This window comes from Thioclava marina, from assembly GCF_002020135.1.
Classification (GTDB): Bacteria; Pseudomonadota; Alphaproteobacteria; order Rhodobacterales; family Rhodobacteraceae; genus Thioclava; species Thioclava marina.
The window spans coordinates 1-54,722 of the sequence record NZ_MPZS01000001.1; the positions used below are offsets into that span (position 1 = coordinate 1).

General features: G+C 61.9%; 56 protein-coding genes, 1 tRNA gene and 1 riboswitch. Of the genes, 30 read left to right on the forward strand and 27 right to left on the reverse strand.

The window, feature by feature from the left end; genetic code table 11:
• The 3 genes from BMG00_RS00005 to BMG00_RS00015 all read left to right on the forward strand — a co-directional run bounded on the left by BMG00_RS00005 (position 1) and on the right by BMG00_RS00015 (position 1,681).
• Positions 1-77, forward strand: a tRNA-Asp gene (locus BMG00_RS00005).
• 81 nt (positions 78-158) lie between these two features.
• Positions 159-419 carry an RND transporter gene (locus BMG00_RS00010; protein WP_078527282.1) on the forward strand — a complete coding sequence of 87 codons (261 nt, stop codon included), beginning with the start codon at positions 159-161 and terminating at the stop codon, positions 417-419.
• Positions 416-1,681, forward strand: coding sequence for a glutamate-5-semialdehyde dehydrogenase (locus tag BMG00_RS00015; protein ID WP_078573005.1), 1,266 nt, complete (start codon positions 416-418; stop codon positions 1,679-1,681). Before BMG00_RS00010 ends, BMG00_RS00015 begins: the two co-directional genes overlap by 4 nt.
• An 8-nt stretch (positions 1,682-1,689) precedes the next feature.
• Here the strand turns inward: BMG00_RS00015 and BMG00_RS00020 are convergent, their stop codons facing one another.
• Positions 1,690-2,304 (reverse strand): histidine phosphotransferase family protein, encoded by a 615-nt coding sequence (locus BMG00_RS00020; RefSeq protein ID WP_078573006.1) that lies wholly within the window; start codon positions 2,302-2,304, stop codon positions 1,690-1,692.
• A 26-nt stretch (positions 2,305-2,330) separates the two neighbouring features.
• On the opposite strand from BMG00_RS00020, the gene BMG00_RS00025 reads away from it, so the two are divergent.
• The 3 genes from BMG00_RS00025 to olsA all read left to right on the forward strand — a co-directional run bounded on the left by BMG00_RS00025 (position 2,331) and on the right by olsA (position 4,246).
• Positions 2,331-2,510, forward strand: a complete 180-nt coding sequence (locus tag BMG00_RS00025) for a DUF3553 domain-containing protein (RefSeq protein WP_078527288.1) — start codon at positions 2,331-2,333, stop codon at positions 2,508-2,510.
• A gap of 135 nt (positions 2,511-2,645) precedes the next feature.
• Positions 2,646-3,422 carry an L-ornithine N(alpha)-acyltransferase gene (olsB, locus tag BMG00_RS00030; RefSeq protein ID WP_078527290.1) on the forward strand — a complete coding sequence of 259 codons (777 nt, stop codon included), beginning with the start codon at positions 2,646-2,648 and terminating at the stop codon, positions 3,420-3,422.
• The gene (gene olsA, locus BMG00_RS00035; protein ID WP_078573007.1) at positions 3,419-4,246 is read left to right on the forward strand and encodes a lyso-ornithine lipid O-acyltransferase; all 828 of its coding nucleotides are present in this window, start codon (positions 3,419-3,421) and stop codon (positions 4,244-4,246) included. The genes olsB and olsA overlap by 4 nt, the downstream gene beginning before the upstream one ends.
• Here olsA and BMG00_RS00040 read toward each other — a convergent pair.
• Both BMG00_RS00040 and BMG00_RS00045 read right to left on the reverse strand, forming a co-directional pair.
• Positions 4,222-4,446 (reverse strand): ribbon-helix-helix domain-containing protein, encoded by a 225-nt coding sequence (locus BMG00_RS00040; protein WP_078573008.1) that lies wholly within the window; start codon positions 4,444-4,446, stop codon positions 4,222-4,224. The two genes, olsA and BMG00_RS00040, sit on opposite strands and share 25 nt — an antisense overlap.
• Complete coding sequence (locus tag BMG00_RS00045; protein WP_078527296.1) at positions 4,443-4,628, reverse strand: DUF4169 family protein; 186 nt, start codon at positions 4,626-4,628, stop codon at positions 4,443-4,445. Before BMG00_RS00045 ends, BMG00_RS00040 begins: the two co-directional genes overlap by 4 nt.
• Positions 4,629-4,969: 341 nt before the next feature.
• Here BMG00_RS00045 and yajC point away from each other — a divergent pair, with 341 nt between their 5' ends.
• From yajC to BMG00_RS00090, 9 genes are all read left to right on the forward strand, one after another.
• The gene (yajC, locus tag BMG00_RS00050; protein ID WP_078573009.1) at positions 4,970-5,308 is read left to right on the forward strand and encodes a preprotein translocase subunit YajC; all 339 of its coding nucleotides are present in this window, start codon (positions 4,970-4,972) and stop codon (positions 5,306-5,308) included.
• 21 nt (positions 5,309-5,329) lie between these two features.
• On the forward strand, positions 5,330-6,994 hold the full coding sequence (gene secD / locus BMG00_RS00055) for a protein translocase subunit SecD (RefSeq protein WP_078573010.1): 1,665 nt from the start codon (positions 5,330-5,332) through the stop codon (positions 6,992-6,994).
• 13 nt (positions 6,995-7,007) lie between these two features.
• On the forward strand, positions 7,008-7,994 hold the full coding sequence (gene secF / locus BMG00_RS00060) for a protein translocase subunit SecF (RefSeq protein WP_078573011.1): 987 nt from the start codon (positions 7,008-7,010) through the stop codon (positions 7,992-7,994).
• Positions 7,978-8,352 carry an Mth938-like domain-containing protein gene (locus BMG00_RS00065; RefSeq protein WP_078573012.1) on the forward strand — a complete coding sequence of 125 codons (375 nt, stop codon included), beginning with the start codon at positions 7,978-7,980 and terminating at the stop codon, positions 8,350-8,352. The genes secF and BMG00_RS00065 overlap by 17 nt, the downstream gene beginning before the upstream one ends.
• Entirely contained in the window at positions 8,352-8,984 is a 633-nt protein-coding gene (gene ccmA / locus BMG00_RS00070) for a heme ABC exporter ATP-binding protein CcmA (protein ID WP_078573013.1), read from the forward strand. Before BMG00_RS00065 ends, ccmA begins: the two co-directional genes overlap by 1 nt.
• A 166-nt stretch (positions 8,985-9,150) precedes the next feature.
• Entirely contained in the window at positions 9,151-9,807 is a 657-nt protein-coding gene (gene ccmB / locus BMG00_RS00075) for a heme exporter protein CcmB (protein WP_078527306.1), read from the forward strand.
• Between the two features lie 63 nt (positions 9,808-9,870).
• Positions 9,871-10,599: a heme ABC transporter permease gene (locus tag BMG00_RS00080; RefSeq protein WP_078527308.1), complete on the forward strand. Its 729-nt coding sequence runs from the start codon at positions 9,871-9,873 to the stop codon at positions 10,597-10,599.
• On the forward strand, positions 10,596-10,814 hold the full coding sequence (gene ccmD / locus BMG00_RS00085) for a heme exporter protein CcmD (protein ID WP_078573014.1): 219 nt from the start codon (positions 10,596-10,598) through the stop codon (positions 10,812-10,814). Before BMG00_RS00080 ends, ccmD begins: the two co-directional genes overlap by 4 nt.
• Positions 10,807-11,343: a DsbE family thiol:disulfide interchange protein gene (locus BMG00_RS00090; RefSeq protein ID WP_093469835.1), complete on the forward strand. Its 537-nt coding sequence runs from the start codon at positions 10,807-10,809 to the stop codon at positions 11,341-11,343. The genes ccmD and BMG00_RS00090 overlap by 8 nt, the downstream gene beginning before the upstream one ends.
• A gap of 148 nt (positions 11,344-11,491) precedes the next feature.
• On the opposite strand, the gene BMG00_RS00095 is transcribed toward BMG00_RS00090, so the two are convergent.
• Complete coding sequence (locus BMG00_RS00095; RefSeq protein ID WP_078527314.1) at positions 11,492-11,674, reverse strand: hypothetical protein; 183 nt, start codon at positions 11,672-11,674, stop codon at positions 11,492-11,494.
• Positions 11,671-12,219: a hypoxanthine phosphoribosyltransferase gene (gene hpt, locus BMG00_RS00100; RefSeq protein ID WP_078527317.1), complete on the reverse strand. Its 549-nt coding sequence runs from the start codon at positions 12,217-12,219 to the stop codon at positions 11,671-11,673. Before hpt ends, BMG00_RS00095 begins: the two co-directional genes overlap by 4 nt.
• An 84-nt stretch (positions 12,220-12,303) precedes the next feature.
• Between hpt and BMG00_RS00105 the strand changes: the two genes are divergently transcribed.
• Positions 12,304-12,762 carry a type II toxin-antitoxin system RatA family toxin gene (locus BMG00_RS00105; RefSeq protein ID WP_078527318.1) on the forward strand — a complete coding sequence of 153 codons (459 nt, stop codon included), beginning with the start codon at positions 12,304-12,306 and terminating at the stop codon, positions 12,760-12,762.
• Between the two features lie 79 nt (positions 12,763-12,841).
• Here the strand turns inward: BMG00_RS00105 and BMG00_RS00110 are convergent, their stop codons facing one another.
• The 4 genes from BMG00_RS00110 to BMG00_RS00125 all read right to left on the reverse strand — a co-directional run bounded on the left by BMG00_RS00110 (position 12,842) and on the right by BMG00_RS00125 (position 16,300).
• Complete coding sequence (locus BMG00_RS00110) at positions 12,842-14,020, reverse strand: ammonium transporter (protein ID WP_078573016.1); 1,179 nt, start codon at positions 14,018-14,020, stop codon at positions 12,842-12,844.
• A 168-nt stretch (positions 14,021-14,188) separates the two neighbouring features.
• Positions 14,189-14,662 carry a CinA family protein gene (locus BMG00_RS00115; RefSeq protein ID WP_078573017.1) on the reverse strand — a complete coding sequence of 158 codons (474 nt, stop codon included), beginning with the start codon at positions 14,660-14,662 and terminating at the stop codon, positions 14,189-14,191.
• Positions 14,662-15,168 carry a phosphatidylglycerophosphatase A family protein gene (locus BMG00_RS00120; protein WP_078573018.1) on the reverse strand — a complete coding sequence of 169 codons (507 nt, stop codon included), beginning with the start codon at positions 15,166-15,168 and terminating at the stop codon, positions 14,662-14,664. Before BMG00_RS00120 ends, BMG00_RS00115 begins: the two co-directional genes overlap by 1 nt.
• Positions 15,169-15,172: 4 nt before the next feature.
• Positions 15,173-16,300, reverse strand: a complete 1,128-nt coding sequence (locus BMG00_RS00125; RefSeq protein WP_078573019.1) for a bifunctional 2-C-methyl-D-erythritol 4-phosphate cytidylyltransferase/2-C-methyl-D-erythritol 2,4-cyclodiphosphate synthase — start codon at positions 16,298-16,300, stop codon at positions 15,173-15,175.
• Positions 16,301-16,574: 274 nt separating this feature from the next.
• Between BMG00_RS00125 and dusB the strand changes: the two genes are divergently transcribed.
• The 5 genes from dusB to ntrX all read left to right on the forward strand — a co-directional run bounded on the left by dusB (position 16,575) and on the right by ntrX (position 23,686).
• Positions 16,575-17,495, forward strand: a complete 921-nt coding sequence (dusB, locus tag BMG00_RS00130) for a tRNA dihydrouridine synthase DusB (protein WP_245794984.1) — start codon at positions 16,575-16,577, stop codon at positions 17,493-17,495.
• The gene (locus tag BMG00_RS00135) at positions 17,492-18,559 is read left to right on the forward strand and encodes a two-component system sensor histidine kinase NtrB (protein WP_078573021.1); all 1,068 of its coding nucleotides are present in this window, start codon (positions 17,492-17,494) and stop codon (positions 18,557-18,559) included. Before dusB ends, BMG00_RS00135 begins: the two co-directional genes overlap by 4 nt.
• A gap of 3 nt (positions 18,560-18,562) precedes the next feature.
• Positions 18,563-19,933 carry a response regulator gene (locus BMG00_RS00140; protein WP_078527332.1) on the forward strand — a complete coding sequence of 457 codons (1,371 nt, stop codon included), beginning with the start codon at positions 18,563-18,565 and terminating at the stop codon, positions 19,931-19,933.
• A gap of 166 nt (positions 19,934-20,099) precedes the next feature.
• Entirely contained in the window at positions 20,100-22,286 is a 2,187-nt protein-coding gene (locus BMG00_RS00145; RefSeq protein WP_342745825.1) for a sensor histidine kinase NtrY-like, read from the forward strand.
• Positions 22,283-23,686: a nitrogen assimilation response regulator NtrX gene (gene ntrX / locus BMG00_RS00150; RefSeq protein ID WP_078573022.1), complete on the forward strand. Its 1,404-nt coding sequence runs from the start codon at positions 22,283-22,285 to the stop codon at positions 23,684-23,686. Before BMG00_RS00145 ends, ntrX begins: the two co-directional genes overlap by 4 nt.
• 90 nt (positions 23,687-23,776) lie before the next feature.
• Here the strand turns inward: ntrX and BMG00_RS00155 are convergent, their stop codons facing one another.
• The 7 genes from BMG00_RS00155 to BMG00_RS00185 all read right to left on the reverse strand — a co-directional run bounded on the left by BMG00_RS00155 (position 23,777) and on the right by BMG00_RS00185 (position 30,603).
• Positions 23,777-25,105 (reverse strand): branched-chain amino acid ABC transporter permease, encoded by a 1,329-nt coding sequence (locus BMG00_RS00155; RefSeq protein WP_078527338.1) that lies wholly within the window; start codon positions 25,103-25,105, stop codon positions 23,777-23,779.
• Positions 25,102-26,109, reverse strand: a complete 1,008-nt coding sequence (locus BMG00_RS00160; RefSeq protein ID WP_078573023.1) for a branched-chain amino acid ABC transporter permease — start codon at positions 26,107-26,109, stop codon at positions 25,102-25,104. The genes BMG00_RS00155 and BMG00_RS00160 overlap by 4 nt, the downstream gene beginning before the upstream one ends.
• On the reverse strand, positions 26,109-26,531 hold the full coding sequence (locus BMG00_RS00165) for a hypothetical protein (protein ID WP_078573024.1): 423 nt from the start codon (positions 26,529-26,531) through the stop codon (positions 26,109-26,111). The genes BMG00_RS00160 and BMG00_RS00165 overlap by 1 nt, the downstream gene beginning before the upstream one ends.
• A gap of 1 nt (position 26,532) precedes the next feature.
• The gene (locus tag BMG00_RS00170; RefSeq protein WP_078573025.1) at positions 26,533-27,237 is read right to left on the reverse strand and encodes an ABC transporter ATP-binding protein; all 705 of its coding nucleotides are present in this window, start codon (positions 27,235-27,237) and stop codon (positions 26,533-26,535) included.
• A complete protein-coding gene (locus BMG00_RS00175) occupies positions 27,234-28,094 on the reverse strand; it encodes an ABC transporter ATP-binding protein (protein WP_078573026.1) in 861 nt (286 codons plus the stop codon). Before BMG00_RS00175 ends, BMG00_RS00170 begins: the two co-directional genes overlap by 4 nt.
• 104 nt (positions 28,095-28,198) lie before the next feature.
• On the reverse strand, positions 28,199-29,383 hold the full coding sequence (locus BMG00_RS00180; RefSeq protein WP_078573027.1) for an ABC transporter substrate-binding protein: 1,185 nt from the start codon (positions 29,381-29,383) through the stop codon (positions 28,199-28,201).
• 191 nt (positions 29,384-29,574) lie between these two features.
• The gene (locus BMG00_RS00185) at positions 29,575-30,603 is read right to left on the reverse strand and encodes a GlxA family transcriptional regulator (RefSeq protein ID WP_093469844.1); all 1,029 of its coding nucleotides are present in this window, start codon (positions 30,601-30,603) and stop codon (positions 29,575-29,577) included.
• A 238-nt stretch (positions 30,604-30,841) separates the two neighbouring features.
• On the opposite strand from BMG00_RS00185, the gene BMG00_RS00190 reads away from it, so the two are divergent.
• Positions 30,842-32,212, forward strand: a complete 1,371-nt coding sequence (locus tag BMG00_RS00190) for a class II 3-deoxy-7-phosphoheptulonate synthase (RefSeq protein WP_078528086.1) — start codon at positions 30,842-30,844, stop codon at positions 32,210-32,212.
• A gap of 71 nt (positions 32,213-32,283) precedes the next feature.
• On the opposite strand, the gene BMG00_RS00195 is transcribed toward BMG00_RS00190, so the two are convergent.
• Entirely contained in the window at positions 32,284-33,369 is a 1,086-nt protein-coding gene (locus tag BMG00_RS00195) for an esterase-like activity of phytase family protein (RefSeq protein WP_158521656.1), read from the reverse strand.
• Between the two features lie 564 nt (positions 33,370-33,933).
• Between BMG00_RS00195 and BMG00_RS00200 the strand changes: the two genes are divergently transcribed.
• Positions 33,934-36,819, forward strand: coding sequence for an Rne/Rng family ribonuclease (locus BMG00_RS00200; RefSeq protein ID WP_078573029.1), 2,886 nt, complete (start codon positions 33,934-33,936; stop codon positions 36,817-36,819).
• Between the two features lie 61 nt (positions 36,820-36,880).
• Here the strand turns inward: BMG00_RS00200 and BMG00_RS00205 are convergent, their stop codons facing one another.
• Together BMG00_RS00205 and BMG00_RS00210 are read right to left on the reverse strand one after the other, a co-directional pair.
• Positions 36,881-37,411, reverse strand: coding sequence for a 6,7-dimethyl-8-ribityllumazine synthase (locus BMG00_RS00205; protein ID WP_281251055.1), 531 nt, complete (start codon positions 37,409-37,411; stop codon positions 36,881-36,883).
• Positions 37,396-37,546: riboswitch (FMN riboswitch) on the reverse strand. (Overlaps the previous gene by 16 nt.)
• A 41-nt stretch (positions 37,547-37,587) precedes the next feature.
• A complete protein-coding gene (locus BMG00_RS00210; protein WP_078527359.1) occupies positions 37,588-37,815 on the reverse strand; it encodes a sulfurtransferase TusA family protein in 228 nt (75 codons plus the stop codon).
• A gap of 94 nt (positions 37,816-37,909) precedes the next feature.
• On the opposite strand from BMG00_RS00210, the gene BMG00_RS00215 reads away from it, so the two are divergent.
• Positions 37,910-38,653 (forward strand): cytochrome c biogenesis CcdA family protein, encoded by a 744-nt coding sequence (locus tag BMG00_RS00215; RefSeq protein WP_078527361.1) that lies wholly within the window; start codon positions 37,910-37,912, stop codon positions 38,651-38,653.
• Here the strand turns inward: BMG00_RS00215 and BMG00_RS00220 are convergent.
• From BMG00_RS00220 to BMG00_RS00245, 7 genes are all read right to left on the reverse strand, one after another.
• Positions 38,604-40,526: a recombinase family protein gene (locus tag BMG00_RS00220; RefSeq protein WP_078573030.1), complete on the reverse strand. Its 1,923-nt coding sequence runs from the start codon at positions 40,524-40,526 to the stop codon at positions 38,604-38,606. The two genes, BMG00_RS00215 and BMG00_RS00220, sit on opposite strands and share 50 nt — an antisense overlap.
• 496 nt (positions 40,527-41,022) lie before the next feature.
• Positions 41,023-42,798, reverse strand: a complete 1,776-nt coding sequence (locus BMG00_RS00225; RefSeq protein ID WP_078573031.1) for an ATP-dependent nuclease — start codon at positions 42,796-42,798, stop codon at positions 41,023-41,025.
• Entirely contained in the window at positions 42,771-43,034 is a 264-nt protein-coding gene (locus BMG00_RS17440) for a hypothetical protein (protein ID WP_146642508.1), read from the reverse strand. The genes BMG00_RS00225 and BMG00_RS17440 overlap by 28 nt, the downstream gene beginning before the upstream one ends.
• Positions 43,035-43,088: 54 nt before the next feature.
• Complete coding sequence (locus tag BMG00_RS00230) at positions 43,089-44,750, reverse strand: AIPR family protein (protein WP_211274107.1); 1,662 nt, start codon at positions 44,748-44,750, stop codon at positions 43,089-43,091.
• Positions 44,751-45,323: 573 nt separating this feature from the next.
• The gene (locus BMG00_RS00235) at positions 45,324-45,659 is read right to left on the reverse strand and encodes a hypothetical protein (protein ID WP_078573033.1); all 336 of its coding nucleotides are present in this window, start codon (positions 45,657-45,659) and stop codon (positions 45,324-45,326) included.
• Positions 45,660-45,766: 107 nt separating this feature from the next.
• On the reverse strand, positions 45,767-46,207 hold the full coding sequence (locus BMG00_RS00240) for a hypothetical protein (RefSeq protein WP_078573034.1): 441 nt from the start codon (positions 46,205-46,207) through the stop codon (positions 45,767-45,769).
• 109 nt (positions 46,208-46,316) lie between these two features.
• Entirely contained in the window at positions 46,317-46,805 is a 489-nt protein-coding gene (locus BMG00_RS00245) for a hypothetical protein (protein ID WP_078573035.1), read from the reverse strand.
• Positions 46,806-48,270: 1,465 nt separating this feature from the next.
• Here BMG00_RS00245 and BMG00_RS00250 point away from each other — a divergent pair.
• The 4 genes from BMG00_RS00250 to BMG00_RS00265 are packed head-to-tail and all read left to right on the forward strand — an operon-like array spanning position 48,271 to position 51,306.
• Positions 48,271-49,212, forward strand: coding sequence for a radical SAM protein (locus BMG00_RS00250; RefSeq protein ID WP_078574204.1), 942 nt, complete (start codon positions 48,271-48,273; stop codon positions 49,210-49,212).
• Complete coding sequence (locus BMG00_RS00255) at positions 49,209-49,790, forward strand: 3'-5' exonuclease (RefSeq protein ID WP_078573036.1); 582 nt, start codon at positions 49,209-49,211, stop codon at positions 49,788-49,790. The genes BMG00_RS00250 and BMG00_RS00255 overlap by 4 nt, the downstream gene beginning before the upstream one ends.
• A complete protein-coding gene (locus BMG00_RS00260) occupies positions 49,787-50,365 on the forward strand; it encodes an AAA family ATPase (RefSeq protein WP_078573037.1) in 579 nt (192 codons plus the stop codon). The genes BMG00_RS00255 and BMG00_RS00260 overlap by 4 nt, the downstream gene beginning before the upstream one ends.
• A complete protein-coding gene (locus tag BMG00_RS00265) occupies positions 50,362-51,306 on the forward strand; it encodes an aldo/keto reductase (protein WP_078573038.1) in 945 nt (314 codons plus the stop codon). The genes BMG00_RS00260 and BMG00_RS00265 overlap by 4 nt, the downstream gene beginning before the upstream one ends.
• Before the next feature lie 7 nt (positions 51,307-51,313).
• On the opposite strand, the gene BMG00_RS17445 is transcribed toward BMG00_RS00265, so the two are convergent.
• Positions 51,314-52,492, reverse strand: a complete 1,179-nt coding sequence (locus tag BMG00_RS17445; protein WP_146642510.1) for a phospholipase D-like domain-containing protein — start codon at positions 52,490-52,492, stop codon at positions 51,314-51,316.
• 354 nt (positions 52,493-52,846) lie between these two features.
• Here BMG00_RS17445 and BMG00_RS00275 point away from each other — a divergent pair, with 354 nt between their 5' ends.
• Both BMG00_RS00275 and BMG00_RS00280 read left to right on the forward strand, forming a co-directional pair.
• Positions 52,847-54,136 (forward strand): plasmid recombination protein, encoded by a 1,290-nt coding sequence (locus BMG00_RS00275; protein ID WP_078573040.1) that lies wholly within the window; start codon positions 52,847-52,849, stop codon positions 54,134-54,136.
• 115 nt (positions 54,137-54,251) lie between these two features.
• Positions 54,252-54,638: a hypothetical protein gene (locus BMG00_RS00280; protein ID WP_078573041.1), complete on the forward strand. Its 387-nt coding sequence runs from the start codon at positions 54,252-54,254 to the stop codon at positions 54,636-54,638.
• The last annotated feature ends 84 nt before the right edge of the window (positions 54,639-54,722 follow it).

A 54,722-nucleotide genomic window follows, 5' to 3' on the forward strand; every position in this document is an offset into this window, starting at 1 on the left:
GCGGTTGTAGCTCAGTTGGTTAGAGTACCGGCCTGTCACGCCGGGGGTCGCGGGTTCGAGCCCCGTCAACCGCGCCACTTCTTCCTCTCGGACATGTAAAGTTGCGTTGTGAATCGCGCCCCGCTCGCCTATATCCGGGCGAAATTCGGGAGAGTTCGATGCGTTGGATCAAGCAGGTCTTTGACCATATCACCCTGTTTCAGGCCATTCTCTTCGCGGGGCTTTTGGGCCTCGCGCCGTTCACGCCCGAACCGCATATCTGGGAAAAGCTCAAGATGCTGGTGGCGGGCACTCTGGTGCGTCCGATCGACTGGTTCGACCTCTTGCTGCATGGCACCCCATGGGTGATCCTTGCGATCAAACTGGGCCAATGGGTGAAGACGGGACAGACCGGCAAGACCGGCGGAGGTGCGGCATGAAGGATGAACTGGACGCAAAGGCGCTGATCGAACGGCTCGGAGGCGCTGCACGGGCGGCTTCGGCAGAGCTCGCATTCGCGAGCGCGCAAGCCAAGCAAAAGGCGCTCGAGGCGGCGGCCGATGCGGTGCTCGCGCATGCGGGCGACATCATCTCCGCCAATGGCGAGGACATGGCTTACGGCGCGCAAAAGGGGCTGAGCCCGGCGATGATGGATCGGCTGATGCTCGATCAGTCGCGCGTCGAGGCAATCGCGAAAGGCCTGCGTGCCGTTGCGGCACAGCGCGATCCGGTGGGCGATGTGATCACCGAATGGGACATGCCCTCGGGGCTCCATATCCAGCGCGTGCGCACGCCGCTGGGTGTGATCGGCGTGATCTACGAATCACGGCCCAACGTGACCGCCGATGCCGGTGCGCTGTGCCTGAAATCGGGCAATGCGGTGATCCTGCGCGGCGGCTCGGAGAGCTATCATTCGAGCCGCGCGATTCATGCCTGCCTCGTCGAGGGGCTGAAGGCGGCGGGCCTGCCCGAGGATGCGATCCAGCTGGTGCCGACGCGCGACCGTGCGGCGGTGGCCGAGATGCTGCGTGCGACCGATTATATCGACGTGATCGTTCCGCGCGGCGGCAAGGGGCTCGTCGGGCTCGTGCAGGCCGAGGCGCGCGTGCCGGTCTTCGCCCATCTAGAGGGCATCTGCCATGTCTATGCCGATGGTGCGGCGGATCTCGAGAAGGCGCGTGCGGTCGTGCTCAACGCCAAGACCCGGCGCACGGGGATCTGCGGGGCGATGGAATGCCTGCTGATCGACCGCGCGTTCTGGGACAAACATGGCGGTGTTCTGGTCGAGGATCTGCTCAAGGCGGGTGTCGAGGTGCGCGGCATGGGTGATCTGCTGTCGATCGCGGGCGTAACCGAAGCCGCGGCCGACGATTACGGTCGCGAGTATCTCGACATGATCTGCGCCGCGAAGATCGTCGACGGCGTGGATGGCGCGATCGAACATATCCGCCGCTACGGCAGCCAGCACACGGAATCGATCCTGACCGAGGACGATGCGGGGGCGGCGCGGTTCTTCGAGCGTCTCGACAGCGCGATCCTGATGCGCAACGCCTCGACCCAGTTCGCCGATGGCGGCGAGTTCGGGATGGGGGCCGAGATCGGCATCGCGACGGGCAAGATGCATGCGCGTGGCCCGGTGGGGGCCGAGCAGCTGACCTCGTTCAAATACCTGGTGACCGGCGACGGCACGGTGCGGCCCTGAGCGGCGCGTCAGAACCGGATTACGCCGCCAGTTTCGGTGAGCGCCCAGTCGAGGCCAAGCCCCAGCCGCGCCGCCAGGCGCGGCAGCAAGGCAAATTGCACCTGCGCGGGCGTGACGTCGATATGCGCCCCGTCCAGCGTCGAGAACAGCCGTGCATCCCCGCGCGCCTTCTCGGACTGCGCCGCGATTTCCCAGCGCCCACCGCAATCGCGCACGGTGATCGTACCGCCATAGGGCAGGACCGTCTCGAGGCAGAGGATGGACAGGAAGGCCAGTTTCACGAGCCCGCGGGCATGATCGCCCGAGATCTCCCAATGCAGGCGCAGCCTGCCTTGTGCCGAAATCCCGGCCAGAAGCGAGGCGATCTCGGGCTGGCCGAGCTGTTGTTGTTCGCTCGATTGGCCGAAAGCCACGCGGAAGAATTTCACCCGAGCATTGGCTGCCGCGACACTTTGCTCGATCAGCTCGATCTCGGGGCCCTGCGTGGCACAGCTCATGGTGAGCAATTCGAGCCCGTTTGCGATCGCGCCGATCGGGCTGATCAGGTCATGGCAGAGGCGCGAACCCAGCAAGGCGGTCAGGTCAGTCTCGTTCAGGCTTGCCTCGACGGTTTCGAACGGCATCAATATCTCCGAAAGTGAGGGCGCAAATGTATGAGATCCTTGAACCCGGCATGCTGGTACGAAACCCCGCGCAGCCCGACTGGGGTATCGGCCAGGTGCAGTCGCGGATCGGCGAGAAAGTAACGGTCAATTTCGAACATGTGGGCAAACAGGTGATTGACGGGCGAAGAGTCTCGCTTGAACTGGTTTTCCCCGATCAGGGTTGATGAAAGGTTAACACCTGAGCGGGACAGGTCGAGTCACAAAAACAACCTCAGGCTTTATTCGGTGTCTTCGCATATTGCCATGACGGTCAGGGCTTTCTACATCTGCGCCACGACGCGGGCGCCAGGAGGAGATGCGTGAGCGAGAATGCGGCATTCGATATCAGGCTCGCCCGGGGCAGGGCGGATCTCGAGGCCTCGCAACGTCTGCGGTACCGTGTCTTCGTCGAGGAGCTCGGAGGCGGTGGGCAGACCGTCGATCATGACGCGCGCATCGAACGTGACGATCTCGACCCCGTCTATGATCACCTTCTGCTTGTCGATCGCAACCGGCCCGAGGGTGAACATGTGGTGGGCGCCTACAGGCTGCTGACCTCCGACCGCGCTGCCGAGGCCGGTCATTTCTACTGCGACGCCGAATATGATCTGGGGCCGCTGCGCGCCTCGGGGCGCAAGCTGCTCGAACTGGGCCGCTCCTGTGTGCATCCCGATTACCGGGGCGGGGCGGCGATGCTTCTGCTCTGGAATGCGCTGGCCGATTACGTGCTCGCCCATGAGGTAGAGATCCTCTTCGGCGTGGCCTCGTTCCATGGCACCGATCCACAGGCGCTGAAGATGCCGCTTGCCTGGCTCCATCATCATCATCTCGCCCCCGAGGCGTTGCGCGCGCGCGCGCGTCCCGAGGCGTTCCAGCGCATGGATCTGGTCAGCGAAGCCGATCTCGACCGGCGCGCGGCGATGGCGCAGATGCCCAATCTGATCAAGGCCTACCTGCGGCTGGGCGGCTTCGTGGGCGAGGGGGCCTTCATCGACCATCCCTTCAATACGACCGACGTGCTGTTGCTGATGGATACCAAGGCGATGAGCGACAAGCACCGCGCCTTCTATACGCGGCGCTTCGAGGGCAAGGGATGAGCTGGATCGAGGAGGAACCCGATCCCAAACCGCTTGGAACTTTCGATTGGGCAAGGGCGATCGCGCGTGGGGTGATCTGGGGGCTGGTGCTGCTCACCGGCCTTGTCGCGTTGCTCGTGCTGCGCCTGATCGAGCGCCCGATCCACGGGCTTGCGCGCCCCTGGACGCCCTGGATTACCCAGATGGTCTGCCGGATGAGCCTGCCGATCCTCGGCATGGGCTACCGGGTGAGTGGCCGTCCGATGAACAAGATCGGCGCGGTGGTGGCCAATCACGGCTCCTGGCTTGATATCTTCGCGCTCAACGCCTGCCAGCGGGTCTATTTCGTCTCCAAGGCCGAAGTCGCGCGCTGGCCCTTCGTCGGCTGGCTGGCCCGCGCCACCGGCACCGTCTTCATCAAGCGCGATCCGCGCGAGGCCAAGGCCCAACAGACCCTCTTCGAGGAGCGGATCCGCGCAGGCCATCACCTGCTCTTCTTTCCCGAGGGCACCTCGACCGACGCGCGCCGGGTGCTGCCTTTCAAGCCGACGCTGTTTCAGGCTTTCTACAGCCACGGGCTCGACAAGGTGATGCAGATCCAGCCGGTGACGGTGGTCTACCGTCCGCCCGAGGGCGAGGATCCTCGCTTTTACGGCTGGTGGGGGGATATGGAGTTCGGGCCGCATCTGCTGAAGGTGCTGGCCCAACGCCGACAGGGTTCGGTCGAGATCGTCTTTCACACGCCGCTGTCAGTTGCCGATTACCCGTCGCGCAAGGAGCTGGCCTGGGCGGCGGAGGCTGCGGTGCGCGCGGGGCTTCCCTACGAGATCGCGCGGTCGCGATAATAGGCCAGAACATAGAGCCGGATCGCGGTCGCAAGCCCCGCCTCGGTGCCACGAGCGACATCAATTTCAGCGGCCAATTCATTGATGCCGAGGGATTTTGCGGCCGCGATTTCGCGGAACGCGCGCCAGAATTCATCCTCGAGGGTGACCGAAGTGCGATGCCCGCCCAGGGTCAGTGAGCGCTTCTTCGGGCGGCTCATTCCTCACCGCTTTCACGATGGTGACCGTCGAGATCGCGCCGCGCTTTTTCCTCGCGGGCGGCCTCGAGCGATTTCTGCGCTTTGGTTCGGCCGAATTTCGCAGCGTTCTCATCGCCTTGCGCGCGCTTCTTCACACGATCGCGCTGTTTGCGAAACTGGTTGAGATTTGTGATCTTGCTCATGACGTCAGCCTGCCACAGCTCGGGGAGTCGGAAAAGAGGTAGGTTGAGGGCGGCAATCGCCCGATGGCGGCCCGATGGCGGATCGCGAGGGGGCGCTGCCCCCGCTCGCGTGCCGCGAGCCCCCCGGGATATTTGAGCCAATTCGAAGATGTGGGCGGCAACTGCGCCGAGGGCGCGCGCCATGGGCAAGCGGGGTGGGCGAGAGGGGTGTCATCACCGCGGCGTGAAGGGGCGCCGCGCCCGACCGCTTCGCCTTGCCAAGGTCGGAGGCCACGGATAGGGTGCGCGCCGACAAACCGGGGCGAGATGCCCCCAAGGCCCAAGACAAAGGACCATTTGTGATGTTCGTGACCCCCGCTTTCGCTCAGGCCGCCGGTGGCGCCGCCAATCCCGCAGCCGCTTTCGGTCAGTTCCTGCCGCTGATCCTGATCTTCGTGATCATGTATTTCCTGCTGATCCGTCCGCAGCAGAAGAAGGCCAAGGAGCACAAGGCGATGCTCGAGGCGCTGCGCCGTGGCGACAACGTGATCACCCAAGGTGGCATTATCGGCAAGGTGACCCATATCCGTGAAGACGGCGAGGTCGAGGTCGAGATCGCGCAGGGCGTGAAGGTGCGTGTCGTGAAGGCGACCATCGTTCAGGTTCTGTCGAAGACCGAACCCGCCAAGACCTCGGAATAAGCCATATAAGGCCCTTCGCCCATGTTGCAGATCTCGCTGTGGAAGCGCGCGCTGATCCTGATCGTCGTCCTGATCGGGATCGTCTTCGCCGCGCCCAACGTCTTTTACAACCGGGTGGAGGGCCATAACGACGCGCTCTCCGCCGAGGCCAAGGGCAACGCCCTGACGCCCGAGCAGCAGGCCGCCCGGGCCAGCTGGCCCGACTGGCTGCCCTCGGACATCATCAATCTCGGCCTCGATCTGCGCGGAGGCGCCCAGCTTCTGGCGCAGGTCAATGTCACCGAGGTCTACAAGGCCCGCGTCGACGGTCTCTGGCCGGAGTTCCGCAAGGCTCTGGCCGATGAGCGTGCAACGCTCGGCTCGATCCGCCGCGTGAAGTCCGATCCCGGCGTCTTGCGCATCCAGATCGGCAATGCCGACCAGATCCAGGAAGCGCTGCGCATCGCCGAGACGCTGAATACGCCGCTCGCCTCGCTGACCGGCGTGGGGCAGAAGACGCTCGCGATCACCGCCGAGGGCAATCAGCTGGTGATCCAGCTTTCGGACGCCGAAAAAGCCTCGACCGACGATCGCACGATGCAGCAATCGCTCGAGATCGTGCGCCGCCGGATCGACGCGGCGGGCACGCGCGAGCCGACCATCGTGCGCGAAGGCTCGGACCGTATCCTGATCCAAGTGCCGGGGGCGAGCTCGGCGCAGGAGATCAAGCAGCTGATCGGCACCACGGCCAAACTGACCTTCAACTCGGTGATCGGGACCACATCGAACCCGAACCAGGCGACCGGCACCGATGAAGAGATCCTGCCCGCGGCGGATCAGCAGGGGCTCTATTACATCCTCGATCCCCTTCCGGTGGTGACGGGCGAGGATCTGACCGATGCGCGTCCCGATACCGATCAGAACGGCTATCCGGCGGTGGCGTTCCGCTTCAACGCCTCGGCCGCACGCACCTTTGGCGATTACACGCAGGCCAATATCGGCAAGCCCTTCGCGATCGTGCTGGACAACAAGGTGATCTCCGCCCCGACGATCCAGAGCCATATCGCGGGTGGCTCGGGCATCATCACGGGCCGCTTCACCGTCAAGGAGGCGACCGATCTGGCGCTCCTGCTGCGCGCAGGTGCGCTGCCCGCCTCGATGACCTTCCTCGAAGAACGCACGATCGGCCCGGAACTGGGCGCGGATTCGATCGCGGCCGGCAAGCTTGCCGCCGCCGTGGGCGCGGTCCTGGTCGTGGTCTTCATGGTGGCCTCCTACGGGCTCTTCGGGGTCTTCGCCTCCGTCGCGCTTGGCATCAACGTCGCGCTGATCTTCGCGATCATGTCGCTGATCGGCGGGACGCTGACGCTGCCCGGGATCGCGGGGATCGTGCTGACCATGGGCACGGCGGTCGACGCCAACGTGCTCGTGTTCGAGCGGATCCGCGAAGAGCTGCGCATCGCCAAGAAACCCGCCCGCGCGATCGAGCTGGGCTATGAGCGCGCGATGTCGGCGATCATCGACGCCAACGTGACCACCTTCCTGACGGCTGTTATCCTCTTCGTGCTGGGCGCGGGCCCGGTGCGTGGCTTCGCCGTCACCTTCCTGATCGGGATCGTTACCTCGGTCTTCACCGCGATCTGGGTGACGCGGCTGTTCGTGAGCCTGTGGTTCGCGCGCCGCCGGCCCAAGGAACTGGTTCTGTAAGGGAGATCGAGACATGGCATTCCGTCTGAAACTGGTCCCCGACCACACGACGTTCGACTTCTTCAAGCACCAGTTCCTGACCTTCGGGTTCTCGGTGGCGATGGTGCTGGCCTCGGTGGTGCTCGTGCTCACCATGGGCCTCAATCTCGGCATCGACTTCCGGGGCGGCACCACGATCCGCACCGAGGCCGACCAGACCGAGCCGGTCGATATCGGCGCCTACCGCTCGGCCATCGCGCCGCTCGATCTGGGCGATGTACTGATCACGCAGGTCTATGACCCGAATTTCCGCGCCGATCAGAAAGTCGTGACGATCCGCATCCAGGCCCAGGACGGGCAGGAAGCGATCAGCCCCGACACGCAGGCCAAGGTGCTCGAAGCGCTTCAGACCGTGAACAAGGACATCAAGATCGTGGCGACCGAGTCGATCGGTCCCAAGGTCTCGGGCGAGCTGATCTGGACCGCGGTCTGGTCGGTTCTGGCCGCCGTCTTCGCGATCCTCGTCTATATCTGGATGCGCTTCGAATGGCAGTTTTCGGTGGGCGCGGTCGCGGCACTCGTGCATGACGTGACCGTGACGATCGGGATATTCTCGCTCTTCCAGTTCAAGTTCGACCTGTCGATCATCGCGGCGCTGCTGACGATCCTGGGCTATTCGATCAACGACACCGTCGTCGTCTTCGACCGTCTTCGCGAGAACCTCGTGAAATACAAGAAGATGCCGCTGCGCGACGTGATGAACCTCTCGGTCAACGAGACCCTGTCGCGGACCGTGATGACCTCGGGCACCACGCTTCTGGCGCTGATCGCGCTTCTGGTGCTCGGTGGCGACGTGATCCGCAACTTCGTCTTCGCGATGACCTGGGGCGTGATCGTCGGCACCTATTCCTCGGTCTTCGTCGCCAAGAACATCGTGTTGTTCATCGGCCTGGACCGCAACAAGGAGAAGAAGGACCCCGCCGAGCAGTTCTTCGACAAGTCCGATGTCGCTGCTGACTGAGGCGAATTTCGGAGCCTCGCTGCCGATCGACGGCTACGGGCCGGGCTTTTTCCGCGTCGCGGGGGAGGTCCGGCACGGGTCTGTCTGGGTGATGGCCGATCGCTGCGGGGAGTGGGGCGGGTTTGATGACCGCGATACGCTTGCAGCGCTCGCCGGTCAGATCGACCTGCTCTTCGTCGGGACAGGGGCCGATATCGCCCATCTGCCGAAGGATTTCGTGGCAGAACTCGAAGCGAAAGGCATCATGTGCGAGGGCATGGCGACACCGTCGGCCGCGCGCACCTATAACGTGCTTTTGTCCGAGGGACGCCGTGTCGGCTGCGCGCTGATCGCGATGCCCGCGAAGGGAGAGCCGTGATGACGATGCTCTCGGTCGCGGGGCTCGCGGTTTCGCGCGGCGGTCTGCCGGTTCTCGAAAACCTCGACTTCACGCTCGAGGCGGGCCACGCGCTCGTGCTGCGCGGACCGAACGGGATCGGCAAGACTACGCTTCTGCGCACGCTGGCCGGGCTGCAGCCGGCGCTCGCGGGGACCGTGTCGATGCCGCCCGAGAGCATGGCCTATGCCGCGCATTCCGACGGTCTCAAATCGACCCTTACCGTGCGCGAGAACCTGACTTTCTGGTCCTCGGTCTACGCCACCCACGATATCGAGCCCGCGCTTGACCGGATGAATCTGCGCAGCCTGGAGCATCGCGCGGCACTCAGCCTCTCGGCGGGACAGAAACGCCGGCTCGGCCTTGCGCGCCTGTTGGTGACGGGGCGTCCGGTCTGGGTGCTCGACGAACCGACCGTCTCGCTCGACACCGCCTCTGTCGCGCTCTTCGCCGAGGCCGTGCGTGGCCATCTCGCCTCCGGTGGCGCGGCCCTGATCGCGACCCATATCGATCTCGGCCTCGATGAGGCCCGCGTGCTCGATCTCGGCCCGTTCAAGGCCCGGCCGCCCGAAGAGGGCGGGATGATGGGCGCCTTCGACGAGGCTTTCCTATGACCGGGCGTTGCGCGCGTGGCGCGCCGGGATGCCTCCGGCGGGGATATTTGAAGCAGCTGGAAGGTGACATTTTCATTCCAACTGCCCGAAATATCGCGGGGGGTGAGCGGCGCAGCCGCGAGGGGGGCAGCGCCCCCATGCGTCGCTCCGATAACGGAGGCGCGGCATGATCGCATTGCTTCTCAGGGATTTGCGGCTGGCGGTGCGCGCGGGCGGGGGCTTCGGCCTCGGGCTTGCATTTTTCCTGATCGTGGTGACGCTGGTTCCGTTCGGTGTGGGGCCGCAAGGTGAAATCCTTGCGCGGATCGCCCCCGGGATCCTGTGGCTGGGTGCGCTTCTCGCCTGTCTGCTCTCGCTCGACCGGATCTTCGCGCTCGATTACGAGGATGGCTCGCTTGACCTGCTGGTGACCGCGCCGATCCCGCTCGAAGGGGTGGTCAGCATCAAGGCGCTCGCGCATTGGATCACGACAGGGTTGCCGCTTGTCGTCGCGGCCCCCGTCTTCGGCATCTTGCTGCATCTCGCCCCCGAGGCGCAGCTCTGGATGATCGTGGCGCTTTTGCTGGGCACTCCGGCGCTGTCGGTGCTTGGCACATTCGGAGCGGCGCTGACGGTCGGGCTCAAGCGCGGCGGGCTTCTTCTGTCGCTGCTGGTCTTGCCATTCTACGTTCCGACCCTCATCTTCGGTGCGGAGCTCGTGCGCCGTGGCGCCGAGGGGATGAACACCCAGGTGCCGCTTCTGATGCTGGCGGGGATCACGGCCGCGACGATCGCGCTCGTGCCCTTCGCCTCTGCGGCCGCGATCCGCGTCAATCTGCGCTAGGGCATCCGGCGCACGCCATGCTAGGAAAGGCCGAACCGGCCAAAAGGTGAGCAGAACAACAAGATGTCGATCTGGGAATACGCCAACCCCGTCAAATTCATGAAGACCTCGGACAAGGTATTGCCCTGGACGATCGGTCTGGCCGCGGTCACGCTGATCACCGGGCTGATCTGGGGCTATTTCTTCGTGCCTTCCGCCGAGAATTTCGGGGGTTCGGTGAAAGTGATCTACGTGCATGTGCCCGCCGCGATGATGGCGATCAATATCTGGGTGATGATGTTGGTCACCTCGTTGATCTGGCTGATCCGCCGCCACCATGTCTCGGCGCTCGCCGCGAAGGCCGCAGCCCCGATCGGCGCGGTGATGACGCTGATCGCGCTGATCACGGGCGCTGTCTGGGGCCAGCCGATGTGGGGGACGTGGTGGGAATGGGATCCGCGCCTGACCTCGTTCCTGATCCTGTTTCTTTTCTACCTGGGCTATATTGCGCTTTGGGCTTCGGTCGAGAACCCCGACACCGCCGCCGATCTGACGGGCGTTCTGTGTCTCGTGGGGGCCGTCTTCGCGCTGCTCTCGCGCTATGCGGCGAATTTCTGGAACCAGGGCCTGCATCAGGGCGCGACGCTTTCGATGGACCAGGAGCAGCACATCGCCGATGTCTACTGGTTCCCGCTTCTGATGTGCATGGCCGGGTTCGTCCTGTTCTTCGTCGCACTGGTGCTGATCCGCACCCGCACCGAGGTCCGCGCACGCCGTCTGGGTGCGCTCCAGCAACGTGAGCGCATGGCATGACAGATACGACCGGGCAAGGAACGACCGTCACCGATGGCGGTGTCGTCCTCGTGGATCCGTCCACCAAATCTTACACTTACACGGTGAATATCGCCTGGGGCGCTACGATCCTGCTTCTCGTTCTGATCGTCGTCGTCTCGCTGTTGCGGGGCGCGAAGATCAAGCGACAGCTGGCAGAGGCCGAGGCGCGCCGCAAGGGAGGCTCCGATGGTTAAGCCGCTTATGCTCCTGCCGCCGGTGATCTTCGCCGCGCTCGCAGGGCTTTTCATCTGGGGAATGAACCGCGAGGATCCGACCCAGCTGCCCACGGTTTTCGCCGGCAAGGCTGCACCGCCCGTGCAGCTCGAACCGCTGGGTGAGTTCGAGCCCTTCACCGACAGCGATCTGCGCGACGGCAAGATCAAGCTGGTGAATTTCTGGGCCAGCTGGTGCGCGCCGTGCCGGATCGAACATCCCAATCTCGAAGCGCTGTCGAAGGAAGGCGTCGATATCTACGGGGTGAATTACAAGGACACGCCGTCGAAGGCGCAGAAGTTCCTCGAGGATATGGGCAACCCCTATGCCGAGCTCGGCGCCGACCCCAAAGGGCAGATGGCGCTCGATTGGGGCGTCTATGGCGTGCCCGAGACCTTCGTGGTCGATGGCGAGGGCAAGGTTCTGTTCCGTTTTGCAGGCCCGGTGACCGAGCGCGTGATCGCCTCCGATCTGCGCCCGTTGCTGGAAGGCAAGGCCGCCGCGAAATAAAGGTTCCTGTGGTCGGGCGGCTCAACGAAAAGGCCGCGCCACAGGAGATATTCGCGCGGTGGCAAGACCGGGGCAGTCTGCTTTCCAGCCGCCCGAAAGTTCCTGGGGGTGAATGGCCAAAAGGATAATGGAGCCGCCCGCCTTGTCCTCAGGGCTTCCAGTTTCTCAGCCCGCGTGGGTTCAGCTTCGCCCAGTCGGGCCAGTAACCGAGCTTGTCCACGACGACGATCACGATCGCCGCCAGAAACGCCACCGCCGCGATCTTCACATGCAGCATCGAGGGCGGACGGCGCGCCCATTTCGCCATCCGCATCAGCCAGGTGATGTTCACGCCTCACCCTTGAGGAAGCGCACCTTGCCGATAAATGGCAGGTTGCGGTTGCGTTGGGCGAAATCGATCCCGTAGCCCACGACGAACTCGTCGGGGATCTCGAAGCCGGTCCAGGTGGCGCGCACGTCCACCTCGCGCCGGGCGGGTTTGTCGAGAAGCGCGCAGCATTCGATCCGCGCCGGTTTGCGGGCGCGCAGCATCCCCATCACATGTTTCAGCGTGAAACCGGTATCGACGATATCCTCGACCACGAGCACGTCGCGCCCCTCGATTCCCGCGCGCAGGTCCTTGAGGATGCGCACCTCGCGCGTGCTTTCGGTGCCATCCCCATAGGAGGAAGCCTCGAGGAAATCGACCTCGACGGGCAGGTCGATCTCGCGCACGAGATCGGCGATGAAGACGAAAGAGCCGCGCAGAAGGCCGACCACCACCAGCTTGTCGGTCTCGGCGAAGGTGCGGGTGATCTCGGCGGCCAGTTCCTCGACTCGTGCAGCGATCTGCTTGGCCGAGATCATCTGGTCGATCACATAGGGACTCTGCGTCATGATGTCGGGCCTTTGATCGGGTCGCGGGGCTTGAATTCGCCCCCAGCTTTATCGCATCAAGATGCGCAAGGAAACGGAAGAGACATGCCCAAGCATCACGAGAACCGCGTCATGCCCTACAGCGCCCAGCAGATCTACGATCTGGTGGCCGATGTGGCCCGCTATCCGGAATTTCTGCCGTGGAACTCGGCGGCGCGGATCCGCTCGCGCGTAGAACAGCCCGATGGTTCGGTGCTGATGCTCGCCGACCTCGTGATCTCCTTCAAGGTCTTCCGCGAGAAGTTCGGATCGCGCGTGGTGCTGCATCCGGCGGATCATCACATCGAGACCGAATATCTCGACGGGCCGTTCAAATACATGCACAGCCATTGGAAGATGCGCGACCGGCCAGATGGTGGCTGCGATGTCGATTTCCACGTCGATTTCGAATTCAAGAACGCGATTCTTCAGGGTGTGATCGGGGTGGTGTTCAACGAGGCGATGCATCGCATCGTGCGCGCCTTCGAAAAACGCGCCGAAGAGCTTTACGGCGCGCAAGGGTAAGCGCCGCCTCACCTTCGATCGCCCAATGAAAAAGGCCGCCCAGAGAGGCGGCCTTTGCAGTGATCCCAAACGGTTGCGCTCAGGAGTTCATGTCATAGGCGCGCTCGCCATGGGTCGAGAGATCGAGACCGTTCGTCTCGTGCTCCTGGCTGACGCGGATCGGGAAGACGAGCGCCACGAGCTTGGCGAGGATCCAGCTGCCGACGATCGTGAACACGCCCACCACCGCCAGCGCGCCGAGCTGCGCCACGAAGGATCCGTGGCCGAAGACCGCGATCATGATCGTGCCGAAGATGCCACCCACGCCGTGCACCGCGAAGACGTCGAGACTGTCGTCGACATGCAGTTTCTCGCGGATCAGGATCACGAATTCCTGACAGATGATCCCGGCGGCGAAACCGATCACCAGCGCTTCGATCGGGCCGACCCAGCCAGCGGCGGGGGTGATCGAGGCAAGGCCCGCGATAGTGCCGGTCACGAGGCCCACCATCGAGGCGCGGCCGAACTTGATACGCTCCCACAGCGCCCAGCTGAGCGAGGCGGCGGCGGCCGAAAGATGGGTGACGGTGATCGCCATTCCGGCCACGCCATCCGCGGCCAGCGCCGAGCCGCCGTTGAAGCCGAACCAGCCGACCCAGAGCAGACCTGCGCCCATCGCCACCATGCCGGGGTTGTGCGGCGGCGTGTTGCGCTTCGTGCGCGGCCCGATCATCAGCGCGAGCACGAGCGCCGCCAGACCGGCGGTTTCGTGCACCACGATGCCGCCGGCGAAATCCTTTGTGCCTTCCGCACCCCAGATCCCGCCATCGGCCATGATGCCGCCACCCCAGATCCAATGCGCGACCGGCGCATAGATCAGCAGCATCCAGAGCCCCGTGAAGGTCATCACGAACGCATAGTTGATGCGTTCCACGAAGGCGCCGACGATCAGCGCGGGGGTGATGATCGCGAAGGTCATCTGGAACGAGAAGAAGACGATTTCGGGGATCGTGCCCGACAGCGCATCCGGCCCGATCCCGAGCAGGGCGAACTTGCCCAGGCCTCCCCAATAGCCATTGGCCTCGCCAAAGGCGATGGAATAGCCAAAGAGCAGCCAGAGCACGCTCATCAGCGCCGCGATCGAGAAGCACTGCATGAAGATCGACAGCACGTTGCGCGCCCGAACGAGCCCGCCATAAAACAGTGCCAGCCCCGGCAATGTCATCATCAGCACGAGTGCCGTGGCCACCATGATCCAAGCGGTATCCGCCCCATTCATCCCTCGATTCCTCCTCGATTGTCCGTCTTGGAGGGGGAAGGGACATAGGCGAACTGCTCAATAAAGATTCAATGGCCTACAGAAGTGATTAAATGCGCGGCAATTTGCGTAATGGGTAAAAAATAGGCGCAAAACCATATCTGCGACTAGAAAATAGTCGTAAATGAATCACGACAGTGCGGCAGAGAGGAGCAGTCTCAGCGCGTGCTCACGCGCCGCTTTGCGCACATTTTCGCGCCCCGCAGCGCCGAACTCGACGGTCTCGGTCAAGGTCTCGCGCCCCTCGCAGGCCAGCCCGAAACAGACCCGGCCCTCGGGTTTGAACTCCGATCCTCCGGGCCCCGCGATGCCGGTGATCGCGACGGCGAGTTGCACGGGTGCGTGGGCGCGCGCGCCCTCGGCCATCTCGCGCGCCACCTCTTCCGAGACCGCGCCATGCGCGTCGAGCGTCTGGGCGCGCACACCCAGCATCTCGCGCTTGGCCGCGTTGGTGTAGGTGACGAAGCCGCGCTCGACGACCGCCGAAGAGCCCGCGATGTCCGTCAGCGCGGCGGAGACCATGCCGCCGGTGCAGCTCTCGGCCGTCGCCAGCATCCATCCGCGCGCCTTGCAGGCCTCCAGAACCTCCGCGGCCAGGCTCATCACATCATCCCCAGGAAGACGACGTGATACAGCGCAGCGAGGAGGATGGTCACGACACCCGCGAAAACACCGGCCCAGAGATCATCCAGCATCACGCCGGTCGCGTCGTGGCGACGGTCCGCGCGGCCCACGAGCCAGGGTTTCCAGATATCGAACAGGCGGAAACAGACAAAGGCTGCGACCGCGCCGGGCCAGACCATGTGCAGCTCGACGCCCGTCGAGAGCCCGCGCGACCAGAATCCAAACGCGGGGAAGAGCAGGGCGACCCATTGCCCCGCGACCTCGTCGATGACGATCTCGGAGGGGTCGTCGGTGCTGTCGCCGAGCTGCGCGCGCACCGACCAGAAACCAAGTGCGGTGACCGCGATCGTCGCGATGACGAGCGGGATGAAGCCCAGCCAATGTTCGATGGCCCAGCCGACCAGAACGGCGACCAGAGAGCCCCAGGTGCCGGGGGCGGGCTTGAGCAGGCCGACATATCCGACCGTGTTGATGGCGCGCAGCATGGGCTTACTCCTTGATCAGCGTGGCGGTGGCGATGGCGGCGATGCCTTCCTCGCGGCCCGTAAAGCCCAGACGTTCCGACGTGGTCGCCTTGACCGAGATCCGGCCCGGTTCCATTCCCATGATGCGGGCAAGCGCTGAGGCCATTTCGAGCGCATGGGGGCCGATCTTCGGGCGCTCGCAGATCAGCGTGACATCGACATTGCCGATCCGGAAGCCGCGCGTCTCGGCCAGTTTCACCGCGTGATCGAGGAAGATTTCCGACGCGGCGCCCTTCCATTGCGGGTCCGAGGGCGGGAAATGCCGCCCGATATCGCCCTCGGCCAGCGCGCCATAGATCGCATCGGTCAGCGCATGCATCCCCACATCGGCGTCGGAATGGCCCCTGAGCGTGGCGCTATGGGGCACCTTGACCCCGCAGAGGATCACATGATCGCCCGGCTCGAACGCGTGCACGTCATAGCCATGCCCCAAACGGATATCCATCTTGCCTCCAAGTTGTCTCTCGGCCCGGGCGAAATCCTCCGGGTAGGTGATCTTGAAATTGTCTTCCGAGCCGCGCGTTATCGCAACCGAAAGGCCCGCGGCACGTGCGACCTCAACGTCATCGGCGGCCCCGCCCGGGTGAGCGCGATGGGCGCTCAGGATCGCGTCGAAATCGAAGCCTTGCGGGGTTTGCGCGCGCCAAAGCCCGCTGCGGTCCTGCGTGCCGGTGACCTGACCCTCGGCCCCGGTCCAGAGCGCGTCCGATACGGGTAGGGCGGGCGCTGCGGCAGGGGCTGTTTCCAACGCCTTCAGGACACCGTCGATCACCTCGGGGCTAACGAAAGGCCGCGCGCCGTCATGGATCAGCACCTTGCTCACGCCCGAGCCTTCAAGCATTTCCAGCGCGTTGCGCACCGAGGCGTCACGGCTTCCCCCCCCGGCGCAGAGCGTCACCGTGCCGCCGAAAAGCGCCACGCCGCGCGCCATGTCTTCGGGATGCAGGACAACGACGATGCGCTCCATGCTCGCGAAAGCCGCGACCGTATGGGCGAGCACCGGCTTGCCGGCGAGCATCTGCCATTGCTTCGGCTGCGCCCCTCCGGCGCGGGTGCCGCGCCCGGCGGCAACGATGATCACGGCGACAGTCATGAGCACTCCCTTTGCGCCAAAGGCTTAGGCCAAGGGGCAGGGCGGTGCAATCATCTGAAATGCATCGCGCGTGGCCCGCGATGCGACATTGTGACTACTGCCTTTGATTAAAAAATACGCAAATGCTGATTTTTCCCGCCACATAGGGCTGGACCCAATTGTGATTCTCCGGTCAAACGCCTAGATCATGTTTCAAAGAGTGACAGGAACGCACGTGCCTCAGGTTTTGGCCCTCGACGACATTCAGATTTCGCCGCCGGTTCTTCTGGCGCCGATGGCCGGGATCACCGACCTTCCGTTCCGCCGGATGGTCGCGCGCTTCGGCGCGGGCCTTGTCGTGTCCGAAATGGTGGCCTCAGGCGAGATGCTCACGAAAAAGCCCTCGGTGCGCGCCAAGGCGCGGGTCGAGATGGGGCTGGAGCTGCCGACCTCGGTACAGCTCGCGGGCCGCGAGGCGCAGCCGATGGCCGAGGCCGCGAAGATGGTGGCCGACATGGGCGCGCGGATCATCGACATCAACATGGGCTGCCCGGCCAAGAAGGTGACGGGCGGGGCCTCGGGCTCGGCGCTGATGCGCGACCCCGATCATGCGCTGCGCCTGATCGAGGCGACGGTGAATGCGGTCGATCTGCCGGTGACGCTGAAGATGCGCCTTGGCTGGTGTGATGACAGCCGCAACGCGCCCGAGATCGCGCGCCGCGCGGAAGCGGCGGGGATCCGGATGATCGTGGTGCACGGGCGCACGCGGATGCAGTTCTACAAAGGCGAGGCCGACTGGGCTGCGATCGCCGAGACCCGCGATGCGGTGAAGATCCCGGTCGTGGCCAATGGCGATATCGTGGATGCGGCTTCGGCGCGGGTGGCGCTGGCGCAATCGGGCGCGGCTGGCGCTATGGTCGGTCGCGGTGCCCAGGGTGCGCCCTGGCGGCTGGCAGAGATCAGCCATGCGCTGTTTGGTGCCCCGGCGCCGACGGTGCCGCACGGACGCGCGCTTTCCGAATTTATTTCAGAGCATTACGAGGCGATCTTGAGCTTTTACGGCCGCGATCTGGGGCTGCGTCTCGCACGCAAGCACCTCGGTTGGTATGCCGATGAGGCCGGCGCGCCTCTGCGCGCCGAAATGATGGTCTCGGAAACCCCCGAGGCCACGCTCTCCCTGATCGAACGCGCCTTTGGCGAAAGGATGGCGGCATGAACCTTCCCGCGCCCGGCATCATTTGGAATTCCCTGCCGACCCCGGCGTTGTTGATCGACGGCGAGGACAAGGTCGACGAGGTGAACCCGGCCGCCGAGCTGTTCCTCAACCTCTCGGCCAAGTCGCTGAGGGGGCAGACCATCGGTGAACGGCTGGCGATCTCCGCCCCGCTGGAGGAGATCTTCTCACGCGTGCGCAAGAACCGTGCGTCGCTCTTCGTCAATGATGTCGAGGTTACGACCGGCGAGAAAGCCCCGGTGCAATGCAACCTGCAAGCCGCACCGGTGGGCGAAGAGCCCGACCGTGTGCTCCTGCTGATCGAGCCGCGCGAACTGGCGGACCGGCTGGGCCGCGCGAGCTTGGTGAAATCGGCTGCACGCTCGGCGATCGGCATGGCCGAGATGCTTGCCCACGAGATCAAGAATCCGCTTGCCGGGATTGCCGGGGCGGCCCAGCTCCTGAGCATGAACTTGTCTGGAGAAGATCTTGAATTAACGGATCTTATTGTCGATGAGACACGCCGGATCGTGAAGCTTCTCGAACAGGTGGAACAGTTCGGCAATGTCCGCGCACCCGAGAAGAAGCCGGTCAATATCCATGACGTTCTGGACCGCGCGCGCAAATCGGCCGGTGTGGGTTTCGGCGCCCATATGACGATCACCGAAGAATACGATCCTTCGCTGCCGCCGACGCTGGGCGATGCAGATCAGCTTACGCAGGTTTTCCTGAACTTGCTGAAGAATGCGGCGGAAGCGTCAGAAGGTGCAGGGAAAATCAAGATCCGCACCTTCTACGAGCACAGCCTGCGCCTGCGTCGCGCCGATGGCTCGGGCCAGCCGCTGCCGCTTCAGGTCGAGATCATCGACGACGGTCCCGGCATCCCGCCTGAAATCGCCAACGAGATCTTCGAGCCGTTCGTCTCGGGCCGTGAGAATGGCACCGGGCTCGGTCTTGCGTTGGTCTCGAAGATCATTTCCGATCATGACGGCTGGGTCTCGCTCGACTCGGTGCCCGGCCGTACCCGTTTCCGTATTTCCCTGCCAGTTGCGCCCAAGGAGGCTTGATCCATGGACGGCACCGTTCTTGTCGCCGATGACGATCGCACGATCCGAACCGTTCTGACCCAGGCCCTGACCCGAGCCGGGTGCAAGGTCCATGCCACGGCCTCTCTGGTCACGCTTATGCGCTGGGTCGAGGAGGGCAAGGGTGACCTCGTGATCTCGGATGTGATCATGCCCGATGGTAACGGTCTCGAGGCGCTGCCGAAGATTTCGGAAGAGCGACCCGGCCTGCCGGTGATCGTGATCTCGGCGCAAAACACGATCATGACGGCGATCCAGGCGGCCGAGGCTGATGCTTTCGACTACCTGCCCAAGCCCTTCGATCTGCCCGACCTGATGAAGCGCGCACAAAAGGCGCTTGAGCAGAAACGCCGCGCGCCGATGCCGACGAAACCGGGCGAGCCGGTGACCGAGGGCGGCGATCTGCCGCTCGTCGGGCGCACCGCGGCGATGCAAGAGCTTTACCGACTCGTCGCGCGGGTGATGAACGCCGATCTTCCGGTTCTCATCTCGGGCGAGAGCGGGACCGGTAAATCCCTGATCGCGCGCGCAATTCACGACTTCTCCGACCGGCGCACGCTGCCTTTCGTGGTGGCTCAGGCCGGTGACCTGCAAGGCGCGGACGGTCCGGCCATGCTGCTATCGAAAGCCAAGGGCGGCTCGCTCGTCTTCGACGAGGTGGGCGATTACGACGATGATACGCAGGCTCGGATCGTGCGCATGCTCGACGCGCTGCCCGACCCCGCGCCGCGGATCATGGCGACGACGCAGATCGACCTCGCGGGGCTGATGGAGGCGGGCAAATTCCGTCAGGATCTGTTCTATCGTCTCGGTGGCGTCACGCTGAACGTCCCGAGCTTGCGTGAACGGGTCGAGGATATCCCGCTTCTGGCCGAGCATTTCCTGGGCCGTGCCGAGCGTGACGGGTTGGGCACGCGCCGTTTCACTCCCGAGGCGATGCAACTCGTGCGCGCCTATAGCTGGCCGGGCAATGTCCGCCAGCTCGAGAACACGATCCGCCGGCTTGCCGTGACTTCGTCTGAGGAAGAAATCGCGCGATCCGAGGTGGAGTTCGTCCTTGGCAACCAGCCCGCGATCGAGCCGCTGCGCCAGGGCGGCGAGGGCGAGAAACTCTCGGCCTCGATCGCGCGCCACCTCCGGCGCTATTTCGATCTTCACGGCGGTTCGCTCCCGCCTGCGGGGCTTTACGATCGTATTCTCAAGGAGATGGAGGGCCCGCTGATCGAGATCGCTCTCGATGCAACCGGCGGCAATCAGGCAAGATGTGCCGATCTTCTTGGCATCAACCGCAATACGTTGCGGAAAAAGATCACCGATCTGGATATTCAGGTGACACGCCGCCGCAAACTGATGTAAACCGGCAACAGGGGATTGTGGCTTTTCCGCTGTCACGGATTCGCGAGCCCACTCCTGAAATTTGGGGGCATCGGTGCAGGGCAGCACGGCATATCGGTCAGGCTGGGACAGGCTGGCGCGCTTTCGGCGTCAGCGGCGCGTTCGCAACATTTTCACGCTGAGCCTCGTGGTCCTCGGGCCCGTTCTGGCGATCGGTACTTTCGTCGTTCTGGGGCCGATGGGGCAGGGTGCGGACAGCACTTCGCTGCGCCTGATCCTGCTTGGTGACTTCGTCTATTTCCTCGTGCTTGCCGGGCTGATCCTGATGCGGCTTGCGCAGATGGTGGCCGCGCGCAGGGCGCGTTCTGCCGGATCGCGGCTCACATTGCGCCTGACCGGGGTCTTCGCCGGGATCGCGCTGGTGCCGACGGTGTTGGTGGCGGTTTTCGCCGGGCTGACAGTGAATATCGGTCTGGAGGGATGGTTCTCCGATCGGGTGCGTTCGGTGGTGGGGACATCGCTGCAAGCCGCCGAAGCCTATCAGGCCGAACACAAGCGCGATCTGGTGCAGGATAGCCGGGCGCTGGCGGGCTTTCTCAATCTGCGCCGTCAGGCCTCGACGTTCATGTCCGATGGCGAGCTGCGCGAACTGCTGATCGCCGGACAGGCGGGCATCCAGCGCGGCGTGAAGGAAGCCTATGTCATTGACGGAACAGGCAAGATCATTGCGCGGGGGGACCGGTCCTATCTCTTCGATTACGAGCAGCCCTCGTCCCGGGATATCGTCGAGGCGCAAAAGGGTGAGACCGTCCTGATCGAGGACTGGCCGATCTCCGAACTGCGCGCGCTGATCCGTCTCGACGCTTTCGTGGATCGCTACCTCTATATTTCCCGGAAAGTCGATGGGCAGATCCTGTCCCTGCTGGATCAGACACGCGAAACCGTAACGCTTTACCAGCAGCTCGAGACCGCGCGCGGGCGGGTGATCTTCGAGTTCGGCCTCGTCTATTTCGGCTTCGCGCTGATCCTGATCCTTGCCGCGGTCTGGCTGGGGCTCTGGTTTGCCGAACGCCTGTCGAAGCCGATCGGGCGCCTTGCCGCTGCCGCCGAACGTGTCGGTGCGGGAGATCTCGATGCCCGGGTGATCGAGGCCGAGGGCGATGACGAAATCGCGACGCTCGGCGCGGCGTTCAACCGGATGACGAGCCAGCTCAAGGGGCAGCGCATGGCGCTGGTCGAGAACCACCGCGAGACGGAGGAGCGGCGCCGCCTTTTCGATTCCGTGCTGTCCTCGGTGACCTCGGGCGTGATCGGTCTTGACGCCGACGGGCGCATCGACTTCGTGAACCGCGCCGCGACGCAACTGCTCGAGCTCGACAGCATCCGCGATCATTCGCGCGAACTGGCCAATGCCGTTCCCGAGTTCGACAATCTTTTCCGACGCTTGCAGGACGGTCTTAATGAGGTGGCTCAGGAAGAGGTGCGCGTCTCTCGCGGTGGCCGGCTGGAAAGCCTGCTCGTGCGCATGGCGGTGCGACGCAACGATCTGGGCGCGCCCGAAGGCTATGTCGTCGCTTTCGAAGACGTGACAGAACTCGTCTCGGCGCAGCGCATGGCCGCCTGGGGCGACGTTGCGCGACGCATCGCGCATGAGATCAAGAACCCTCTCACCCCGATCCAGCTGTCGGCCGAGCGTATCAAGCGCAAATTCGGCAAGATCACGGAAGGCGAGGATGCCGAGGCGCTGGAACAGCTGACCGGTGTCATCGTGCGCCAGACCAACGATCTGCGCCGTATCGTGGACGAGTTTTCGCGCTTCGCGCGGATGCCCGAACCCAACCGCGCCGATCACGATCTCGCGCAATTGGTGCGCGACGCGGTGACCTTGCAGCAAGATGCGCTGCATGGGGCGGAGCTGATTTCGGACGTTCCGACCGAGCCGGTGATCGTCGAACTGGATGCGACGATGATTTCTCAGGCGGTGACGAACTTGATCAAGAACGCCGGGGAAGCGATTGAATCCTATATTGAAAAGGGCCCCGAGGACGGATTTTCCCCGCAGGTGCGACTCGCGATGGAGGTGACACCCGAACAGGTCACGATCCGCATCGCCGATAACGGGATCGGCCTGCCGCTCGACCGCGCGCGGCTCTTCGAGCCTTACGTGACGACGCGTGAGAAAGGGACCGGTCTGGGGCTTCCCATCGTTAAGAAGATCATCGAGGAACATGGCGGGACATTGTCCCTCAGCGACGCGCCCGCCTTCACAGAGGGTGCCCATCGCGGGGCGCTCGCCGAAATCAGGCTACCGCGCGCGCGCGCCGCGCTGCGGGCCATCAAGGAGAGGGGCGAGGCCCCCGGGGAAGTGACATGAGCGACATTCTGATCGTCGACGACGAGAAAGACATCCGCGAGCTGATCGCCGACATCCTGCGCGACGAGGGGTTCCAGACGCGGCTCGCGGCGAATTCCAACGAATGCATGGATGAAATCAACGCGCAGGAACCGGCATTGATGATCCTCGATATCTGGCTGAAGGACAGCAAGATGGACGGGATCGACATCCTCAAGACGGTCAAGCGCGACAACCCCGACGTGCCCGTGATCATCATCTCGGGCCACGGCAATATCGAGATCGCCGTCGCGGCGATCAAGCAGGGCGCCTACGACTTCATCGAAAAGCCCTTCAACATCGATCAGCTGATGGTGGTGATCAGCCGCGCGATGGAGACCGCCCGTCTGCGTCGCGAAAACTCGACCCTCAAGCGCCGCGACATGTCCTCGGGCGAGATGATCGGCGACTCGGCGGCTTTCCGGCGTCTCAAGGATCAGCTCGACAAGGTCACCAAATCGAACGGCCGGGTGATGCTGACGGGCGAGCCCGGCTCGGGCAAGGAGATGGCCGCGCGCTATATCCACCAGTTCTCGACCCGCGCCGCTGGTCCTTTCGTCACCGTCGCCTCCGCCTCGATCGAGCCCGACCGGATGGAAGAGGTTCTCTTCGGGCGCGAAACGCCCGAGCGCGGCGTGGAAAAAGGTCTGCTGGAACAGGCCCATGGCGGCGTGATCTATTTCGACGAGGTGGCCGAGATGCCGCTCGGCACGCAATCCAAGATCCTGCGCGTGCTGACCGAACAGCAATTCCTCCGCGTGGGCGGCGCCGACAAGGTGCGCGTCGATCTGCGCGTGATCTCCTCCACGACCCGCGACCTGACCGCGATGATCCGTGAAGGCGGCTTCCGCCAGGAACTCTTCGACCGTCTCAATGTCGTGCCGATCGAAGTGCCGCCGCTGGCCGAGCGCCGCGAGGACGTTCCGCTTCTGGCCGAACATTTCCTGCGCGGCTTCAACGAGACGCAGGGCCTGCCGCTGCGCGAGATCACCGAAGAGGCGGCGGCGCTGATGCAGACGATGGATTGGCCCGGCAATGTGCGCCAGCTGCGCAACGTGATCGAGCGGGTTCTGATCCTCGGCGAAGGCTCCGGTCCGATCGAGGCGCGCGAGCTGCCCGGGCAGGAAACGCCCGCCGAAGAGGGCCGCATCGTGCTGGGCGGGGCGCTTGCGACGCTGCCCTTGCGCGAGGCGCGCGAACTCTTCGAGCGCGAATACCTGCTCACCCAGATCAACCGCTTCGGGGGCAATATCTCGCGCACCGCGAATTTCGTCGGCATGGAGCGCTCGGCGCTGCATCGCAAGCTGAAATCCCTCGGCGTCGTCACCACGAACAAGGCGGGTGCGCGCGTCGCGCAATTCGAGGGCGACGAGGAGCAATAAGAAAACGCGCGAGGGATTTACCCCTCGCGCGTTTCTTCTTCCTCTTGGCGGAAATATCCCGGGGGGTCAGGGGGGCAGCGCCCCCCTTTCTTATTTCTCAGGCAAGAGCCCGCGCGGGCTGAAACGCAGCACGCCCAGCAAGATCACCCCCATCACCAGCATCCGCATATGCGGGGCCGACTGGATCAGGTGCTCCTTGACGCCGCCATCGGGGAAGGGCGAAGCGAGAGCCGCCATGATGTCGGGCCCCCAGTCTCCGGCCTTGACCCAGACATACCAGATCAGCACGCCTCCGAGGATCGAGCCCCAGTTATTGCCCGAGCCGCCCACGATCACCATCACGAGGATCAGGAAGGTGTAGCGCAGCGGGTTGTAGGAGGTCGGCGTCATCTGCCCGTCGAGCGAGATCATCATCGCGCCCGCAAGCCCGATCACCGCCGAGCCCAGCACGAAGATCTGCAAATGGCGGCGGGTGACGTTCTTGCCCATCGCGGCGGCCGAGATCTCGTTGTCGCGGATCGCGCGCATCATCCGGCCCCAGGGTGATTTCAGCGCCTTCTGCGTCAGCCAGATCAGTGCGCAAAGCACGACCACGAAGAGCAAGAGGAAAGCCAACTTCACCGTGATCGTCGAAGCGAGCTGCGGATCCATGCCCCAGCTCTGCGCCTTGGCGACGAATTCCGCGCTGTTTTGCAGGTCGATCTCGTAGGGAACCGGCCAGGGGCGCGGGATGCCGTTGACGTTGAGCACGCCGCGGTCAAGCCATTGCTCGTTCTTGAGCACCGCCACGAGGATCTCGGCAATCCCGAGCGTCGCGATGGCGAGATAGTCCGAGCGCAGACCCAAGGCCGTCTTGCCCACGAGCCAGGCCGCCCCAGCGGCCAGGATTGCGCCCACGGGCCAGGAGATCAGCGTCGGCAGGCCGAGCCCGCCGAGGTTGCCCTGCGCCGAGGGGTTGATCGCCTCGATCGCTTCGACCGCCGGGTCGAAGGCCCAGCGATAAGCGAAGAATCCCGCGATCAGCACGGCCGTCACCGCGAGCCCGCGCAAGCGGCCCGTTACGTTGCGCCAGATCCAGATCGCCGCCAGCACCGCGACGATGGCGATGAAGAAGGCAAGCATGATGCCAAAGCCCCCCGCCTTGAACGCACCGGGCGTCGGCGGCATCGAGATCAGCACGGGCGCGAGACCGCCAAGCGCGAGGAACCCCATCGCGCCCGCGTTGAACAGCCCCGCATAGCCCCATTGCATGTTCACCCCTAGCGCCATGACCGCGCTCAGAAGGCCCATGTTCAGAATGCCGAGCGCCGAGTTCCAGCCCGAGGTGAAGCCCTCGAACAGGATCAGCACGGCCATGATGGCGAAGAAGAGCGGCGCGCGCATCGCGCTCGATTCACCGGGTTGTCGTGTGGTGCTCATACGATTTTCCCCTTGAAGAGGCCGGTCGGCTTGAAGATCAGCACGAGGATCAGGATCGTGAAGCTGACCGCATATTTGTAATCGGTGGACAGAAGCTGGACGAGCCCGTCGGGCTGCCAGTTCGGGATCAGGTAGGTCACGACCTTCTTCCACGCATAGGTGAGCCCGACCTCCGAGAAGGAGATCACGAAGCCACCCGCGATCGCACCCACCGGATTGCCGATGCCGCCGACGATGGCCGAGGCGAAGATCGGCAGCAGGAGCTGGAAATAGGTGAAGGCCTTGAAGCTCTTGTCGAGCCCGTAAAGCGTGCCCGCAATGGTCGCCAGCGCCCCGGTGATGATCCAGGTGACGGCCACGACGCGGTTCGGGTCGATACCCGAGAGAAGCGCCAGGTCCTCGTTGTCGGAAAACGCGCGCATCGATTTGCCGGTGCGGGTCTTGCCGAGGAACCAGAACAGTGCGGCGACGGTGATGATCGCGGTGACCACGGTGATCACCTGCGTCGAGCGCAGCGTGAGAGGCTCGGAAAGCCCGGTCATCTCGCGCCATTGCCGCGCGTTGATGACGAAACGCGCGCCATCGTCGAAATTGATCTGGTCGACGCCGATCAGGAAGCGGGTGAGCGCGTTCATCACGAACATCACGCCCACCGAGACCATGACCATGACCACCGGAGCGGCCCGGACCTTGCGGTAATACTGATAGACGACCTTGTCGGTCCCGAGCATCAGCGCCGCGGTGATCGCGATGCCGAAGGGCAGGGCGAGCAGCGCCGTCGGCAGCGGCCCGAGGCTGATCCCCATCGCCTGAAAGCCCCAGGTGATCAGGATCACGATGCCCGTGCCGAAAGCCATCGTGTCGCCATGGGCGAAGTTGGAAAAGCGCAGGATCGAATAGATCAGCGTGACCCCGAGCGCGCCAAGCGCAAGCTGCGCGCCATAGGCGGTGGCGGGAATGATGACGTAATTGGTGATCGCGACAAGCGCGTTGATGAGATCCATCACTTTGCCTCCTCGCAGGAGCCGAGATAGCTGATCACCATCGGCCCCTCGGTCATCTGGACGGTGTAGCGCGCCGCGCCGTCTGGGCCGCGCGTGATCAGGTGGGTGGCAGAGGCGTCAAAGCCCAGGAACCGGGCGGGTTCGGCCAGCCAGCTCCCGGAGCCCTGCGGGTAGAACGACATCCAGACCGACCCGGCATCGCTTGTGAGCTTGGTGTTCGGCGTGAATGCCGATTTTTGCGGGATCACCTGCAGCTCGGCGTCATAGGCGGTGCCCTGGCAGGGCTCGGCCTCGTAACATTCGGTGGTGAAATGGCACGCCAGAGTCGCGGGCGCCACCTGCGTCGGGTCGAGCTCGAGCGCGTCGGGCATCTCGGCCATGGCCGGAGAGGCGATGAGGATCAGGGCAAACCAAGGTTTCATCTCAGCCCCCCAGAAAGGTACGGCGGACTTCCGGGTCGGCCAGCAGGGCCTCGCCAGTGTCGGTGTATTTGTTGGCGCCTTGCACGAGGACATAGCCTTTATCCGCGATTTCAAGCGCTTGGCGGGCGTTCTGTTCGACCATCAGGATCGAGATGCCGGTGCGGGCGACCTCGATGATGCGGTCGAACAGCTCGTCCATCACGATCGGCGAGACGCCCGCGGTGGGCTCGTCGAGCATCAGGAGCTTCGGCTGGGTCATCAGCGCGCGGCCCACGGCCACCTGTTGACGCTGACCGCCCGAGAGCTCGCCCGCGTTCTGGCGGCGCTTTTCCTTCAGGATCGGGAACAGCTCATAGACCTGCTCCATTGTGCCGGTGAAATCGTCATTGCGGATGAAAGCGCCCATCTCGAGGTTTTCTTCGACGCTCATGGTCGGGAAGACGTTGTTGACCTGCGGCACGAAGCCCATGCCCTTCTTCACCCGGTCCTGGGGCGAAAGCGCGGTGATATCCTCGCCATCAAGCGTCACCGACCCGCCGCGCAGGGCGAGCATCCCGAAGACCGCCTTCATCGCGGTGGATTTGCCCGCGCCGTTGGGGCCCACGATCACGGCGATCTCGCCCTTCTCGACGGTCAGCGTGCAGGAATGCAGGATGTCGGCCTTGCCGTAGCCGCCGGTCATCTCCGAGGCGTTCAGATAGCTCATTTCGCGCCTCCCTTGCCGGCTTCGTCGCCCAGACCGGGCTGCGCGCCGTGGTCTTCATGGGCGGCGGCCTCGGCGGTTTCCTCGGCCTTGACCTTGTTCTTGAGGCCGGTGCCCAGATAGGCCTCGATGACGGCCTCGTTTTCCATGATGTGATCGGCGGACCCTTCGGCGAGCACCTTGCCCTCGGCCATCACGATGACCGGATCGCAGAGGCGGCCGATGAAATCCATGTCATGCTCGATCACGCAGAAGGTGTAGCCGCGTTCCTTGTTGAGGCGCACGATCGCATCGCCGATCGTGTTCAGCAGCGTCCGGTTCACGCCCGCGCCGACCTCGTCGAGGAACACGATCTTGGCCTCGACCATCATCGTGCGACCAAGCTCCAACAGCTTTTTCTGACCGCCCGAGAGATTTCCCGCCTTCTCGTCCTTGAGATGCGAGATCGTCAGGAAATCAAGCACTTCATCGGCTTTCTTAAGAAGCGCCGCTTCTTCGTCGCGGATCCGTCCACGACCGAACCAGGTGTTCCAGAGCGTCTCGCCCGCCTGGCCCGAGGGCACCATCATCAGGTTCTCGCGCACGCTGAGCGAGGGAAATTCATGCGCGATCTGGAAGGTGCGCAGAAGCCCCTTGTGAAAGAGCTCGTGGGGCGCGAGCCCGGTGATGTCCTCGCCATCCATCGTGACGCGGCCCGAAGTGGGGGCGTGCACGCCGGCGATGACGTTGAAGAGGGTGGATTTGCCGGCGCCATTCGGCCCGATCAGACCGGTAATCGAACCGGTCGCGATTTCGAGACTCGCGCCATCGACGGCGCGGAAACCGCCGAAGGATTTTACTAGTTTTTCAACCCGGATCATGGGGTCCCCTGACTTCATGCTTTGCGCGAGCAATGCGCCGCAAGGTCTTGTTTTAATTGGAAACAGCCCGGATCTCTCCGGGCTGCTTCGCGTCTGTTTTCAGTTCAACGGTACTGGACCGTCTCCATCTTGCCGTCCTTGAACTCGATCTCGCGGAAGGTGCCGGCGGCTTCGCCATTGCCGATCAGGTGAACGGCGGTCGCGCCTTCATAATTGATCGGTTTGCCTTCCTTGATCAGTTCGAGAGCCTTGGCGAGTTCGCCCGGATAGATCTTCTCGCCATCGCCATTGGCGATGTCCATGATCTTGTCCTTGTAGACCTTCGGATCGGTCGAGTTCGCGGCTTCCATCGCGAGCAGCATCAGCGCCGCGGCATCATAGGCTTCGCCCGAGTAGACGGAGCTGCCGTCGAAGCCGGCGGCTTCGGCCAGCGCGAGGAACTTGTCATGGCCTTCGCCTTCCGAGGCGGGCATCTGACCGAAGGAGCCGTTCACTTCCGAGCCGAAATTGTCCTGCAGGGTCTGGCTGACCATGCCGTCGGGGAACACGAACGTCTCGAAGGCGCCGGTGTCGAGCGCGCCGCGCAGGATGCCCGAGCCGCCCTGGTCGATATAGCCCGCGATCACGAGCGCTTCGCCACCGGCCGAGGCCAGCGAGGCCACTTCGGCCGAATAATCGCCCTTGCCGTCTTCGTGCGCGGCCGAGATCGTCACGGAACCGCCCTTGGCCTTGTAGGCCTTCTCGAAGCTGTCCGCGAGACCCTTGCCATAGTCGTTGTTGGTATAGGTCAGAGCGACGGACTTGATGCCTTTTTCGAGGATCTCGTCGGCCATGACTTCGCCCTGACGCGCATCCGACGGCGCGGTGCGGAAGAACAGGCCGTCATCGGGCAGGGTCGAGAGCGCCGGCGAGGTGGCCGAGGGCGAGATCATCACCATGCCGTTCGGCATCGCGACGTTTTGCAGAACGGCAGTGGTCGCACCCGAGCACATCGCGCCCATGATGCCCGACACCTTGTCGGAGGTGACCAGCGTTTCGGCCGCCGCGGTCGCGGCTGCCGCGTCGACGCAGGTCGAGTCGCCGCGCACCGGGGTCACGGTGTCGCCGCCCAGCAGCTTGCCGGAATCCGAGACTTCCTTCATCGCCAGCTCGGCGCCCTGTGCCATCGGCGGGGACAGGGATTCGAGCGGGCCGGTGAAGCCCAGCAGGACGCCCATCTTCACATCCGCGGCGTAAGCGCCGGTCGCGGCAAAGGCGATCGCGCCCGAGGCCAGAAGAATTCGTTTCATTTATTCACTCCCGTGTTGGAACTCGCGTTCTGGCGCGAGGTTAGTGTGCGGTTATGCAAATGTGAAGAACCGCTGGCGCGGCGATCACGCGAAAAACCGACCTGAAGGTCAAGATCGGGCGAAATCGACGTAACGGCAATGTGGGGGTGCGTGCAAATTCGTGAAAAAATTCGCTCCGTTTCGCGCAACTTTCAATCGTCGGCGAAATCGGCTTCGGGGCCTTCGGTTGCATCCATGTTGTCACGCTCGCCCATAGCGGAAGTGCCGCGCTCGCGGTAGGGAGTCGTCTGGTAATGTGCGCGGTAGCATTTCGAGAAATGCGACGGGCTCGCAAAGCCGCAAGCCATCGCGACATTGATCACGCTCATCTCGGTCTGCATCAGCAGGTTGCGCGCCTTTTGCAGCCGCAATTCCATGTAATAGCGCTTAGGGCTGCGGTTGAGGTAGCGGCGAAACAGCCGTTCCAGCTGGCGCGCGGACATGCCGACCTCGGTGGCGAGCTGCGCGGGGCTGATCGGATCCTCGATATTGGTTTCCATCCGCCCGATCACCTGGGCGAGCTTGGGATGCCGCACACCGATGCGGGTCGGGATCGAGAGCCGCTGGGTGTCGCGATCGGTGCGGATGGTCGAATGGATGAGCTGGTCGGCGACGGTATTGGCAAGCTCTTCACCGTGATCGCGCGCGATCAATCGCAGCATCAGGTCGATCGAGGCCGTGCCGCCCGCGGTCGTCACGCGGTTGCCGTCGATCACGAAAACGCCCTTGGTCAGTTCGACATCGGGGAAGTCCTCGGTGAAGGAATCGGTGTTTTCCCAATGGATCGTGGCGCGCTTGCCATCGAGAAGCCCGGCCTTGGCCAGCGCATAGGAGCCGGTGCATAGCCCGCCCATCACCGAACCGCGCCGTGCCTCGCGGCGCAGCCAGCTGAGAACCGGCTTCGTCACCGCCTCGACCACGTCGATACCGCCGCAGACCAGAACCATCGTGTCGCGTCCGAGCTCTTCCAGACCGATATCGGTGCGAAACACCGTGCCGTTGGAGCAGGCGACATCGGCGCCGTCTTCAGAGGCGAGCTTCCACGAATAGAGCATGCGCCCGGAAACCTGGTTAGCTAGTCGCAGCGGCTCGATTGCGCTGGCGAAGGCCATCATCGTGAACCGATCGAGAAGCAGGAACACGACCGAGCGATGGCGGCTGTCCTCGCCGAGGCGGATCATTCCCTGCGACGGCGCGGGACGACGGGCAGGGCGGGGCGGGGAACGGTCGGACATGGGCGATCTCTTTGGAACCTCTCGGCTTCTTACGCAAAGCTGAAAATCGAGATCTGTGCAAGGGGCGGCTCGTGCGGGGACTTGCTGGGAGCTTTGGCATGTTAGCGTTAAATTCGGGTTTGTTCTCGGGCGTCGGCGAGTCTATAAGCGCGCCCTGATAAGATACCATGCTTTGGAGGATCAGATGGGCAAGGGTTGGAGCAAATCGGACTGGCGCGCGAAACCGCGGGTTCAGATGCCCGACTATCCCGATCAGGCGGCGCTGCACGCGGTAGAGGAAACCCTCTCGCGGATGCCCCCTCTGGTCTTTGCGGGTGAGGCGCGCAAGCTCAAGGCGGAACTGGCCAAGGCCGCCAAGGGCGAGGCCTTCCTGCTTCAGGGCGGCGATTGCGCCGAAGCGTTCGGCGAATTCTCGGCCGACAACATCCGCGACACCTTCAAGGTCATGCTGCAAATGGCGGTCGTGCTCACCTGGGGCGCGAAAGTGCCGGTGATCAAGGTCGGCCGGATGGCGGGCCAGTTCGCCAAGCCGCGCTCGGCGCCCACCGAGGTGATCAACGGCGAGGAACTGCCGAGCTACCGCGGCGATATCATCAACGGCTTCGACTTCACCGAAGCGGCGCGCTTGCCCGATCCGAACCGGATGCTTCAGGCCTATACGCAGGCTGCGGCTTCGCTGAACCTGCTGCGCGCCTTCTCGACCGGCGGTTACGCCGACATTCACCGCGTCCAGAGCTGGATCGCGGGCTTCACCGATGCCGAGGAAGCCGAGAAATACCGCAAGGTGGCCGACCAGATCTCGGATGCGATGGAATTCATGCGCGCCGCCGGCGTGACCTCGGAAACCGCGCATGAGCTGGGATCGGTCGATTTCTACACCTCCCACGAGGCGCTGCTTCTGGAATATGAAGAGGCGCTGTGCCGCATCGATTCAACCACCGGCCTGCCGATCGCGGGAACGGGCCACATGCTCTGGATCGGCGACCGCACCCGTCAGGTCGACGGCGCGCATGTCGAATTCTGCCGCGGTGTGCAAAACCCGATCGGCCTGAAATGCGGCCCCACCACCACCGAGGACGACCTCAAGGCGCTGATGGCCAAGCTGAACCCCGAAAACGAGGCGGGCCGCCTGACGCTCATCGCGCGTTTCGGCGCGGGCAAGGTCGGCGATCACCTGCCGCGCCTGATCCGCACGGTCGAGGCCGAGGGCGCCAATGTCGTCTGGTCCTGCGACCCGATGCACGGCAACACGATCAAATCGGCCAGCGGCTTCAAGACGCGCCCCTTCGACAGCGTGCTGCGCGAGGTGCGCGAGTTCTTCGCGATCCACAAGGCCGAAGGCACGATTCCGGGTGGCGTGCATTTCGAGATGACCGGCAAGGACGTGACCGAATGCACCGGCGGCGTGCGCGCGGTGACCGACGAGGACCTTTCCTCGCGTTACCACACCGCGTGCGACCCGCGCCTGAACGCGAGCCAATCTCTGGAACTGGCGTTTCTCGTGGCCGAGGAACTGCAGGACCGCCGCAAGCTGGCCAAGGCCGCCTCGCAGTAAGCGGCGCACAGAAGAAACAGCAAAGGCCCGGGACTTCCCCGGGCCTTTTTCGTTGGTTCGGGCGTGCAGCCTCAATCCATCGGATGAGGCAGCTCGACCGTGAAGAGCTTGAACCGCGTTGCCTGATGACGGTTGAAGTTGTTGTCGCTTGCGGTGAGCATCGTCTCGCGCCCGCCGATGACCGGTCCGAAGGCGATATCTTCGAGATCATCCACCGCGATCCCGGGCATTCCGGGGGAAAGCTCGAACCACAGCGCCTTGTGCACGGGGTGATCGCGGATGCGGTCGATCCGGTCCTCGCCCGCGATATTGCTCGCGCCTTTTGTCGAGACCACGTAGAAGCGCACGGAATTTCCGACGCCCGCCGCATAGCCGCGCTCGACGGTCACCAGCCGACCGTCAGGCAGGGCCGCGAGCGCGGTCAGCCCGTTTGAGGCCGGACCGTCGAATTTCGTCGGGCGGGCCGGGATCGTGTCGGTGTAGTAGACATATTCCGCGCGCGGCTGCCCGGTCTCGGGATCGAGCATCAACAGCCGCACCGGGCTTTGCTCGGTATAGCTTGCGACAGGGCCGTCTTGCGCCAGCGCCTCCTCGGTCGCCGCGATCAGCGTGTGACCGTCGGGGCCGAGGTCGAGCGCGTCGATCGGGTGATCGGGCCGCACGCCATGCGCGCGCAGCCCTTGCGCGGCGAAAGCCGGGGGCAGGGGCACGGGGGCTGCGCCATCGCCTGCGCTCGATGCGGAGAAGAGTGCAGGACCTGGCCCCTCTATGTCCTCGGCGCTCCAGTAGATCCGGTCATGCGCGGGATCGACCGCGACGCCGCCCGCGCGGACCTGTGCCCCGAATGCTGCGCCATCGGGGCCGCGCAGGGGCCGCATGCCCAGAATATCGAGCCCGGAAAAACGGCCGTTCTCGACCGCGATGCGCAGATGATAAAGGCGCGGCGGGCCGTTATCGCCATGCGCGTCCGAAATCGCGACGAACTGCCCCGAGCGCGGGTCATAGGAGAGATCCGAGAGACCGCCGAACGGCACGCCCTCGATCGAGAGGCCGGTCGGCAACGTGATTTCTCCGATCAGCTCGGGCGCGGGGAGAGGGCCTGAAAACGTGGGCAACGGCGCGAGGGCAAAAGCGCAAAGCAACAGGGCAGGGCGCATCGGTCGGGCTCCTTTCGGGTCGCAGCAATGGTAGAGCCCCTGCCGCGTCTGTCTGCCGACATTCCCCTGACAACGCTTCACTTTGGCGTGGCGGGCCCGTGTCCCTGCGTGAGCGAAAACCTCTCCCGCGCTGGTGCAATTCACCCATTCGCAACGAAAATTCGATTGTGTTTCATCCTCCCGTGAAGCTATTGTCACCTTTAGTCGGCTTCGCGCAGAGCGTGCGGGGTCCACGGAATTCGCTGAGATCGGGGCAGAGGTCTCGCGCATGGCGCGAAGCAGCCCGGGCTCAACCGATTGGCCGGAAGGCCGTAAGTTTGTCTCCCTCTGCCGCATTGCGCGGGATGGAGGCCGTCAATTGGGTCCGCCCCGCCGGCAATGGCGACCGGATCTTGGAAAGAACCGCGATGATGCGTGACAGGATTTCGCTGATGGAGACGGGAAGGCCTCGGGCCACCGCCATCTGCGCGCATGTCCGCATGCTCGCCTCAAGGACAGTCCCGGCCCTGCATGCCGCCTCGCCCCCGGGCAGGCGGTCGACACGGGTCGGCCTATTGGATTTACATGGCAAAGAAGATGCTCATCGATGCCACCCACGCGGAAGAGACCCGCGTCGTGGTGGTGGACGGCAACAAGGTCGAGGAATTTGACTTTGAAACCATCAACAAACGGCAGCTCGCTGGCAATATCTACCTCGCAAAGGTAACCCGCGTCGAACCGTCGCTTCAGGCGGCCTTCGTGGATTACGGCGGAAACCGTCACGGGTTCCTCGCCTTCGCGGAAATCCACCCCGATTACTACCAGATCCCGGTTGCCGATCGCGAGGCGCTGCTCGAGGAAGAGCGTCAACTCGCCGAGGCTGCTGCCGAGGAAGAGGACAAGCCGAAGTCCTCGCGCCGTCGCCGCTCGCGCCGGTCCTCGGCAAAGGCCGAGAAGGCGACGCAGGACGATGCGGTGATCAGCTCGGAAGAGATCCCCGGCATGGCCGTGGTCGACCTGTCCGAGGGCGACGAGGCTGCGGCGGGCGAAGCTTCCGCCGAAGGCGCCGCTCCCGAGGTGCAGGCTGACGAGGCGCCCGTTGAGACCGCCGTGTCCGAAGAGGCCCCGGCCGAAGCCGACGAAGCCGCCGCGGAAGCGATCGAAGCTTCGGAAGAGGCCGACGAGGCCGAGGCTTCCGACGAAGACGAGGCCGACGCCGACGAGGAAACCGACGAGGACGCAGAGGCCGTCGAGGCCGATCACGGCATCGAATCGGTTGCCGAGGAAGACGTTCATGAGGAAATCCGCCCTGCGCGCAAACCGCGCCCGCGCCGCTACAAGATCCAGGAAGTGATCAAGGTGCGCCAGATCATGCTGGTGCAGGTCGTCAAGGAAGAGCGCGGCAACAAGGGCGCGGCGCTGACCACCTATCTCTCGCTCGCAGGCCGCTATTGCGTGCTCATGCCCAACACCGCGCGCGGTGGCGGGATCAGCCGCAAGATCACCAACGCGGCCGACCGCAAGAAGCTCAAGGAGATCGCGAGCGAACTCGACGTGCCGAAAGGCGCGGGGCTGATCGTGCGCACCGCCGGCGCGCAGCGCACCAAGACCGAGATCAAGCGCGACTACGAATACCTGATGCGCCTGTGGGAGCAGATCCGCGACCTGACGATGAAATCCATCGCACCCGCGCCGATCTACGAAGAGGGCGACCTGATCAAGCGCTCGATCCGCGACCTCTATTCGAAGGATATCGACGAGGTTCTGGTCGAGGGTGAGCGCGGCTATCGCGCGGCCAAGGACTTCATGAAGATGATCATGCCGTCCCACGCCAAGAACGTGAAGCATTACGCCGAGGCGTTGCCGCTCTTCGCGCGTCATCAGGTCGAGAGCTATCTCGGCTCGATGTTCAACCCGACCGTGCAGCTGAAATCCGGCGGTTACATCGTGATCGGCGTGACCGAGGCGCTCGTGGCGATCGACGTGAACTCGGGTCGGGCCACCAAGGAAGGCTCGATCGAGGAGACCGCGCTCAAGACCAACCTTGAGGCTGCCGAAGAGGTCGCTCGCCAGCTGCGCCTGCGCGATCTCGCGGGTCTGATCGTGATCGATTTCATCGACATGGAAGAGCGCAAGAACAACAACGCGGTCGAGAAGCGTCTGAAGGACAAGCTGAAGACCGACCGCGCGCGCATCCAGGTCGGTCGCATCTCGGGCTTCGGCCTGCTGGAAATGAGCCGCCAGCGCCTGCGTCCGGGGATGATCGAATCGACGACCCAACCCTGTCCGCATTGCCACGGCACCGGCCTTATCCGTTCGGATGACAGCCTTGCGCTGACCGTGCTGCGCGCGATCGAGGAAGAAGGGACGCGCAAGCGCGCCCGCGAGGTTCTCGTGCGCGCGCCGGTGGCGGTCGCGAATTACCTGATGAACGCCAAGCGCGAGCATGTCGCGAACATCGAGGCGCGTTACGGCCTGTCGGTCCGCATCGAGGCGGCGCCGGAACTCGTCTCGCCCGATTTCACCATCGAAAAGTTCAAGACCGCAACCCGCTTCGTGCCCGAAGTGACCAGCCCGGTCGTTTCGGCCTCCGCGAGCCTGATGGCCGAGATCGACGAGATGGAGGATGAGGTCGAGGAAGAAGACGAGACCGAGGCCGAGGTCGAGACCCCGGAGGTCGAGTCGGACGCCGAGGACCAGCCCAAGAAGAAGCGCCGTCGTCGTCGTCGCCGCAAGAAGCCGAACGGCGATCAGGCAGAGTTCAACGGATCCGAGGAGGGTTCGGACGAGGAAGGCGCGGAGAGCGACGCCGAGACCGAAGAGATCGCCGAGGAAACCGCTCCGGCCGACGCCGAGCCTGCCGAAGCAGCCGAGGCTGCGCCGGTCGAGGAAGAGGCGCCCAAGCCCAAGCGCCGTTCGCGTTCGCGCAAGAAGGCGGAGCCTGCCGAGGCTGAGGTGACCGAAACCGCGACGACCGAGGCTGAGGCCGAGGCTGCGACGGAAGAAAAGCCCAAGCGCCGGACCCGTACGCGCAAGAAAAAGGAACCCGAAGCCGAGGCTCAGGCCGCGGTCGAGGGATCTGACGCGGTGGCCGAAGTCTCCGAAGAGGCACCGAAGCCGAAGCGTCGCACCCGCTCGCGCAAGAAAGTCGAGGAACCGGTCGCCGAGGCCGAACCCGAAACGCCTGCGCCCGAGACCCCCGAGCCCGACGCTCCTGTCGAGCCGGTCGAGACGCCCGAACCGGATGCTCCGGTCGAGACGCCCGAGCCCAGCCCGGAAGAGGCGCCGGACGTGACCCCCGAGGAGACGCCCGTGGCCCCCGAGCCAGAGACACCCTTCGAGGAGCCCGTCGAGATGCCCCAGCCCGACGCGCCGGTAGAGATCCCGACGATGAGCGTCGAAGGCGAGGGGGAGGTTCTCGTCGAGGATGACACCAAGCCCAAACGTCGCGGCTGGTGGAGCCGGGGCTGAGAGCTCTGAAATGACGAAGGCCGGGCAGAGCGCCCGGCCTTTTTCTTTTGCGCGGCCGCGATCAGGCGGCTTGCGTCGCGCGTGCCCGGCTCAATTGCAGGGCTGCCCACGCGGCCTCTCGGCCCTTCTCGACGAAATGGGCGCGGAAGATGCGTCCGTGATGCTCGGTCTCTTGGTAATGATGCGGCGTCAGCGAGACCGAGAGCACCGGAACCCCGGTCTCCAGCCCCACCTGCATCAGGCCGTTGACCACCGCCTGCGCGACGAAGTCATGGCGATAGATCCCGCCATCGACCACGAACGCGGCTGCGGCAATCGCGCCATAGCGTCCACTTCGCGCCAATTCCTGCGCGCGCAGAGGTAACTCGAACGCCCCCGGCACATCGAAGACATCGACCTGTGCGGCGGGGATCTCGTGCAAGAACCCGACCAATGCCTGATCGACGATGTCGGCATGCCAGCTGGCCTTGATGAAAGCGTAACGGGTGTGTGTCATCGTGAACTCCTTTTCGTGCGACACGTCACCCAAGGCGATCACAGGCAGACCTTCCCGCCCGCAAGGCGGGCCGGGTCGGCTGCTGCTCTCTTTCATCCGGACTATGACCGTCGGCTCAGGCCTCGCACCTGATCTGCTGACCCTCTCACGACGGAGAGGCGCTCGCGGGCTCGCAAGGGATCACCCCCGCATACCGCCGGTGGGGAATTTCGCCCCGCCCTGAGAGTGAGCGAAGAGTTTCACGCAAGGGCCGCGATGGCAAGGGGAGCGGTTCAGCCCTTGCGCACGTAATAGACCTTGAGGCCTTCCCAGTCCTCGGCATCAAGCAGTTTGTGGCCCGATTGCGCACAGAAATGAGGGACATCGACCCATGACGCGCCATCGGTCGCCGCAAGCCGCACAACCGCGCCGGAGCTGGCCGTTTCCAGCGCCTTGCGCAACCGCAGGACGGGCAGGGGGCAAAGCAGACCCCGGGCGTCAATATCGATGTCGGCGTGCATGACTCGCGCTTTAGGCCCGGCGCGCGGATTTGTCCACGCGGATGTTATCTCACGACCCGGTGACCGCGCCCGCGCAATCAGCTAGAGGAGAGATATGTTTGGAATCGATCTCGTCTCCGCCGCCTTCCTGCCCGCCGCCTTCGTGGCGCTTTTCGCGGGTCTTTTGTCCTTCCTGAGCCCCTGCGTGCTGCCGATCGTGCCGCCCTACCTGGCCTATATGGGCGGGGTCACGATGGGCGATCTGCGCGAGGGCAAGCGTTCGGCGGTGGTGCCGGCGATCTTCTTCGTACTGGGCCTGTCGACGGTGTTCCTCTTCATGGGATTTGCCGCCTCTACCTTCGGGCGGTTCTTCCTGACCAATCAGGTGCTCTTCGGACGGATCGCGGGCGGGGTGATCGTGATCCTCGGGCTGCATTTCCTCGGTCTTTTCCGCATTCCGATCCTCGATCGCGAGGCGCGGCTCGATGCGGGAGATCGCGGTGGCTCCTCGCTTGGCGCCTATGTGCTGGGGCTCGCCTTCGCCTTCGGCTGGACGCCCTGCATCGGCCCGCAACTCGGAGCGATCCTGTCGCTCGCCGCTCAGGGCGGAGACCAGATGCGCGGCACCGCGCTGCTGGCGATCTACGCGATGGGGCTGGGCATTCCTTTCCTGCTCGCCGCGATCTTCATCCAGCGCGCGATCGGGGTGATGAACCGGCTGAAGAAATACATGGGTGTGATCGAGAAGACGATGGGCGCGCTTCTGGTGATCGTCGGCCTGTTGCTTCTGACCAATGCTTTCTCGACGATCAGTTTCTGGTTGCTTGATACCTTCCCCGGCCTCGCGAAGCTAGGCTGACCTCCGGCAAGAGGGGGCGCTGCCCCCTCGGCGCGTTCCGCGCCTCACCCCCGGGATATTTTCGCCAATTCGAAGGTGCGAAGCGTCGTCTGAACCAGAACCGGCATTTTGAGATCGGGCGGGACAGGCGCGGACATCGATGACCGCCCAGGTCGGGTTTACGCGGATCCCCGCCTCGCTGCGGATCGCAGTCGGGCAGGTCCTCATTTCTTCGAATTGGAAGAAATATCCCGGGGGTGAATTTTCCTGAAAGGAAAAGAGGGGGCAGCGCCCCCTGTCTGACCGATAGTTGCCTCGTAGCACTGAAAATATCGACGATACTCGGCGTAAGGCCCCCCGCGGAAAGCAAAGCGCCGAGATCAGAAACGATCTCGGCGGCAAGCGCATCGGGTGCGTCAGGGTCGGGTCTCAACTCGACCCGCCTTATTAGTTCTCGGAGGTGCTCGTTGGCCTGGTGAACGAGCTCTGGGACGGCGAGCAGTGTCTCGAGTTCCTGCACGGCGCGCGCAAAGAGCGCGGCACTGTCGGTCGGAAGTTGCGGCAGGACCGCGCGGGTCTCTTGATGCTGAGTCAGCTCAGCTTCGAGATCGGCGATGTCGCGTTCGAGGTCTTCGGCGCGCGCTCTGTAGGCGCTGTACGGTGCACCTTGCTCAATGGCATCGAAGATCCGCCGGCGGCTCGTGCGGGCTTTCTTAAGACGCCGCTCGAGCCGCGTTGCGGTATCTGCGCCCTGGGCGCTCGCCAGCGTCTTATACTCCGCCTTGAGCGCGGCGTCGAAGCTTGCAGCTAGTTCCGGCGTCAGAAAGGAGCCCCGAAGCTTCGAGAAGATACGAGCCTCGATCCGGTCTCGGTGGATGGTCGTCTTGTTGTTGCACGCGCCTTTGCGGGCTTCACGGCATCCAAAATGCGTTCGACCAACTTTTATGTAAGTCGCGCCACAGCAGCCGCAGACCAGCAGACCGCTCAGTAGGTGCTTGCTGCGCCGGGCCCCGACGGGGTTACCCTTGCTTTTAGCTTTTCCGGCTTGGGTCGCCAGCTGCGTTTCTACTCGCTTCCATAGATCTTGATCGATGATCCGCAGCGCCGGGACCTCGATCTCCGCGGCCGCGCTCGGGGTCTCGTAGACCTCTTTGCTGCCAGTTTCGGGATGATAGCGGCGTGACGTCTTCGCGACGCTTGCAATGCCAATATAGAGGCGGTTGCGCAGCATGCCTTCAAACCGCGCCGGATTCCCTCGGATCGTGCTTATGTCCCAGGTGCCGCCGCGCGGGGCCGGAATGCCATCGTGATTTAGCCGCTTCACGATCGCTTGGGTCGAATGCCCGTCGGCGAATTCGCTAAAGATGCGGCGCACGATCTCCGCCTCCTCGGGGTCGATCTCGCGGTTGAGCCCTTCGTCGCCGTCACGCTTGCGGTAGCCATAAGCACTCGTGTGAAGCCGTTTCCGGGTGAGCCCCTGCACCATGCCACGGCGCGTGTGTTCGCCAATCATCTGCGCATAAAGCTGCGCGCCGAGCGCGTTGATCAGAACCTTAAAAAAGTCCTGCTGACCTTCAGCGACAGAGTAAAGCTCGGCCTGCTGGAACTGAAACAGCTCGTAGTGATTGAGCGCGTCCGCGATCTTGCGGGTGAGGCGGTCTATAGCTTCAATGACGATCGCATCGACCTGCCGCGCATTGACAGCAGCGCACAGCGCCTGGAGGCCTTCGCGGCGGGTATTGCGGCCCGATTTCTCGTAATCCGTGAAACGATGGGTCACCACCCAGCCGCGCTCGGCTGCAAAACGCTCCGCCATGGCGACCTGATCGTCGATCGACGTTTGTTTCTGGAGACCGGAGCTGTAGCGAGCATAGATTGCGACGCGTTTCGTCATTGTGCTTCTTCCTTTCGAGGCGCGGCGGGGCTGTTGGCGGGGATCGCATTCGCAAGATCCCGGACAACTGCGCGCGCCAGAAGTCGGGCGATCGCGTTGCAGGCTGGGGGCACGATCGTCGCTTTATCGGGCGTATCGTTGGCAGCGGTAATGGGGGCGGATGGCATGGCAAGCTCCTTAATAGCGTGGTCCTACTAAGGAAGCTGGGTTCATAGGTCAGAGCGCGGAAACGCGATCACGAAAAAACTGAAATTTGCTATGGCAAAAGGTCGGCATGAAGCTCGAGTTCAATGCGAACGAACCCGACCTTCGCCCTCGCCTCACGGGCGGACACGCGCTCAAAAGGGCGGAGAGCGGTCGTTCGCTGCGCCGGTCACGAACAGTAACTATGCATAGGAAAGCGGACTTTGCATAGTCAGTCGCAGCCAGCTTGAAAACTGCGCAGGGTGAAGCTTTGGGCAAATTCTTGCAGGAAAGGTCGACGCCTAGAAAAAACCTACGCCATGGATTGCTTCACCAGTTCCGGCAGGCCGCGCCTTATCCTCTTGTATGAATTGGGAAGCCCTCGTGGTTGTAGCTCCCTGGTCGTCCCAAGGACGGAGTCCTGACGTTTCAGTTGCTTTCTGCGATTAACTAGAATGCCTTCAGATGAACGTTCCGCGGCGGGCAACCCCAGTCGATCAAATAGAATGGTCTTCGCCGTCTCTGAGCCGACAAGGTCAATGTCCATCGACCACCGGAAACAGAATACGCCAACGGCTTCAAGCACCTGCATGGCGCGCGAATGGTTAGAGAAAAAGTATTCGAGCAGTTGCTCCCTCGCCGCCACATCGGGCAACATTTCTTCGATAAGGCAGGTGCCCTTATATTCCCGCTTATATCGAGGGAAACCTTTGGTATCACGGCTTGTTGACAAATCGTCGTGCAGGTAGGGCAGGAAATAGTCCTTGTCTACAACGGAAGCGAAATTGATCCTCAGTTCTTTAAGCAGATAAAAGGCGTGCGGTATTGAGTCGACGCTATCCAGGCTGATGATCGAGACACTGTGCTGGGCAAAATTTAGCCCGCCGTCCTCCGCCAAATAGCGCACCAGCTCCGCGTCGATCGGCCCCTCGGTGAGGATCACGTAGTCGGCGAAGAAGAACTCGGAATTTCGCCGGCGATGAAAGTTATAGTATCTCTCCCTATCAATGCCCTTTTCCGCCCAGAAGCCGCTCGGCAGCTGGGTTACGGTGATTTCAAACCCCCTGGTGCTGGAAGCGACCCGGCGGCATAGCACGACCTCCTCGTGCTCTAGACTGTCGAGCATCACGGTCGAGTGGGTCGTGAAAAGCACCTGAAGCGGGAGTTCCTTTAGTGCCGCGAGCAGTGACCGCTGAGCTTGTGGGTGCAGATTCTGCTCCGGCTCTTCGACTCCCAAGATGTATGTTCCGCCCAATGAGTCGGCCAGATAAGAGTAGAGGCCTATTGCCGCAAGGCTCTGGGTGCCGCTCCCACAGTCGGAAATGTCCACCGATGTCGTGCCGTCCACGACGCGCAGAACCAGGTCCTGGATCAAGAGGCTGTAGTCGGGGGGCGATGAATAGTCCAATTCAAACTCGAAAGCGCCGTTGAGGTGGGTGAGACCTCGTAGGTGCTTGCTCAGACCCTTGAAGGTCCGCTCCTTGATAATCGATGTGGCGTCTGCCACCTTCGGGGAAATGTTGTCCCTCTTCTTGGTGTAATCCTTTACCCAGGTCCTTACCGCAGCTTGAAGGATGCTTTCTTTGCCCCAGTGGAAGACCGTTTCGGTGCGGCCCACTGGAATGTAGACATAGCGAATGTGGGTTTTCAGAGTTTCTAGGAAACCTTGCGGAGGCGTCTGCCAAACCCCGTTGCTAAACAGCTCCCAGTTGGCCGTCTTTTTGTACTTCAATCGAATCCGTACACTGCTGCCGCCAGCGGTTGTCCTCGGCAAATCGCACGCTGCTGGGACGTCTGCAAACTCTAGATCGATGATAGCCGTCGATGTCTTCTGGAAAGCATGCCTAGATGCTTCGAAATGCTCCCGTTCATCTTGAAAGTTGAAGAAGGCATTGAGCGCCCTCAAGATCGAAGACTTGCCGCCACTGTTCTGGCCTACGAGAGCAAGCTCCGTTCCCACATCGATCTCAGCTTTCCGAATGCCCCTGAATTTCTCAAGGCGTACTTTCGCTAGTTTCAAAATATCCTCACATGCAAACTGCTTTTCTGCGCCACCGACTTTCACGCAGCAGATATGATAGTCTGCCATTGAGTTTGGCGCAGTTGCGTCAAGGGAGCAATGAGCGAGCGGCGAAACGTTTCCGGCTCATGGAGCGGATCGCCCAATGCGGTGAGCTGGGCCGCAAAGAACCTGCTGACGATGCCGGCAGCAACGAGCTGTTTCCAGACATTGGCTGTGGGCTGCACGAACGGCTGGTTCAGTGACGCCCGCAGTCCGCTCGTGATGCAACGCGCCACTCTTTCGCGAGGAGCGGCCTCCGACATTACGTATATTCCCGCGCCCCAACCCGAGCGGTCGAACTTCGGCTCCACGAGTGACTACGAAACAGCTAAGAGATCGAAGAAATCTGTTTGCTTTGCGCCGATTTCACCAAGAATACGTTCTTTGGTTCTCGGACTTCTGAACATCTGGTAGTGGGCAACCGCTTTCTGCTGACTGCAAGCTGCCGCTACACGACGAATGGCCTCCTCTACTAGAGCAAGTGCGGCGTCTCCTTCGGGCAATTCTGGTTTTTGGGACTTTACATGGAGCAGTTTACAAGCAAAGAGAATAAACCACTGCCCATAGACTAAGTATTGGTGCTCGTGTCCGCTTTCTGGCGAGGACCCAAATTTTGCTTGGTAGGCGTCGCGAAGCCCTTCGATGATTCCGTAAATCCGATAGAGCTTGATCAGCTCATCAATATTCTCGCGGCCGCCAAAAACTTGCCTGAAGCGGGCATCAAAAATTGAATCTGATTCCGTTTTGGCCCGATCAGGCTCCCTGAGGTCAAACGACAAGATGATCTGCCCCAACTTCAGAGCGTCGACCCTCTTATCGTCTGGCTGGTCAGAGTGCATATTCTTCTTGCGCTCGAAGAAATAGCCCTTCTCCTTGAACGCAAGCTCCAGCTTTTTCAGGACTTCATGATTCGACATGAGGTCACGACTTTGAATCCGTGCCTGGCTGTTGGTCGCAACCGCCACCCTTTCCGCAATATCTGACCTATCGGTTGCATACATGCGCACCATTACGACAACATCAGACAACGCCTCAGGATCAGTCCGCGCAGCTTCAACCAGTGAGTGCGAGGTTTGCGCACCATTGACGATCTGAAAGTCTTTGAAAACCAGTTTGGGGTTGGTATGCCCTTTGTTGTAGGAAAAGCTCTTGCAGGTAATCGTGACGCCATTATTCAGATACCAAAACAGGTAGCTATCGTTTGAGGTAGCTGTCGAGATAATAGCCTGATTGAATCCGCCCTTGGCGCCGAGAAACACCCGCAGGTTGTCATCAAATATGTGGCGTTTGATAGTTTCGCCGTCATCCTCGGTAATCAGTTCAACAAAAGACATTGCATCAATCGACGCAATCGCCCCTCGAACATCACCATCCGAACGCTCCAAAATTTCTCGTCCAATGACCTGCAGCTGACCGTCTTCACGCGCCCGGCCTTCGCCTGCCATAGCTTGAATGACGCTGAGACCGCCATAAAACTCAAACGAAACGGATGGATGTGACGCCTTTATGCTCTCGGTGATGCCTAAGGCGGAGGTCGCGAAACCTTCGCCATTCGAACAGAAGATGGCCTTATAGCGGCAGATCTTGCCTTTGTCGTGGAGTTCCCAGATCCGCCGAACGGCTTCTTGAAGCCGAAAGTTCCCGCTGTTCGCCAACCCATCTGACTTGTCGAATAATTCGTTGAGAAAGAGGGAAACCTTTAAAATCTCCGTGTCATTAATTGTCTTATGGCAAGTGCTTTGGCTCTCTCGATATTTCGACTGGAATAGGAAGACTTCTGCAGTGCTTTCGCGTTCGATGATGTGAATCGCATCTACCCCACGATCGTCAGGTCCATCGGTGATGATTTCCTGCAACTGATCATCAAGACCGGGAAAAATCTGCTCTAGAACAATTGCAAGAAATCCCACTGTTTTCTTGGCAAACTGATGCTTCTCGCAGGTCTTCGACACGCGAGCGTCGATGATATCCCAATCCATCTTTGAAATCGGATTCATGGTGTAGTTTAACCCTCAAAATGAGATCGATACTTCCGTGCCGCAAAAGAGTTCAGAAAGTTCCGTCTACTACGAACTTCGTTATTCTGAGTCGGCCATAATTCGTTGATAGCCTACTGCACTACCGCGAAATTGTCAGCGGACATAACAAGCTGAATCTACTAGTGATTTTCGACCGCCTCCTTCAATCGACCTTCCCAAGCCGTGTATGCTGCAGTCTGACGCACCTGCCTTTGGAGGCAGGAGGAGAGTACGCATGTCCACACGGAGAAGATAAGAAGCGGCTAGCTAGGTCAAGATTCTGCGAACGACCGGTTTGATAGGCCGCACTCAGCGGGCGGGCTTGTGCTGGATGTCAGCTCTGGGCCGCTAGAAGCCGTCCCGCGCCGAGCATCGTGCAAACCAACAGTCTTGAAAACCGCGTCGCTTGGATTGGAGCGAATGTGGGCGCGCCGGTTCCGGTTGAGTTTGGAGCATATGCGGAAAGGATTTGTTGGCGCGCCCAGGCGGATTACCACCGCCATCTCTTCGAGCCCGTTCGGCGTCATATCTTCATCATGCGGCTTGCTGGATGCTGGTCGCGCGCTCGGCGCCGAAAGCAACGGCCATGCTATAGGAGGCATTGATTGCGTCCCGCAGTCGACGCATCGACCTATCGAGCTCTTGTGCAAACCCTTCCTCGGGGTCGACCCGCGCGAGGTGACGCAGAAGATCGGCGCCCACCTCGCGGAATTCCTCACCGACTACGTCGCCTTCGGTCACAAGTCGCTCGCAGACATCCCGATCGCGCTCTGCGCCCCGGAGTGTCTCTGCCGGCAGCGCATCGAGAGCGTCGATTGCCTCGCGCGCCATGGTGTTCAAAGTGTCGATCCGGTTCGGTTGCTGAAACATCGGACATCCTTTCAAAGCTGAACTGCGGGCGCTGCGGCCCTCATCGAGGGGCCGCAGCGGTTGCGGTTCAGCCGATCCCATTAGGATCATTCTGCGCGATCGCGAAATCACGCATCGCAGCGCATCTCGCCGAGCGCATCGAGCGCCTTCTGCGCCCAATATGCTTGCCCCTCGAGCTGCGTGCGGATCCCTCTCAGATCTGTCGCGACGGCGCGCATCGCGAGATGCGGCGGGGCTTCTTCGACGGAGAAACGCGGTCCAAGGCGCATGTATCCGTCTTCGAGATAGACCCACTCGAGATCGTCATCGAGCGCGATAAGTGCCCTCGTGATCAGCGTTCGGGTCCGGCCGTTGGCTTCCGTCAGGCGACCAAAGAGTGAAATGTCTTCGAAGCCAGTGAAAAGCATCCAGTCTTCGAGAAGCGGCGCGTTCTCGAGATCTTTCGAGGACGGCTTCGCGGTCGCTCCGTGAACGACGTTTGCGAGCACATTGCGCTCTTTGCGGAGTTGTTCGGCGGTGAGCTCGGAGGGGTGTTTATCGTGGGTCATGGGTAATCTTTCGAAGGAATTGGGGGGCAGGAGACGAAGCAGGGCTGCAAGATCCGTCCGCCTCGGTCAGAAGGCGGACGGACGCTGCAGCCCCGATCGGGGGCGCGCTTTAAGGTTGGATGAGAGGTTTCGGGCGGTAGATCGCGACACGCGGCCTCAGTCGCGACCGGACTTCGCGCGGTGCGGTTGCGAGCAGCTTCTCGACCGCCTCGAATTGTTCGCGCTGCGCGGGTCCGAGGCGCCCGATACGAGCATTGCGCTCGAACAGGTCGGACCCAGTTGCGATGAAGAGCCGGTGCGAGGCGCGGAACATCGTGGGGCGATAGAGCCCGCAAGCAGCAGCTTGATCGTCATCAGCAATGACGATGTCATCTTCGCGCAGGAGCCGACCCTCCGGGCTGACACCCGGCGCGACGATGTTCATCGGTGCATCACCGATCAGCCCGCGCGAGAGGAGCAAGCAAGGACGCGTGCCAGGCGGGATGTCGAACTCGCCATCACGTTTGCGGTCGGAGCCGTAGGGGAAGCGCATCAGGAAGATATCGCCGGGTTTGAGCTGTCCACCGGGGAGCAGCCGAAGGTATCGATCGTGGAGCATGAGTGCCTCGTGTCGTTGAAAAGAAGAACGACGCGCGGAACCTCACCAACGAACCCCGATACGCGGCCGCGGGGCTTGGCTTGATTGCGTGCGTCGAAGACGCAGCACGCAAGCAAGACATGCGCCGAGGCCTGCCGTCCCGCGACCCATTGATCGCCCGCCTGCGGGCAGATCGCACGGATGCAGGGGAGAGCGTCGAGAGGGGTGGCATCCCTCTCGACCCGCCGGAGGCGCCGGGAGAGTTCGGAGAGGGTGGCGGCGCCTCTTCGATCCGTCGGAAGGACGCCGAGAGGGCCCGGGGAGATTGGCGAAGGTCTCCCCGGTCCGCCGGACGGGCGCCTTAGGGTGCAGGGAAAGTGGCGAACGATCCCTGCCCTGGGGGTTTGGGGGATGTGGAGCTTCCCCCATGCGGCGCGCAGCGGCGCCGGGTCTGGGGCTGTGCCCCAGCGAACGCACGGGACGCGCTATCGACCGGAGGACGATTGCGCGGGCCGTCTAGTGAGTAGAGGGCCCTACGCACCCGTTGCGCGAAGGCGTGTGGACCGACGGTGTGAGTCGGGCAGCTGCGTTCGGATGGAGGGGGCTGTCCAGTTGCTAAGAAGGAAGGCCGACGAGGAATGTCATCTGCATCAGACTTCCTCGATCGGCCCAGAGCTGCCGCACAAGTTGGAGCCAACTGCTGCGATGCAGCGTTCCCAAAGCGGACGTCCAGGCCCAAATCCAGGTACCATCGATTCAGGGTTAAGATAGATGTCAACAAGCATCTTTACCGCGCGACCAGTACGATCCGCCACTAATACTTATGTATTGTTGTTGGTAGTAGTTGATGTTGAATGCTAAAAAAATGTACGGACGCGGATAGTTAGGGACGAGGCAGAATAGTGTCGCGGCAGATTAAAACAGATTGCTAGCACTGGATTGCACGTGGGTCAGGCCTTGGTGCAGCAGTCCTTTTTGTACTTTTGCTCTACGCCCCCCAACGGGAAGTGGAAGGTCGTCCTGATCATCCCGCTTGCGGTGTCTTTCGTCGTTTTACTTGCCAATCCGCGCAACCGGTTACTTGCTTTGGGAACAGCCGCATCTTTGACAGCATTAGCCGGTCTCGTTTCTGACATCTGGCTGAACCTATCAGCGACTCTTCCGGGAGGGGGCATCGTTCAAGGCGGCGTAGAGCGTGGAATTGACATTTCGCCATGGAAGAGGAACCCATGACACATTGCGACTTACAGCAATATTTGTGAATCAGCATGATTGAGACTTCAAAATGCCATTTGAGCCAGACACGCGCTATGCAAGATCCACCCTTCGACCTGCTCCCAAAGACCTACCAAAAGATCTCGCGAGCATCATTGAGTACCGGAAATCGGGCCTCAGCCTAAATCACATCGTTGGGTGCCCACTCGAATGTGCGTATTGCGTTCGCCATCTTTTCGATAACTATGGAATGAAGCGACCGCATTTGATCATGCCTGATGATCAGGCAGTGGCGCAGCTCGTCCACCATCCGGCCTTTCGAGCACATCAGACACCCTTACAAATTTTCAACAGAGCCACAGACCCGCTGCTTCCAAGGGTCAAAGAGCATCTACACCGTTGTCTCGAGCTGCTCGATGATCTTGGTTTGACAAACCACATGCTGGTGATCACCAGATGGCATGTCTTAGAGGAAGACGTGGCCCGCTTAGAGCGGCTCAAAAACCTCAAAGTGACAATACTGATCACGTGGTCAGGCATTTCTGATCCGCGGATTGAACCTATCGACAGTTCGATTGCTCGCGCCTCTCTTTCGACCCTCGCATCTTTCGCCTCTCGAACCCGCAAGATCCTATATTGGCGCCCCATTGTCCTTGGCTTGAATGACACAGACGAGTTGATTGCTGAGGCTTATTCCATGAGCCAGCTGGCTGATGCCACGGTCTTCACGGGCCTTTTCCATCGGGAGAAGATCCGCGATTATCTGCGTTCAGTGAACGTGCCGGACCTATATAAGTTGGTACCTCGCCGAAAGATTCTCCCCCGAGAGGTTGAAGGCCGCATTCTTAAGGCTTTCGGAGGCACTCCGATTTTTCGAAAGACATCCTGCGGTGTCGCGTACGCGCATGGTGTCCACGACTACAACGGCCACTTCGGCATCAAACCCATATGTGACATTTGCCCTGCCGAGCAGGTCAAAATCTGTGCGGCTGCCCACAAAGTTCCAACACAGCGGCAGGTGCTAGGATTAGCGCGGGAGGTTGGCCTTGAGATAGGGAAAATCGATATTTTTTCTGGTCATATCGTTGTCGAGAACAGCACTGAGCAACAGCGATACTTCATTCAACACGCGACAGGATTTCAAGTGCATGACCGCGCGCATCCGCATTTGCCAGGTCGGCATGGTCGCTCGGAAGAAGGATGGACGCAATGAAACGCATGTGGGCCGTGGATGTTGAAGGCAACGGTGCCAACCCTCCGGAAATTATCGAGCTGGGGATCGTTGAGATGGATGGACTCCAGCTCACCGGGAATGTGAAGCACTGGCAGTTTCGGCCCCGTCGCGAAATCTCGCCCGCCGTCAGTAGAATTCATGGAATTACAAACGACGATGTCGCCGACGCCCCCCCAATTGAGGACGTTATAGACGACATATTCCTCTGGCTGGAGGAGGCACCCATTGTTGGCCACAACGTTCGGGTTGAATTAGATGCCCTCTCCAGAGTTCTGCCAGATTGGAAACCTGTAGCGGCCTATGACAGCCTTAAGGTTGCGCGCGCCTTACTGCCGAACGAAGAAAAATTCGGATTGGAGCGGCTCGGGGATATGCTCGGACTTAAAGATGCAGCCTCTCAGGCAGTCGGTGGTGGCACGGCACATTCCGGCCCATATGACGCTGCGATGTCGGCAATCTTGCTGGAGCGCTTGCTATCACCTTTGCCACAGGCGGAACGAGACAGGATTTTGATGGAGGCGGATATTCTCAATTCAAGACAAGGATCGCTGCTGTGAGCCGTGTCACTAAAATCGCAGTTGCTGGGACCCACTCGACGGGGAAAACAACCTTTTTGAAGGGCTTGGAGGAACGTCTGATCAGTGCCGGTCATGCCGTCGCCTATGTACATGGAAGTGCAGCTGAGGCGCAGGGCCTGGGTTTTCCAATCCTGAAAAACCACACGTTTGAAAGTACGGCTTGGTTGGTCGGGCAAGCAATCCATCGTGAGACGGCAGCGACGCTGACGGCCGATGTTATCCTCATTGACCGCCCCGTACCTGACGCTTTTGGGTATTTGATCGCCGCGCTGCGCATGACAAATCGTTCCATCGACCAAGCCCGCCTGGGACGCCTCGAAGACATCTGCAGAGCCTGGACTCAGGAATACGACCTGGTTTTTGCGACCCAACTGGACGAAAGCATTCCGATCGGCGCAGATCGCGATCATGACGCTGCTTTTAGGGCCGCCGCAGACGAGGCGATTGGCGAGATTTTGGCAAGACTTGCCCCTGACCATCACGTTCTCACGCCACAAAACGTGCGACCGTCCACGGAGCTTTCCATGCGTGTTGCCACCGGAGCTGGAAGATGACGCTGCAAGATGACGCCGTACAGAGAGCGTCTGTTGCAGGACGTTACCGCATCGGTATCGGCTGCATGGCCCTCACTGGGCTATACGGAAGGATCGTCGCATCTGATGCACGTGACGTTTTGGCGAAAGCAATAAGCCTTGGTTTCCGGCTTTTTGATACGGCGCCGTTATATGCCAACGGTCAAAACGAATCATTGATTGGCGACGTCATTGGATCGACCGAAGGCACGACCGTAGCGACGAAATTCGGTCTTGCTGAGACCAAGGACGGCAAACTGATGCGAGATAGTCGTCCTGAGTCAATCCGCGCGTCCGTAGAAGCCTCACTTGCCCGATTGCGCCGTGAACGAATAGATATATTGATCCAACATCGCCCCGATCCAGCCGTGAATGATCAAGAGGTCGCGGGTGCCGTACAGGACCTCATAGACGCGGGAAAAGTTGCCGCATTTGGCCTTTCTGGCACATCAATAGATCGCATCAAACCGATAACAGACCGCTGCTGTGTCTCGGTGGTCCAAAATGAACTCTCCGTCTTGAGCGACCCAGACACGTGGTCTGCGCCTCAAAAAATCGGAGACATGGGTGCCTTCTTCATGGCCTACGCGCCGATTGCGCGAGGCCTATTGAGCTCAAATGCCGCGAAAACCAAACGGGATGCTGAGGATTACCGTTCGCAGATTGAAGCGTTCAACGATCCGGATCATTCCGTTTCCGAAATACTTCGCACCTGTCTCAAAGATGTTGCTTCCGCTTATGGTATCTCCGTGACAGCTCTTGTTTTGGCCTGGACAAAAACGCGTGGAGCGAATGTTATACCCATTCCTGGCCCGCGTCGTCTGGAGCACTTGTCTGACTTAGTTGATGCCGCCAATCTTGAGCTCGATACAGCTCATATTTCGACCATTGAAAAGATCGCAAGCAGCCAAAGTGATGGATGATAGCCAATTAGGATAGTTCAGGAGCAGGGCCGCCCTCTATCGTCGTTTTCCATCCATCCTCGGTCCGGCTGATCATGAGATGATGGTCCGCTCTGTCCGGCGCTTCGGGCAGTGAAAGCTTGAGTGGGTCGATGTACTTCTCAATGACCTTGTTGTAGGAAGCGACCGCAAAGGATGAGTTCTCCATAGAAGGACCATCCACTAGGTTTGCAGAACCGCTGAAAACCTCACATTGACCACCAATACCAACGTATACCTTAGCATGAAAATCTTGCTTCTTGTTGCCGGTTGCCACGATCCGATTTTCGAGACCATAGCTGGCAAGAACGTCATGATCCAAACCAGTTTCCTGCAAAGCCGATTTGTAGCCAGACCATGTCGCAGAGCGTGTCAAAAAGACAGTTCGTTTGGCATCCAACTGCTTCAGGAGGCGTTCCCAAATCTCAAGTTTTTCGCTCTTCGACTTCCATTGATGACCCACGAATGGGGCAGCGATAAGGATCTGATCCTTGTATAAACGCCATCTTACAATGAGTTTGTCCAACGCATCCATCAAGTATGACTTGGTATGTATCCCGCTTAGTACGTCATTCAGATCGATCCCCGAGATATTTGCTAGTAAAAAGTCAACTACCTCGAAACTGGCATCCGGGTCTAGCCGGAGAGGTCGATAGAACGTGGCCATGTGTTCTCGAGAACAGGAGCACGGTACCTTGATCGAGACTACTAGGTGGTCAGCCTCTGGCGTCCGCATTGCAAGACAGTAGTTTAGGGCTTTCCCCCACTGCCGTCGAATCTCTCCCATGGCTGCGGTGAGTTCAGCTAAGGCGGGTTGCTCCAAGCCTTTGCCAGTATCGGGGCAGCAATAGATTGGGTGACCACTGTAGTCGAATATTGGGTCTTCGTCATTGATAGCGAGCTTATAAACAGCTTTGTCCGTCGCGTATTCGACAGATCCAGCGTAGGGGTTCTCCTCGTCGTCATATCGTTCAAGAACCCTGCAATTGCCTGTTGGTGACTCGATCGGATTTTTCAAGTCGATGGCAAATGGCTGCCCACAAGCGTTGCACTTGATGACCCAAGTTCCCCGATCGTTGACCGCAGGAAACTTCAGCTCAGTGTAATGGTGCGGGTCACCGCAATGGGGACACTTCGCGGCGTAATTCTTGCGCTTGGTTTCAAACATGTTTGTAAGGCTCAATATCTGACATCCACAAATAGGAAGTTTCATACATCGGAGACACACGCTGTCGCCATTCAAAGTCTAAAAACCATCGTACAACAACGGTTCCTTGAAGGACACGCACGTCACTGCCTATGAGACTTTGAGTGTCTGTTTTGCAGAGATCGCACATGAGCGTTTGCATGTGCAGCAAAAGTCGGCTTCCCGCCCTTTGTGACTGAGCCTCCCGTAGTCGCTTAGCCTTCCCCGAGCCCCGTTTCGCAGGCGCCTTCCGGGCAGACAACGGGGGAAATTCACAGCGATTTTTGCGCTAAATGACATGAACCCATTTCGATCCCACAAGCACGGAGATCGAATATGTCATCAGCACCTAAAACCTCCTACCCAATCGTCATGCGCATGCAGGGCATGCACCCCCGCAATCTTGCGGGTTACGAGAAGCACCGCATGCGCCGTGGGGGCGACCACGGCCATTGCGACAGCAGCCTCATGGCACACAACCGGCGCCTCATCGGCTCCGAGAATTGGGCGCAAGATGCCTGGGACGAGATTCAGGACATGCGCCATGCAAACCATCTCCTCGAATTGGAGCAACTGCGCCGACGGCGTCGGAAGACGGAGCTTAAGAATGCGCTTTTTCGGGGGCCGCGCGATCCTTGGCGCGCAACCCGGCACGGTCCGCTGCGCGAGATCATTCTGACGGTAAACAAAGAGTGGTTCGACAAAGATCTCACCGAGTTTTTCGGAGAGAGCGGCCCGACGCGAGAAATGCAATTCGAGACGCGAGCCAAGCAGTGGCTCTTGACCAATTTCGGCGACGACTGCGTTCATGCACGCGCCGATCTCGACGAAACAGCATATCATATCCACGCTGTGATCATTCCCCGCGCAGTGACAACCGATGGTCGGCGTATGCTGCAGCCGGCAGTCCATCCGCTGATCCGGAGCTACGAGAAGGCGCAAGATAGCGTCGGCGAATGGTTCGAGGAGATCGGGCTCCAGCGCGGCGAGCGTCGCAAGCAAGCCCTGCGGGAGGCGCTCAAGCACAACAGGAAAGTCCGCGAAGCGCGCGCGAATGGGGCGGCCGATCCTGGAACCGAGATCGCGTTGCCGAAGCATCGCGAACACGTCAGCCCTAGGAAATGGCGCGAAAGCCAGGAGGTTGAGCTGTCCAGCCGCGACAAGGCGGTGAAGCAGTCCGAGGAAATCCTCGCTACCGAAAAATCGGCGCTCGCAGATCAAGAGCGTACCGTCACGCAGCGGCAGCGAGAGGCTCAGTCCGTGCTCGATATCGCGGCTGCGGTTGCTGAAGGCCGCGTGGATATTGTCCCCGACACGGACGAGACGGCGCGACAGGACGCTCAATTCGATACGACATCGCCGGTGCAGACCCTATTTGGGCGTGCGCTTGCGGTTCTCCGGCAACGCGCACGCAAAGAAGCACGCGCCGAGCTCGATGATGAGTTCACCCAGATCAAGGCGGCGGACGCAGCGCTGCTCGAGATCGCGAAAACGCTGCCCGACAAAGCCCGGCATCGTCTCGCACAAGCGCGCAGATCGCTTTCGTTGCCGCTGAATGCGCTTCGCCGTCGTTTGACGCGCGCCCATTCGGACAACACCGATCGAGGCCCTGCCGAGAAAACGTGAAAAAATTTGCGAATTCGATTTCCGCGCGCAGCGCGATGAACCCACCTCCTGAACAGCGTCCGAGAAGCACCGCGACAGGCGTGGGGCAGACGCCGCCAGAAAAGGATTAGACTAAATGGCACAGAAACACCGGCATCCCGTGATCGACTGGAACCGCATGACCGACCGCCAACGGCAAATGAAAGCGCGCGCGGAAAACCTCACAGCGCAGATCGCTCTTGATCAGCACCGCGAACATGACCGCGCGAACAAAGCGCTCTTCGCAAGCCTCGAGAGCGTCTTGGCCCAGCTAGCGGGTACTCCCAAGGCAGTCGAGTTTTTCCGCCTGTTCAGCGAAACCGCCACGCTGGCGAACGCCAAACGGATCGCCAATCATCCTGACTGCCCGGATGTCGTGCGCGGCGAGATCGCGCAGCGGATCGAGACGGCTGGCGCCATCCGTGGCAACGAAGGCGTTGCACGCGCTGTGCTCGGGAAAACGGACCACGCCAGCGAAGACTAACGGGGCTTAAATCATCCAAGACGAACAGAAAGGGCGCGGTGTCATCCGCGCCCTTTCTCTTTGTCAGTGGCAGCGCATCAAGTA

What these genes read in the sequence shown, in the direction of transcription:
- BMG00_RS00010 (WP_078527282.1), top strand. Translation starts at nt 159, where the DNA reads ATGCGTTGGATCAAGCAGGTCTTTGACCATATCACCCTGTTTCAGGCC.
- BMG00_RS00015 (WP_078573005.1), top strand. Translation starts at nt 416, where the DNA reads ATGAAGGATGAACTGGACGCAAAGGCGCTGATCGAACGGCTCGGAGGC.
- BMG00_RS00020 (WP_078573006.1), bottom strand. Translation starts at nt 2,304, where the DNA reads ATGCCGTTCGAAACCGTCGAGGCAAGCCTGAACGAGACTGACCTGACC.
- BMG00_RS00025 (WP_078527288.1), top strand. Translation starts at nt 2,331, where the DNA reads ATGTATGAGATCCTTGAACCCGGCATGCTGGTACGAAACCCCGCGCAG.
- olsA (WP_078573007.1), top strand. Translation starts at nt 3,419, where the DNA reads ATGAGCTGGATCGAGGAGGAACCCGATCCCAAACCGCTTGGAACTTTC.
- BMG00_RS00040 (WP_078573008.1), bottom strand. Translation starts at nt 4,446, where the DNA reads ATGAGCCGCCCGAAGAAGCGCTCACTGACCCTGGGCGGGCATCGCACT.
- BMG00_RS00045 (WP_078527296.1), bottom strand. Translation starts at nt 4,628, where the DNA reads ATGAGCAAGATCACAAATCTCAACCAGTTTCGCAAACAGCGCGATCGT.
- yajC (WP_078573009.1), top strand. Translation starts at nt 4,970, where the DNA reads ATGTTCGTGACCCCCGCTTTCGCTCAGGCCGCCGGTGGCGCCGCCAAT.
- secD (WP_078573010.1), top strand. Translation starts at nt 5,330, where the DNA reads ATGTTGCAGATCTCGCTGTGGAAGCGCGCGCTGATCCTGATCGTCGTC.
- secF (WP_078573011.1), top strand. Translation starts at nt 7,008, where the DNA reads ATGGCATTCCGTCTGAAACTGGTCCCCGACCACACGACGTTCGACTTC.
- BMG00_RS00065 (WP_078573012.1), top strand. Translation starts at nt 7,978, where the DNA reads ATGTCGCTGCTGACTGAGGCGAATTTCGGAGCCTCGCTGCCGATCGAC.
- ccmA (WP_078573013.1), top strand. Translation starts at nt 8,352, where the DNA reads ATGACGATGCTCTCGGTCGCGGGGCTCGCGGTTTCGCGCGGCGGTCTG.
- ccmB (WP_078527306.1), top strand. Translation starts at nt 9,151, where the DNA reads ATGATCGCATTGCTTCTCAGGGATTTGCGGCTGGCGGTGCGCGCGGGC.
- BMG00_RS00080 (WP_078527308.1), top strand. Translation starts at nt 9,871, where the DNA reads ATGTCGATCTGGGAATACGCCAACCCCGTCAAATTCATGAAGACCTCG.
- ccmD (WP_078573014.1), top strand. Translation starts at nt 10,596, where the DNA reads ATGACAGATACGACCGGGCAAGGAACGACCGTCACCGATGGCGGTGTC.
- BMG00_RS00090 (WP_093469835.1), top strand. Translation starts at nt 10,807, where the DNA reads ATGGTTAAGCCGCTTATGCTCCTGCCGCCGGTGATCTTCGCCGCGCTC.
- hpt (WP_078527317.1), bottom strand. Translation starts at nt 12,219, where the DNA reads ATGACGCAGAGTCCCTATGTGATCGACCAGATGATCTCGGCCAAGCAG.
- BMG00_RS00105 (WP_078527318.1), top strand. Translation starts at nt 12,304, where the DNA reads ATGCCCAAGCATCACGAGAACCGCGTCATGCCCTACAGCGCCCAGCAG.
- BMG00_RS00110 (WP_078573016.1), bottom strand. Translation starts at nt 14,020, where the DNA reads ATGAATGGGGCGGATACCGCTTGGATCATGGTGGCCACGGCACTCGTG.
- BMG00_RS00115 (WP_078573017.1), bottom strand. Translation starts at nt 14,662, where the DNA reads ATGAGCCTGGCCGCGGAGGTTCTGGAGGCCTGCAAGGCGCGCGGATGG.
- BMG00_RS00120 (WP_078573018.1), bottom strand. Translation starts at nt 15,168, where the DNA reads ATGCTGCGCGCCATCAACACGGTCGGATATGTCGGCCTGCTCAAGCCC.
- BMG00_RS00125 (WP_078573019.1), bottom strand. Translation starts at nt 16,300, where the DNA reads ATGACTGTCGCCGTGATCATCGTTGCCGCCGGGCGCGGCACCCGCGCC.
- dusB (WP_245794984.1), top strand. Translation starts at nt 16,575, where the DNA reads ATGGCCGGGATCACCGACCTTCCGTTCCGCCGGATGGTCGCGCGCTTC.
- BMG00_RS00135 (WP_078573021.1), top strand. Translation starts at nt 17,492, where the DNA reads ATGAACCTTCCCGCGCCCGGCATCATTTGGAATTCCCTGCCGACCCCG.
- BMG00_RS00140 (WP_078527332.1), top strand. Translation starts at nt 18,563, where the DNA reads ATGGACGGCACCGTTCTTGTCGCCGATGACGATCGCACGATCCGAACC.
- ntrX (WP_078573022.1), top strand. Translation starts at nt 22,283, where the DNA reads ATGAGCGACATTCTGATCGTCGACGACGAGAAAGACATCCGCGAGCTG.
- BMG00_RS00155 (WP_078527338.1), bottom strand. Translation starts at nt 25,105, where the DNA reads ATGAGCACCACACGACAACCCGGTGAATCGAGCGCGATGCGCGCGCCG.
- BMG00_RS00160 (WP_078573023.1), bottom strand. Translation starts at nt 26,109, where the DNA reads ATGGATCTCATCAACGCGCTTGTCGCGATCACCAATTACGTCATCATT.
- BMG00_RS00165 (WP_078573024.1), bottom strand. Translation starts at nt 26,531, where the DNA reads ATGAAACCTTGGTTTGCCCTGATCCTCATCGCCTCTCCGGCCATGGCC.
- BMG00_RS00170 (WP_078573025.1), bottom strand. Translation starts at nt 27,237, where the DNA reads ATGAGCTATCTGAACGCCTCGGAGATGACCGGCGGCTACGGCAAGGCC.
- BMG00_RS00175 (WP_078573026.1), bottom strand. Translation starts at nt 28,094, where the DNA reads ATGATCCGGGTTGAAAAACTAGTAAAATCCTTCGGCGGTTTCCGCGCC.
- BMG00_RS00180 (WP_078573027.1), bottom strand. Translation starts at nt 29,383, where the DNA reads ATGAAACGAATTCTTCTGGCCTCGGGCGCGATCGCCTTTGCCGCGACC.
- BMG00_RS00185 (WP_093469844.1), bottom strand. Translation starts at nt 30,603, where the DNA reads ATGATCCGCCTCGGCGAGGACAGCCGCCATCGCTCGGTCGTGTTCCTG.
- BMG00_RS00190 (WP_078528086.1), top strand. Translation starts at nt 30,842, where the DNA reads ATGGGCAAGGGTTGGAGCAAATCGGACTGGCGCGCGAAACCGCGGGTT.
- BMG00_RS00195 (WP_158521656.1), bottom strand. Translation starts at nt 33,369, where the DNA reads ATGCGCCCTGCCCTGTTGCTTTGCGCTTTTGCCCTCGCGCCGTTGCCC.
- BMG00_RS00200 (WP_078573029.1), top strand. Translation starts at nt 33,934, where the DNA reads ATGGCAAAGAAGATGCTCATCGATGCCACCCACGCGGAAGAGACCCGC.
- BMG00_RS00205 (WP_281251055.1), bottom strand. Translation starts at nt 37,411, where the DNA reads ATGAAAGAGAGCAGCAGCCGACCCGGCCCGCCTTGCGGGCGGGAAGGT.
- BMG00_RS00210 (WP_078527359.1), bottom strand. Translation starts at nt 37,815, where the DNA reads ATGCACGCCGACATCGATATTGACGCCCGGGGTCTGCTTTGCCCCCTG.
- BMG00_RS00215 (WP_078527361.1), top strand. Translation starts at nt 37,910, where the DNA reads ATGTTTGGAATCGATCTCGTCTCCGCCGCCTTCCTGCCCGCCGCCTTC.
- BMG00_RS00220 (WP_078573030.1), bottom strand. Translation starts at nt 40,526, where the DNA reads ATGACGAAACGCGTCGCAATCTATGCTCGCTACAGCTCCGGTCTCCAG.
- BMG00_RS00225 (WP_078573031.1), bottom strand. Translation starts at nt 42,798, where the DNA reads ATGGCAGACTATCATATCTGCTGCGTGAAAGTCGGTGGCGCAGAAAAG.
- BMG00_RS17440 (WP_146642508.1), bottom strand. Translation starts at nt 43,034, where the DNA reads ATGTCGGAGGCCGCTCCTCGCGAAAGAGTGGCGCGTTGCATCACGAGC.
- BMG00_RS00230 (WP_211274107.1), bottom strand. Translation starts at nt 44,750, where the DNA reads ATGGATTGGGATATCATCGACGCTCGCGTGTCGAAGACCTGCGAGAAG.
- BMG00_RS00235 (WP_078573033.1), bottom strand. Translation starts at nt 45,659, where the DNA reads ATGTTTCAGCAACCGAACCGGATCGACACTTTGAACACCATGGCGCGC.
- BMG00_RS00240 (WP_078573034.1), bottom strand. Translation starts at nt 46,207, where the DNA reads ATGACCCACGATAAACACCCCTCCGAGCTCACCGCCGAACAACTCCGC.
- BMG00_RS00245 (WP_078573035.1), bottom strand. Translation starts at nt 46,805, where the DNA reads ATGCTCCACGATCGATACCTTCGGCTGCTCCCCGGTGGACAGCTCAAA.
- BMG00_RS00250 (WP_078574204.1), top strand. Translation starts at nt 48,271, where the DNA reads ATGCCTGATGATCAGGCAGTGGCGCAGCTCGTCCACCATCCGGCCTTT.
- BMG00_RS00255 (WP_078573036.1), top strand. Translation starts at nt 49,209, where the DNA reads ATGAAACGCATGTGGGCCGTGGATGTTGAAGGCAACGGTGCCAACCCT.
- BMG00_RS00265 (WP_078573038.1), top strand. Translation starts at nt 50,362, where the DNA reads ATGACGCTGCAAGATGACGCCGTACAGAGAGCGTCTGTTGCAGGACGT.
- BMG00_RS17445 (WP_146642510.1), bottom strand. Translation starts at nt 52,492, where the DNA reads ATGTTTGAAACCAAGCGCAAGAATTACGCCGCGAAGTGTCCCCATTGC.
- BMG00_RS00275 (WP_078573040.1), top strand. Translation starts at nt 52,847, where the DNA reads ATGTCATCAGCACCTAAAACCTCCTACCCAATCGTCATGCGCATGCAG.
- BMG00_RS00280 (WP_078573041.1), top strand. Translation starts at nt 54,252, where the DNA reads ATGGCACAGAAACACCGGCATCCCGTGATCGACTGGAACCGCATGACC.